This is a genomic window from Marivivens donghaensis (genome assembly GCF_030410045.1).
GTDB lineage: Bacteria > Pseudomonadota > Alphaproteobacteria > Rhodobacterales > Rhodobacteraceae > Marivivens > Marivivens donghaensis.
In genome coordinates this window covers 392819-434506 of sequence record NZ_JAUFRA010000006.1, presented here as the reverse complement: position 1 = coordinate 434506, position 41688 = coordinate 392819, and the positions used below count along the sequence as shown (strand labels likewise).

42 protein-coding genes and 1 tRNA gene (1 of these 43 running past the window's edge) are annotated in these 41688 nt (G+C 57.8%); 18 read left to right on the top strand and 25 right to left on the bottom strand.

The features are described 5' to 3' along the window. Positions 1-243: 243 nt before the first annotated feature. The 3 genes from QWY83_RS11705 to QWY83_RS11695 all read right to left on the bottom strand — a co-directional run bounded on the left by QWY83_RS11705 (position 244) and on the right by QWY83_RS11695 (position 3295). A complete protein-coding gene (locus QWY83_RS11705; protein WP_249945753.1) occupies positions 244-1419 on the bottom strand; it encodes a DUF6538 domain-containing protein in 1176 nt (391 codons plus the stop codon). A gap of 103 nt (positions 1420-1522) precedes the next feature. Then, a tRNA-Thr gene (locus QWY83_RS11700) sits at positions 1523-1598 on the bottom strand. Positions 1599-1639: 41 nt separating this feature from the next. After that, positions 1640-3295 (bottom strand): ABC transporter permease, encoded by a 1656-nt coding sequence (locus QWY83_RS11695; RefSeq protein ID WP_249945754.1) that lies wholly within the window; start codon positions 3293-3295, stop codon positions 1640-1642. A gap of 50 nt (positions 3296-3345) precedes the next feature. Between QWY83_RS11695 and QWY83_RS11690 the strand changes: the two genes are divergently transcribed. Next, positions 3346-4254, top strand: coding sequence for a hypothetical protein (locus QWY83_RS11690; RefSeq protein WP_249945755.1), 909 nt, complete (start codon positions 3346-3348; stop codon positions 4252-4254). A gap of 39 nt (positions 4255-4293) precedes the next feature. Here QWY83_RS11690 and QWY83_RS11685 read toward each other — a convergent pair whose 3' ends face one another. Beyond that, entirely contained in the window at positions 4294-4542 is a 249-nt protein-coding gene (locus tag QWY83_RS11685) for a DUF2312 domain-containing protein (RefSeq protein WP_067548171.1), read from the bottom strand. A 121-nt stretch (positions 4543-4663) separates the two neighbouring features. Between QWY83_RS11685 and QWY83_RS11680 the strand changes: the two genes are divergently transcribed. Continuing rightward, positions 4664-4879, top strand: a complete 216-nt coding sequence (locus QWY83_RS11680) for a hypothetical protein (RefSeq protein ID WP_105235596.1) — start codon at positions 4664-4666, stop codon at positions 4877-4879. Here QWY83_RS11680 and QWY83_RS11675 read toward each other — a convergent pair. The 3 genes from QWY83_RS11675 to QWY83_RS11665 form a co-directional block, all read right to left on the bottom strand. Beyond that, positions 4876-6213, bottom strand: a complete 1338-nt coding sequence (locus QWY83_RS11675) for an enoyl-CoA hydratase/isomerase family protein (RefSeq protein WP_249945756.1) — start codon at positions 6211-6213, stop codon at positions 4876-4878. The genes QWY83_RS11680 and QWY83_RS11675 overlap by 4 nt on opposite strands. 155 nt (positions 6214-6368) lie before the next feature. After that, positions 6369-6581: a hypothetical protein gene (locus QWY83_RS11670; RefSeq protein ID WP_249945757.1), complete on the bottom strand. Its 213-nt coding sequence runs from the start codon at positions 6579-6581 to the stop codon at positions 6369-6371. 86 nt (positions 6582-6667) lie between these two features. Beyond that, the gene (locus QWY83_RS11665; RefSeq protein WP_249945758.1) at positions 6668-6991 is read right to left on the bottom strand and encodes an ArsR/SmtB family transcription factor; all 324 of its coding nucleotides are present in this window, start codon (positions 6989-6991) and stop codon (positions 6668-6670) included. A 275-nt stretch (positions 6992-7266) separates the two neighbouring features. On the opposite strand from QWY83_RS11665, the gene QWY83_RS11660 reads away from it, so the two are divergent. From QWY83_RS11660 to QWY83_RS11650, 3 genes are read left to right on the top strand one after another with little or no spacing between them, the layout of a single operon-like run. Next, positions 7267-7710, top strand: a complete 444-nt coding sequence (locus QWY83_RS11660; RefSeq protein WP_249945759.1) for a YeeE/YedE family protein — start codon at positions 7267-7269, stop codon at positions 7708-7710. Next, the gene (locus tag QWY83_RS11655; RefSeq protein ID WP_249943536.1) at positions 7710-8141 is read left to right on the top strand and encodes a DUF6691 family protein; all 432 of its coding nucleotides are present in this window, start codon (positions 7710-7712) and stop codon (positions 8139-8141) included. The genes QWY83_RS11660 and QWY83_RS11655 overlap by 1 nt, the downstream gene beginning before the upstream one ends. 9 nt (positions 8142-8150) lie before the next feature. Continuing rightward, a complete protein-coding gene (locus QWY83_RS11650) occupies positions 8151-8576 on the top strand; it encodes a protein tyrosine phosphatase family protein (RefSeq protein ID WP_249945760.1) in 426 nt (141 codons plus the stop codon). On the opposite strand, the gene QWY83_RS11645 is transcribed toward QWY83_RS11650, so the two are convergent. The 5 genes from QWY83_RS11645 to QWY83_RS11625 all read right to left on the bottom strand — a co-directional run bounded on the left by QWY83_RS11645 (position 8535) and on the right by QWY83_RS11625 (position 14185). Continuing rightward, entirely contained in the window at positions 8535-9434 is a 900-nt protein-coding gene (locus QWY83_RS11645) for a FliM/FliN family flagellar motor switch protein (RefSeq protein ID WP_249945761.1), read from the bottom strand. The genes QWY83_RS11650 and QWY83_RS11645 overlap by 42 nt on opposite strands. A gap of 43 nt (positions 9435-9477) precedes the next feature. Then, on the bottom strand, positions 9478-12165 hold the full coding sequence (locus tag QWY83_RS11640) for a sensor histidine kinase (protein ID WP_249945762.1): 2688 nt from the start codon (positions 12163-12165) through the stop codon (positions 9478-9480). After that, entirely contained in the window at positions 12165-12413 is a 249-nt protein-coding gene (locus QWY83_RS11635) for a hypothetical protein (protein ID WP_249945763.1), read from the bottom strand. Before QWY83_RS11635 ends, QWY83_RS11640 begins: the two co-directional genes overlap by 1 nt. Positions 12414-12418: 5 nt before the next feature. Then, a complete protein-coding gene (locus QWY83_RS11630) occupies positions 12419-12787 on the bottom strand; it encodes a response regulator transcription factor (RefSeq protein WP_249945764.1) in 369 nt (122 codons plus the stop codon). A 75-nt stretch (positions 12788-12862) separates the two neighbouring features. Further along, complete coding sequence (locus QWY83_RS11625; protein WP_353958952.1) at positions 12863-14185, bottom strand: short-chain fatty acyl-CoA regulator family protein; 1323 nt, start codon at positions 14183-14185, stop codon at positions 12863-12865. Between the two features lie 186 nt (positions 14186-14371). Between QWY83_RS11625 and QWY83_RS11620 the strand changes: the two genes are divergently transcribed. From QWY83_RS11620 to aat, 8 genes are all read left to right on the top strand, one after another. Continuing rightward, positions 14372-15715, top strand: a complete 1344-nt coding sequence (locus QWY83_RS11620) for a substrate-binding protein (protein WP_249945765.1) — start codon at positions 14372-14374, stop codon at positions 15713-15715. Positions 15716-15810: 95 nt separating this feature from the next. After that, the gene (locus QWY83_RS11615) at positions 15811-16833 is read left to right on the top strand and encodes a branched-chain amino acid ABC transporter permease (RefSeq protein WP_249945766.1); all 1023 of its coding nucleotides are present in this window, start codon (positions 15811-15813) and stop codon (positions 16831-16833) included. A 3-nt stretch (positions 16834-16836) separates the two neighbouring features. Further along, complete coding sequence (locus QWY83_RS11610; protein ID WP_105235608.1) at positions 16837-18027, top strand: branched-chain amino acid ABC transporter permease; 1191 nt, start codon at positions 16837-16839, stop codon at positions 18025-18027. A gap of 12 nt (positions 18028-18039) precedes the next feature. Beyond that, a complete protein-coding gene (locus tag QWY83_RS11605) occupies positions 18040-18798 on the top strand; it encodes an ABC transporter ATP-binding protein (RefSeq protein ID WP_105235609.1) in 759 nt (252 codons plus the stop codon). Between the two features lie 11 nt (positions 18799-18809). Beyond that, positions 18810-19559 carry an ABC transporter ATP-binding protein gene (locus QWY83_RS11600; protein ID WP_067548220.1) on the top strand — a complete coding sequence of 250 codons (750 nt, stop codon included), beginning with the start codon at positions 18810-18812 and terminating at the stop codon, positions 19557-19559. A 193-nt stretch (positions 19560-19752) separates the two neighbouring features. Then, positions 19753-20247, top strand: coding sequence for an acetyl-CoA carboxylase biotin carboxyl carrier protein (gene accB, locus QWY83_RS11595; RefSeq protein ID WP_067548223.1), 495 nt, complete (start codon positions 19753-19755; stop codon positions 20245-20247). A gap of 11 nt (positions 20248-20258) precedes the next feature. After that, positions 20259-21602 carry an acetyl-CoA carboxylase biotin carboxylase subunit gene (gene accC, locus QWY83_RS11590; RefSeq protein ID WP_249945767.1) on the top strand — a complete coding sequence of 448 codons (1344 nt, stop codon included), beginning with the start codon at positions 20259-20261 and terminating at the stop codon, positions 21600-21602. Between the two features lie 66 nt (positions 21603-21668). Then, the gene (gene aat / locus QWY83_RS11585) at positions 21669-22319 is read left to right on the top strand and encodes a leucyl/phenylalanyl-tRNA--protein transferase (RefSeq protein WP_249945768.1); all 651 of its coding nucleotides are present in this window, start codon (positions 21669-21671) and stop codon (positions 22317-22319) included. On the opposite strand, the gene QWY83_RS11580 is transcribed toward aat, so the two are convergent. From QWY83_RS11580 to QWY83_RS11520, 13 genes are all read right to left on the bottom strand, one after another. Continuing rightward, the gene (locus tag QWY83_RS11580) at positions 22283-22636 is read right to left on the bottom strand and encodes a DUF2155 domain-containing protein (RefSeq protein WP_249945769.1); all 354 of its coding nucleotides are present in this window, start codon (positions 22634-22636) and stop codon (positions 22283-22285) included. The genes aat and QWY83_RS11580 overlap by 37 nt on opposite strands. After that, positions 22636-23097, bottom strand: coding sequence for an outer membrane lipid asymmetry maintenance protein MlaD (gene mlaD, locus QWY83_RS11575; protein ID WP_105235613.1), 462 nt, complete (start codon positions 23095-23097; stop codon positions 22636-22638). Before mlaD ends, QWY83_RS11580 begins: the two co-directional genes overlap by 1 nt. 12 nt (positions 23098-23109) lie before the next feature. Further along, a complete protein-coding gene (locus QWY83_RS11570) occupies positions 23110-23493 on the bottom strand; it encodes an NADH:ubiquinone oxidoreductase subunit NDUFA12 (protein WP_105235614.1) in 384 nt (127 codons plus the stop codon). An 82-nt stretch (positions 23494-23575) separates the two neighbouring features. Continuing rightward, complete coding sequence (locus tag QWY83_RS11565) at positions 23576-23935, bottom strand: RidA family protein (RefSeq protein ID WP_249945770.1); 360 nt, start codon at positions 23933-23935, stop codon at positions 23576-23578. 123 nt (positions 23936-24058) lie between these two features. Continuing rightward, positions 24059-25327, bottom strand: a complete 1269-nt coding sequence (gene clpX, locus QWY83_RS11560) for an ATP-dependent Clp protease ATP-binding subunit ClpX (RefSeq protein WP_249945771.1) — start codon at positions 25325-25327, stop codon at positions 24059-24061. 113 nt (positions 25328-25440) lie between these two features. After that, positions 25441-26061, bottom strand: a complete 621-nt coding sequence (locus QWY83_RS11555) for an ATP-dependent Clp protease proteolytic subunit (RefSeq protein ID WP_067548249.1) — start codon at positions 26059-26061, stop codon at positions 25441-25443. Positions 26062-26271: 210 nt separating this feature from the next. Beyond that, positions 26272-27441 carry a beta-barrel domain-containing protein gene (locus QWY83_RS11550; RefSeq protein WP_105235616.1) on the bottom strand — a complete coding sequence of 390 codons (1170 nt, stop codon included), beginning with the start codon at positions 27439-27441 and terminating at the stop codon, positions 26272-26274. Further along, positions 27441-29672 (bottom strand): ATP-binding cassette domain-containing protein, encoded by a 2232-nt coding sequence (locus QWY83_RS11545; RefSeq protein WP_249945772.1) that lies wholly within the window; start codon positions 29670-29672, stop codon positions 27441-27443. The genes QWY83_RS11550 and QWY83_RS11545 overlap by 1 nt, the downstream gene beginning before the upstream one ends. After that, the gene (locus tag QWY83_RS11540) at positions 29669-30994 is read right to left on the bottom strand and encodes a TolC family protein (RefSeq protein WP_249945773.1); all 1326 of its coding nucleotides are present in this window, start codon (positions 30992-30994) and stop codon (positions 29669-29671) included. Before QWY83_RS11540 ends, QWY83_RS11545 begins: the two co-directional genes overlap by 4 nt. 75 nt (positions 30995-31069) lie before the next feature. After that, positions 31070-34534 carry an Ig-like domain-containing protein gene (locus tag QWY83_RS11535; protein WP_249945774.1) on the bottom strand — a complete coding sequence of 1155 codons (3465 nt, stop codon included), beginning with the start codon at positions 34532-34534 and terminating at the stop codon, positions 31070-31072. Between the two features lie 141 nt (positions 34535-34675). Then, positions 34676-35506 carry a YihY/virulence factor BrkB family protein gene (locus tag QWY83_RS11530; RefSeq protein WP_249945775.1) on the bottom strand — a complete coding sequence of 277 codons (831 nt, stop codon included), beginning with the start codon at positions 35504-35506 and terminating at the stop codon, positions 34676-34678. Positions 35507-35545: 39 nt separating this feature from the next. Further along, positions 35546-36784 (bottom strand): ROK family transcriptional regulator, encoded by a 1239-nt coding sequence (locus tag QWY83_RS11525; RefSeq protein WP_249945776.1) that lies wholly within the window; start codon positions 36782-36784, stop codon positions 35546-35548. 18 nt (positions 36785-36802) lie between these two features. Beyond that, positions 36803-37231, bottom strand: a complete 429-nt coding sequence (locus QWY83_RS11520) for an RbsD/FucU family protein (RefSeq protein ID WP_249945777.1) — start codon at positions 37229-37231, stop codon at positions 36803-36805. Positions 37232-37428: 197 nt separating this feature from the next. Here QWY83_RS11520 and QWY83_RS11515 point away from each other — a divergent pair, with 197 nt between their 5' ends. The 5 genes from QWY83_RS11515 to QWY83_RS11495 form a co-directional block, all read left to right on the top strand. Further along, positions 37429-38448: a substrate-binding domain-containing protein gene (locus QWY83_RS11515; RefSeq protein ID WP_105235623.1), complete on the top strand. Its 1020-nt coding sequence runs from the start codon at positions 37429-37431 to the stop codon at positions 38446-38448. A 98-nt stretch (positions 38449-38546) separates the two neighbouring features. Further along, the gene (locus QWY83_RS11510) at positions 38547-39626 is read left to right on the top strand and encodes an ABC transporter permease (RefSeq protein ID WP_105235624.1); all 1080 of its coding nucleotides are present in this window, start codon (positions 38547-38549) and stop codon (positions 39624-39626) included. Then, entirely contained in the window at positions 39623-40408 is a 786-nt protein-coding gene (locus QWY83_RS11505) for an ATP-binding cassette domain-containing protein (protein ID WP_249945778.1), read from the top strand. Before QWY83_RS11510 ends, QWY83_RS11505 begins: the two co-directional genes overlap by 4 nt. Next, complete coding sequence (locus tag QWY83_RS11500; RefSeq protein ID WP_249945779.1) at positions 40409-41059, top strand: nucleoside/nucleotide kinase family protein; 651 nt, start codon at positions 40409-40411, stop codon at positions 41057-41059. 98 nt (positions 41060-41157) lie between these two features. Continuing rightward, on the top strand, positions 41158-41688 hold the 5' portion of the coding sequence (locus QWY83_RS11495; protein ID WP_249945780.1) for an alpha-D-glucose phosphate-specific phosphoglucomutase. The gene runs 1101 nt beyond the window's last position; the window shows 531 of its 1632 coding nt (coding positions 1-531); the start codon lies at positions 41158-41160; the stop codon falls past the right edge of the window.

Below are 41688 nucleotides of genomic sequence, written 5' to 3'. Positions count from 1 at the left end.
GACCAAGATGTGCCGTATTGTGATGAACTACGGATTAGCCTATGTAATGAAATCAGAGTGTTAGCAGATTTGTTGTGCCTGTAACGGGAATAGAACACAAAGTCTAACCGTGTGGGGGCACCACTTTAAGCAGAACATGCCCAGCGCATTTGATGCTTAACTATCTGGAAACACTCAAAGATTTAACTTCGCCTCACCATGGCGATTGCATTGAGTGATGACCTTTTGAAAGTCAGACACCGTTCAAGTCAAAACAACTGCCTGCATGTACTGCTGAAGCTGTTCGAGTTCATACCCACGACCATATCCCTGCCCTACGCTATCGTGCGACCATCCCCCTAGCTGATCCACCATCTCAGTCTGACAGCTAACTGCTCTCAGCCTGTCACGCATAGAGTGACGGAAGCTATGCATTGAGCATCCTTCACCGACATATGGCTTCAACCACTTATTCAGAGCGCTACTGGCGGAGTTCGCATTGGTTTGACCCTTCTTATTGTACCTCGGGAAAGCAGGTCCTTTTGCATCGCTACAAGTCTCCACAATGCGCTGGGCAGCCCAGAGTGATGCACCAACGAGAGGCACAATACGCTTACTGCCAGAGGTCTTCAGGCCACGGTAACTATTGGGTTCAATGACGACGTGCGGAACAGGCTGATCCAGCTTCAGATCAGACACCATTGCACCTGCTGCTTCAGCTAGTCGTAACCCTGTGTCACTGATTAAAGCCACCAGCCAACGAGCTTCATCATCAAGCTCTTTGCACTTTGCTTGCACAACACGAATGTCCTGCACCGCAACAGGCTGACGTTCTGACACCCCAGCAGACCTATCATGGTACACACGAGTGAAAGGGTTCTTCAGATCAAGTGCATGTTCAGAGTTCACAAAGTTGAACACAGCCACAACGCTATTGAAGATACGAGTGATACTGGACCCTGCTAAACCACGAGCAATCAGACTGTCACGGAAAGCCAGAGCATCACTACGAGTGTACTCATGCAGTTGCTTCAAGCCACAAGCATCAACAAGGTAGCCACAGGTTCGATGTGCAGCAGCATGGAAGGTCTTGGGCTTACCAGCACCCTTGAGCGACAGGTACGTCTCAACAGCTTCCGTTAAGCACATGCTCTGCATCACCTGAGGTGCAGCACTGCTCGGCGCAAAGGAAACGCTCTTCTGTTTCAGCAAATGCTTTCCAGGTAACTCTGCATGGGCCAGCCGCATGTGAGACCAGTGTTCATCCAGTTTAGCTGCCAACATCACAGCCCGTGTTCGAGCTATGGAGTACTGCTTTGTGTGCAGCGACTGAACGACTCGTGGATAGCTGTAATGTTCAACTAAGTCGTTAGGCACACGTCTCGAGAAGTAGTAATAACCTTCACGGTTAAACGTATATGGGACACTTTTGGTCTGCATTCTGGTCATCACTCAATGCAATCGCCATGGTGAGGCGAAGTTAAATCTTTGAGTGTTTCCAGATAGTTAAGCATCAAATGCGCTGGGCATGTTCTGCTTAAAGTGGTGCCCCCACACGGACTCGAACCGCGGACCTACTGATTACAAATCAGTTGCTCTACCAGCTGAGCTATAGGGGCACGGGGGGCCTGATAACGAGTCGTTGCGAGGTGCGCAAGACCTATCGGTTCGCTCGTGCAAGAAGAGCGACCGCGAAGAGGCCGACGAGTGTGATGACGAGGGCTGCGGGGGCGGCTTGGGTCAGGTTTTCGAGGCTGGCTTTTTCGTGCACACGTGTTGCTAAGGTATTGTAATTAAACGGCCTTAACAGAAGTGTGGCAGGCAGTTCTTTGACGCAATCCACAAAAACCAAGAGGAGCGTAGAGCCGATAGAGGCCCGCACGAGCGGCAAATAAATTTGTTTCAGCACGCCACCCGCAGTCTGGCCGAGCGATCGCGCCGCCATCGGAAGGCTGGGCGACACACGGCCCAATGCGGCGTCGGCAGCGCCTTGGGCGATTCCGAAGAAACGGACCACATAGGCAATGACCAGCGCTGCAGCTGTGCCCGTCAGCAAAAGGCCCGGATCCCAGCCCGTGAGGGCCAGCACGCCGTCGGCGAGTTTGTTATCAAAGACTGCTAATGGCACCAGAATACCGAGGCCCAGAACGGCCCCTGGTGCGGCATAGCCAATCGCAGTGACGGGCATTAGAAGGCGCGGCAGCGACTTGCCCGAGAGACGGACGCCATAAACCATCAAAACGCCGCCGATCACGGTGAGAACTGCCGCTATCCCTCCGACGACCAGCGTGTGGGTAAAGGCACGGATCAGCCCCGGATCAACCCATTGGCCCGCGTTAAAAGCGTGGCTCGACAGGACGACGACGGGCAGGATGAAGCCCAGCGTCAGCGGGATCATACAGGCCAAGGTCGCGATCCATTTGCCGAACCCCGTCAGGGCGACGGCCTCGACAGGGCGCTGACCACGGGCGGAGGTAAAGAAACGGCTCCGACGGCGCGAGATTTTTTCGAGCGTGACGAGGAGCACGATAAGCCCGAGCACGAGGATCGAGATTTGCGCAGCGCCGCCAAGGTTGCCTCCCTGTAGCCATGTGGTGAAAATCCCTGTGGTCAGGGTTTGGACGGCGAAATAATCCACCGTGCCGAAATCATTCACGGTCTCCATCATCGCGACCGCACAGCCCGCCGCGATAGCAGGGCGCGCGAGGGGCAAGCCCACCCGCCAGAACCGCCTCAAGGGGCCAACGCCCAACGCACGGGCGACCTCGTATCCAGCGCCCGATTGTTCGCGGAACGCAGCGCGGGCCAAAAGGTAGACGTAGGGGTAGAGCGAGGCAGAGAGCACCAGAACCGCCGCCCAGCGAGTGCGGATAGCGGGGAACCAGTAGTCCGTTGGACGGGTCCAGCCGAATAGCTCTCTCAATGTCGTTTGCACGGGGCCCGCGTATTCCAGAAGGTCCACAAGCGCATAGGCCCCCACGTAGGCAGGCACAGCCAAAGGCATCAAAAGCGCCCATTGCAGCCACTGACGACCGGGGAAACGATACATGACGACGAGCCACGCCGCCCCTGCCCCGACCGCTGCGGTGATCAACCCGACCGATCCCATCAGGATCAGCGTGTTGCTCAGGTAGCGGGGCAATGTGGTGCGCAAGAGATGCGGCCAGATGTTGTCTGTCGGTGTGACCGCAAACCAGACGACCGCGAGGATCGGCATCAGCACCAAAGCCGCGATGATCAACGCGCCAACAGACCACCTGTCGATCAGGTGACGGCGCTTTGCGGTTGCTGATATCTGACTAGTTTGCTCGGACATAAATGATCGCCTATCCGAAAGCGGTTTCCCTGTCCAGAAAAGCCCTTATATTGGGGCAACAAAAAGCAGAACAGAAAGACGACATGGAAATCGCGGTTCATATCGGCGCCAGCTGCACGGATGACGAGCGGCTTATCAAAAGCTTGCTCAAAAATGCGGACAGCTTTGCGCAACAGGGCGTGATCGTGTCGCAACCGAACCGCTATCGTCGTCTGCTGCGGGAAACCATGCACAACCTTCAAGGTCAGGTCCCCGCCGCAGAAACGCGCGACATTCTGATTGATGCGATCCTTGAGGACCAAGAGGGCCACCGCGTTGTCCTCAGCAATCCGGATTTCATCTGCGTGCCGAACCGTATCTTTGAAGGTGGGGAGTTCTATTCGCTCGCCTCTGCCAAGGCGCAGACGCTGCGCGACCTGTTCCCACGTGATCAGGTGTCGCTCTATATCGGCATCCGCAACCCAGCGACGTTCTTGCCCGAGGCGCTCAAGGCGTCCAAGGCAGAGACGCTGGATGATTTCATGCGAGGCGCGCGACTGGATCAGGTGCGCTGGTCCGATGTGATTGAACGGCTTCTCGATAATGCGCCCGGTATTCCTGTGACCGTTTGGTGCAACGAGGACATGCCGTTTATCTGGGCGCAGCTCATTCGCGAGGTGTCGGGCGTTGATCCGATGACTCGGATCACGGGGGGCTTTGACCTCTTGCAGACGATCATGAGCCGCGAAGGGATGCACCGCTTTCTGGCCTACATCAAATCGCATCCGCCCCAGACCGAGGCGAAAAAGCGCAAAGTGATCGCCACCTTCCTAGAACGGTTCGCCCTAGAGGATCAGATCGTCGAAGATATCGAGATTGAAGGCTGGACCGATGATATGGTCGAACATATCACCGCCGCCTACGAGGACGATCTGGAACTGATCGCCCAAATGCCAGGTGTGAAGTTTATTCAACCCTAGCGGCAAACGTCAGGGCGGCATGTGGCCGCCCCGCACGGATTACATGCCCAAAGCAGCCTTATACATGTCGAGGATCGCTTCCTCTTCGGCGATGTCGTTTGCATCGCGTTTGCGCAGCGAAATGACCTTGCGCATGACTTTGGTGTCGTAGCCACGACCCTTGGCTTCAGCCATCACTTCTTTGATGCTGTCAGCGATGTCTTTCTTTTCGGCTTCCAGACGTTCGACGCGTTCAATGAACTGGCGCAGCTCTTGGCTTGCAACGCTTTCGGTGACGGAATCGGACATAGGAGCTCCTTCATTTCGGGTTGGGCGCAATCCCTAACCCCTGCCCCGCCGCTTGCCAAGACCCTTGCCAAGCTCATATCCCCGCGTTAGGCGAAACCCCGCAACACAGAGGGAGACGACGATGGACCTGCTGATCTGGATCGGTGCCGCAATCACGGCAATTGGTGTCTGCGGCTTGCTGTGGACCGTGGTTCTGGTGCGCGCTGCGAAAAAAGCGGCGACCGATGACGACGACCTTCGCAAACGTCTGGGCAAGGTGATCCCGATCAACCTTGGTATGCTGCTGTTGTCTGTGATGGGCCTGATGGCTGTGATCCTCGGGATCAGCCTCGGTTAAGGGCGCTGGACGCTGATCGCGTCAAAGCCCATCAGATATTTCGCCGCTTCATCCATCATGCGCGGCACAGTCCACACAGGGCTTTCAACCTGCCAGTCGCGCATCTTTTCGCGCAGGTGAACGATCCCGATTTCACGAGCGGCATGCATAGGGCCGCTGTGCCAGCGCGGGAAACCCATCCCGATCACGGCCACCGCATCAATATCCGCCGCACGCCGTGCAAGGCCGTCTTGGAGGATGCGCCCACCCTCGCCTGCGATCGCACCGATCAGACGTTCGGTGATCTCTGTCCGATCCTGCGGCGACACTTGCTCTGGCTCGGCACCGAAGTGACCTTGGGCAAAACCGTAATCGATCATCACCGCGTCAATCGCCCCCTTTGATCGACCCATCGCGAACATCATTTCCGCCGCGATGACCTGCGACCGCCGCAGACGTTTCAAAATATCCTGCGCTTTTGGCCCGAGAACCCGCCGCCGCGTCTCTGCATCTCGAGTCACCATGTCGGCGGGCAATTGATGCTCTGCTGCAAACAAACGGCGCAGGGCAATGGATTGCGGATCGGCAAGGGATTGCTGCCAACGTTCCTCTTCGAACTCTAGCCCGATATCAAACGGCAACATCGCTGCCGCCTCAACCGCATCAATATAGAGCGCTTTCACACGCAACGGATCACGCTCGGTCGTTTTGCGGGCCTTGGCGATGGCGTCGAAATATTTCGGATCACGCAGCCCCTTGGTCATGTCACGCACGCGGCGCAGCGGGGATTTATGGGTGATCAGGTGTTCGGCAAATTGCAGCGTTGCCGCACGGATGCCACCCGTCACAATCCCGTCGATGAGGCCTGACAGTTTCGCCTGCTCTGCCGTAACGGGCCTGCCGCTGAGCAATATATCCAACGCACTCGCCGCCCCGACAAGGCGCGGCAAGCGCTGGGTCGCACCAGCAGGCGACAACAGTCCCAAAGACGCCTCCGGCAAGGCGAGCTTACAGGAAGCTTCAGCCAATCGGTAATGCGCGGCGAGCGCCAATTCGACGCCCCCAGACAGAACCATTCCGCGCAGACCAGCAATCACAGGCACGGGCAGGTTTTCGATCTTTTGGCAAATCGTCCGCAGCGACGGCGCATCGTCGAGCTTATCCATCTGCCGCACATCAACGCCCGCGCAGAAGGTATCGCCCTCGCCCGTGATGGAAACGGCCATCACATCGTCGCGCAGGGCCAACTGATCCAGCAGATGGTCAAGTTCAACGCGCAACGCATGGGTCAGCGCATTCACAGGCGGAGAGGCAAGCACAATGACCGCAACGCCATCGCGCACTCGGAATTTCACTAAATTCGACAAACTGCCCAAGTCCTACTCACCGACTGCTCTGCCAGACTTTGGGCCCGCGCAGAGGCAAAGAGCAAGCCTTTGCCGCCGTTTCAGGTGTAAAAACAGGCATTTCGCAGGAATTCACGCTTTTTTCGTCGCCTCAGCGCCACATCCTAGATCGGCATATTGTCGAATTGGGCTTCGACGGCTTCGTCGATCAGGCGCATATCCAGATCCTGTAGACGTGGCGGAACAGGGACGCCTTCGTTCGACATTTGTTTTAGGATCGCATGATATTCGGGCTGAAGCCGATGCCGATGCGCGGCATCGCGCTGCATGTCGTCAAGGATGGCGTAGAGTTTTGCTTCGAGTTCGTGCTGTGTCATGTCCGCTCCTCTTGGGTCGGTCAGCGGGACTGCCCCGCTGTATGACCCAAGGTAACGCCGCGCGGATTACCGCGCCATGACACACGTCAATGTGCGGCAGGAACCGGACAGAAGACTTCGTACAGACGTTCCAGGATCGGACCAACGCGCGGGTCCGCCAAACGGTAACGAATGGTGCGGCCTTCACGATCGCAAGAGACCAAGCCCTCGGACCGCATACGTGCCAACTGACCCGACACATAGGACTGCGACGCACCGAGCATCTCTTCGAGCTCGCCAACACACCGCTCTCCGGGAAGAAGAGCGCAAAGAATACGCAAGCGAGCGGGGTTCGAAAGAACCTTCATCACTTCTGCTGCTTCGTCTGCTGCCTTATCCATGGCCTCCGCCGTGATTGCCAGATCGTCCATTACGTCCTCATAAATTTAATAACCCACATATTAAACTATTGCAATACGTGACCAGTGCTCTATTTTCAGTGCCAGACGAGCTAGCAAAGAATCTGGTCAGGACCGCTGCAATGTCCAATACGCCAAAGGTTCGGCTTCGTCCGCGATTGTAACGCAGATAACGCGAAACACATTGTATTTCAAATATAACGACGCTGAAAGGTGTCGTTCCTTATGTGTAAATGGGTCGTTTGCCCACTCTCGCCAACTCTTGGGAACTAAACAGGACAAAAAATATGCAGATTGAATGGATCTTCGGCCTTGCCGGAGGTGTGCTCATTGGATTGGGCGGTGCCGTATACCTTTTGGTGAACGGGCGCATCATGGGGGCATCGGGCATCATCGGTGGAATCGTTGACGGCAGCGCAGGCAGCCAAAAGGCCGAACGCGCGTGGTTCCTTGCTGGCCTTTTCGGTGTCCCGACCGTGCTCGCCCTCCTCTTTGGCAACCTACAAGGTGACGGCCCTGCACAAACCTATGCCACCGAAAACCTCTGGGCGGTCGTCGTGGCTGGCCTCTTGGTCGGCGTCGGCACTCGGATCGCGAATGGATGCACCTCGGGCCATGGCGTCTGCGGTATCTCCCGCCTGTCGCTGCGTGGCATCGTTGCCACCGTCTTTTACATCGTCGCAGGCGGCTTTGGCGTGATCCTGTTCAAACATTTGCTGGGGTGGGTGTAATGCGCAATCTCTTTTCCGCGATTTCTGGCGGCCTCTTTGGTGCTGGCCTTTTCGTTTCTGGCATGACCGACACCCGTAAGGTCCAAGGCTGGCTCGACGTGTTCGGCGAATGGGACCCGACGCTTGCCTTTGTGATGGGTGGCGCGATCATTCCGATGTTCTTTGCGTGGCGTTGGACCGAAGGGCGTATGCCCGCCTTGGGGGGTATGTTCCCGCCGAAACCGAATCCGGTGATCGGTCGCAACCTCGTCCTCGGGTCCACTCTGTTCGGATTCGGCTGGGGTCTGGTCGGCCTTTGCCCCGGTCCGTCGATTGCTTCGCTCTATTATGGTGGCATTCAGGGTACAGTTTTCGTCCTCGCGATGGGCGCAGGCATGTGGTTCGCACCTTCGATCAAAGCACGTCTGGACGGAGCCGCTCCGGCGGTTTAATCCTGCGCTATGGATATACGCACGATCACTGACAGCTATGCTGTGACCCCGCAAATCACCCCCGAAGACCTCGACGCGATCAAAGCGGCAGGGTTCGTGGCGGTTATCAATAACCGCCCCGATTCGGAGATCCCGCCGGAGTGGCAGTCTGACGCGATGAAGATCGCCGTTGAGGGCGCAGGATTGACCTATTTGGTCAACCCCGTCACCCACGCAGGGCTGAACATGGACATGGTCGCGTTGCAGATGGCGACCATCGACTCCGCTGGTGGGCCTGTGCTGGCCTATTGCGCATCGGGCACACGGTCGTCGATCGTTTGGTCCTTGGGTATGGCAGGCAAAATGCCGACCGAAGCGATCATCAACGCGACTGCACGTGCGGGCTATGACCTCTCAGGTCTCGCCGCCCGTATCGATGGCCTTGCTGAGGGGTAAGGGCGCGGCCTGACGGGGCGGTTCTGCCACCGTCACCTCTGACAATTGCGCGGGCTGCGCGGGTTCAATCCGCACGGCCCGTTGCCCCGCCATCTGGCCCAAACGGCCCATGGCGACACAGGTTCCATCTGGCCCTTCCAGACGCACAGAACCGACCGTCGCCCCGTAAAGCGGCACAACATCCCCCACAGACAAACCTTCGACCTGCGCTAGCGGCAGCGAAATCCGTGCGAGAATGCCGTTCAGTTGCGCGTGAGTATCTAGAACCGACTGACGCAAGTTATTGGACCATTGGGTCGACGGTTCTTTGGCCTGCGGTTTCGGCGCTGGAGGCAGCGCAACCACCAACTCAGCCGCGCGGGAAGTGTCGCCAAATCTAACCGCGAACCGCACCACCCTATAGGTCGTCGCGGCCAATATCATAGGCACCTGACGCGGTGTGGGGATCGATGCGCCGATCGTCACCGCCGTGAGCCAGTCGACCAGATCGGTGTCCGCCAAGCCTCCCATAAGGTGATCAAAACAGGTGGCCAAGAACGGCAAACACAACGCGCGATCTGTGGCGGTCATTGGACGCGCTGCCGTCTCACGATCCACCACACGACCAATGGTCTGTATCTGCGTCAGCGCCGCGACGAGCGTTGGATCACAGGCCAACAGCCCCACAGCGATCCCACGGTCGAGCCCGATGATTACCCCGTTGGAGAGTGACGCCGCGAGGTCGTCCACATCAACCTCGGACAACGCAACATCGACGGACACAGGAACACCAAACACCCGATCATAGGCCCGCACGACCGCCAACCGCAAGGCGCGGTCGGGCGTCCCAACTGGTGCATCGGGGGGCTTGCGTAACATGCGGTGTAAGACGGGCGTATCCATGGCCCGCCGACATTATCCCTCAACGTGTTAGCGCGGGGTTAACGGCGGCTGGCAAAACGACACGAAACGCAGCACCACCCTGCCCCGGAAGGTAAGTGATTGTACCACCCAAGCGGGTCATAATCTCGCGACAAATGGCGAGGCCGAGGCCCGCACCGCCTGCTTTGCGATGATCGGAGAGCCGCGAGAACTTCTCAAAGATTACCTGTTGGTTCTCTTTGGTGATCCCCGCGCCGTTGTCGATGAAATCAACGACCCATTCGCCCGCGACCTTGCGCGGTTCAATTCGCAGAACAGGACGCTTTGCATCGCAGTATTTCCCAGCGTTTGCGATGAGATTGATGAACACCTGCGTCAGACGATCCAGATCGGTGTAGAGCGGAATGGTCTCTTCGCCATCGCGCCGTTTCACCGTGATCGCCGTGGGGCTATGCGCCGTCGCCGAAACCGCGCGATCAATGACTGTCTTAAGGTTGCCTTGCGCCATGTTCAGCGTCACCTGACCGTTTTCCAACACGCTGAGGTCCAGAAGGTCATCGAGCAAGCGGGTCAACCGCATCGCCTCATCATGGATGATGCCCGAATATTTCGACAGTTCATCGTCTGACATTCCGCCTTCGCGCAGGATTTCAGAGAAGGATCGGATCGAGGTCATCGGCGTCCGCAGTTCGTGGCTGATCTGGGATAGGAAGGCGTCCTTCTGGATCGACAATTGGGTGAGCTTTTCATTGGCATCGCGCAGCTGGCGGGCGGTGCGCTCTTGCTCTGCCGACTTTTGCTCCAGTCGGTTGGAATATTCCATGATCTGCGCAGCCTCGTCCGCCACGGCGATCAGGTCCTCAACGGACACGGACGCACCTTGGATGAATTGACCAACCATCGCGTGGGCTGTTGCGGCCCCCACCGACCCTGCCAATTCCCGCTCTAGGTTTTGGACGAACTCTGGCGTCACCTCGGGCAGATAGCCCGCCTTACCCTGCCGCTGCGCCTCTTGCTGGAACAGAACCTGCGCCTCGTTCGAACCAAGGATACGCTGCGCCATAATCAACAAATCTTCGGCCTCAGCCGTTGAGGTCGTCCACGCCCGCGCCCCTTCGGAGTGCTCAAAGATGTTGACGAATTGCGCGCCCTGCAACCGCTCCAACGGCTGCGGGAAGGTCAAGACAGAGCCAAAGAAGAACGCGACAGAATTGAGCAGCATCGACCACATCAGCGCATGGATCAACGGGTCGATTTCCGTGATCCCAAAGAGCGCCTGCGGACGGAGCGCCGCAATCCCGAACGGCCCATGATCAATGACAGTTTGTGGCAGGATGCCATCAGGCCCAAAGGAGGGCAGGAACAGTGACCATGCCCAGATGACAAAGCCAACGGTGATGCCTGCCACTGCGCCCCAACGGGTCGCACCACGCCAGAAAATCCCGCCGATCATCGCGGGGAGCACCTGCACGACGCCTGCGAATGAGATCAGACCGATGGCGGCGAGTGCTTCACCGCCACCCGAAAGACGGAAGTAAATGTAACCGAGCAGCAGAACACCCGCGATGGACAGGCGGCGCGCGCCGATCACCAACTGACGGATATCGCCAGAGACCACCGCCCCCGGCCCTTTGGACGAAAGCCAGAGCGGCGTCACGATGTGGTTCGAAATCATCGTCGCCAGCGCGATCGTTGCCACAATCACCATTGAGGTCGCGGACGAGAACCCGCCAAGGAACGAGAAGATCGCCAAGCCGTCGAGCCCTTGGCTCAGCGGGATGGTCAGAACGAACAAGTCGGGGTTGGACCCCTCAGGCAGGATTTTCAGACCCACCACCGCAATCGGCACGACGAAAAGGCTCATCGTCAGGAGGTAGAGAGGAAAGGCCCAACTGGCGGTGATCAGGTTCTTTTCATCGGCGTTTTCGACGACCAGAACCTGAAACATACGCGGCAGGGTCAGAAATGCAGCGCCTGAGAGGAACGTCAGGCCCACCCAGCGGCCGCTGGATTGCTGCCATTGCGCGATGTCAGATGTGTCGATCAGGTCGATCATCGGGCCAAAGCCGCCCGCAACGCCCCAGACCACAAAGACCCCAACCGCGACCAAGGCGCAGAGTTTCACCACCGCTTCGACCGCGATCGCCATCACGATCCCGTGGTGACGTTCGTTCGCATCAAGGTTCCGCGTACCAAAGATAATCGTAAACACGGCAAGGCCCAAGGCGACCCATAGGGCGGAGCGGGTGAGGTCTTCGCTCAACCAACTGTCGCCCGCCGCATCGGCGAAGACTGCGAACGACAGTGTGACAGACTGGAGCTGCAGCGCGAGGTAGGGCGTGGCGGCCACCACCATCAACAGCGTCACCATCACGCCCAGCGCGGTCGATTTCCCGAACCGCGATGACACGAGGTCTGCAATTGATGTGATCCGCTGGCTGCGTCCGATCCGCACCAATTTGCGAAGAACCCACCACCAGCCGATCATCACAACCGTCGGGCCGAGGTAGATCGTCAGATACTCTAGCCCCGACCGCGCCGCATAGCCCACCGCGCCGTAAAACGTCCAAGCCGTGCAATAGATCGACAGGGAGAGCGTATAGATCCACGGTGACCGCAGCCACGCGCCCGACCCCTTTTCCGCGCTTCGTTCGGCGGCAAAGGCGATGACGAAAAGGAACGCGACATAGGCGAGCGCCACAGCCAGCAGGAGGTTAAACGACACCATCAGCGATCATCGCTCCGATCAGTGGCCAGAAATCGGGCGATCCCCGCCGAAACGCCCAGAGCGCAGAACCAGACCGTAAAGAGATAGATCAGCGCATCCGCTGTGCCTAGTTCGCCATTTCGGTCCCACAATAGCGGAATACAGAAAAGAATCCCGATTAGAACCGGCAGCACACGCGCCACGTCACGCATACGGCGGCGGCGATATCCTGCGCGTTCGAGAAAGGTATTTTTGGTAGGCCGCGCCATCGCGCTTAGTCACGCACCAAGGCGCGCACGCTTTCCAGAACTTCAGCGTTCGAAAACGGTTTGGTCATGAATTGCGTCACTCCGAGCCGTTCAGCCATTTCGCGGTCGCGGGTTTGGCCCCGCGCGGTCAGCATCAGAACGGGCAAGTCTGTGGTTTGGGGGGACTCGCGCAGGTCGCGCAGAATGTCAAAGCCGCTTTTGCCAGGCAGCATCACATCCAGAATGATCAAGTCGGGCGGTGTCGCGGTGATCCGTTCGTTGGCGGTTTCACCATCGGAATGGGTATGCACGGTCCACCCGTCTCGCGACAGGATAAAGCTGATCGCTTCAATGATGTTCGGTTCATCTTCGATGACCAAAACCCGTTTTGCCATTCCTCAGCCCCTCCCAAGACGTCGGTTTCCGCCTGACTATCACCGTAATAGGCGCCACTGTCAAAGCTGTGATTGTTAAACCGCATCCTCGTTCAAGATCGACGGTTCGCGGCGGGCGCGGCAACCACTGCGGGGACAAATTCGGCAGGATGTGCCGACAGGATCTGCAGGACCGCCCGAGGGTGTCACCGACCGCACCAGCATGACGGCCTCCATCGTTGCGGGCGCGTCAAAGCTCGCGGCACCTGCGGGGGACGCAATCGCATAGCAACGGAACCGCCCGCCACTCTCTACCGGCAACTGCACGTCGCGTCGAATGGGCTGCATCGGTTGGCTAAAAGCGCGGAACAGTGGCCAGAGCGGACAGGCTGCCGCCGCACGGGGCAAGCCGAAACCAGAAACCTGACGCTGCAATGTAATCGCCCCCGCCGCATCGCAGATCACGAGGCCAAAGGCGGGATGGCCGCTTTCGGACGGCAAAGTCGCGAGCCGTCGCATCGCCGCCGCCAAAGGCACGCCAAAACGACCCGCCAACAGCGCGGGATCATGACCCACCTCAATCGCTGCCGCCGAGAACTCCTTCAGCGGCATTGTTTCAGCATCGGCGAGGTAGCGCGTCCGATAATCTGACAAGAGGGCCGAAGCCGCCTTGGACCGTAGCATCGGCGCACGTTGGGGCGCCCCATCGCCCTCAAGATACGGCAAGTGGAACCCCTGCGCATCGAGGTAGGTTTCTAATTCTTCTTGAGGGGACAGGGACGCGGTGCCCTCTTCGCTCGGCGCATCGAGGTAGGACACAAGCGCCCGCGAGGCTTCGGCCAAACGTTGACTGTCCTCATATATATTACGGTGGAACCGACGTTCCCAATCGCGGTCAATGTCGTCATCACTGACAAGGATCGACGCCGCAGATCGGATCGAGGTCACTGACGAAATCACCTCGTGCAAGGATGTCGCCAGCTGAGGATCGTGGGCCAGTCGGTCGGTCAACACTTTGACCCGCGCCTCTAGTTCATCGATCCGCTTATCCTGACGCACAACGAGCGAAGCCCAACCGATGAAACGGCCCGCGAAGTCTTCTGTCCGCGACACCTCTGCCCCAGCGGCCCGATCCCGCGCAGCAGAAGCGCGCAACTGATCCAAGAGCGCCGTTTCCGCCCCTTCGGTCAGCGCAGATGGGTCTACTTGCATCGCCCGCGCGAGGTCGTTGAGCAGTTTTCCCGCGATTCTGCGACGGTTGTGTTCGATCAAATTCAGGTAGGAGGCCGATATTCCGACCGCATTTGCCAGATCTGTTTGTCGTATACCAAGGTCGACACGCCGTTCGCGAATTCGGGACCCTGTTAACTGGCGCTGCACCATCGTGATTCCTTCAACGTTTTCAGTCTGTTTCCGCACCTGCGAGAAAACGATTTTACAACGTATACCACAGCATTGTGATTTTCTTTACAAAAAAATCATTATATCCAAGTGACTTGTTGCCCGATTTTCGAAACTCCCTTGATAATGACCTTGCATGTAAAAATGCTTTTCGCATCGGGAAGGAGGAGCCCGGCGCGGATTTTCACAATAGGGAGGATAATAATGTCCAATAAATTCTCGCGTCGTGGCGTGCTGAAGTCTGGCGCTATCGCCGGCTCTGGCCTGCTTCTGCCGACTTACCTACGCGCTGAAAGCCACAGCGGCTTTACTAATGCCCCAACAGGCAGCGAAGTCGTGTTTGGTTTCAACGTTCCGCAAACTGGCCCCTACTCTGAGGAAGGTCTCGACGAACTGCGCGCATTCCAGCTCGCTGTTGAGCACCTGAACGGCGAAGGCGACGGCGGTATGCTGAACACCTTCTCGTCCAAAGCACTCGATGGCGCTGGTATCCTGGGCAAGAAAGTGACCTTCGTCACTGGTGACACCCAGACCAAATCTGACGTTGCACGTGCATCCGCACAGTCGATGATCCAGAAAGACGGCGCTGTGATGATCACTGGCGGTTCGTCCTCGGGCGTGGCTGTTGCTGTTCAGGGTCTGTGTCAAGAAGCTGGCGTGATCTTCATGGCCGCTCTGACCCACTCGAACGACACAACCGGTAAAGACCGCAAGGCAAACGGTTTCCGTCACTTCTTTAACGCCTACATGTCGGGTGCTGCTCTGGCTCCGGTTCTGGGCAGCGCCTATGGCACCGAGCGTCGCGCGTATCACCTCACCGCTGACTACACTTGGGGCTGGACACAGGAAGAGTCGATCGCGGCATCCACCGAAGCTCTCGGCTGGCAGACCGTTGAGAAGGTTCGCACGCCAGTTGGCGCAGGCGACTTCTCGTCCTACATCGCGCCAGTTCTGAACTCGGGCGCAGATGTTCTGATCCTGAACCACTACGGCGGGGACATGGTGAACTCGCTGTCGCAAGCAGTTCAGTTCGGTCTTCGTGACAAGATGGTGAACGGCAAGCAGTTCGAAATCGTTGTTCCGCTCTACTCGGAACTGATGGCGGCTGGTGCTGGCTCTAACATCCAAGGCGTATACGGTTCGATGAACTGGAACTGGCAGCTGCAAGACGCTGGCACCCAGGCCTTCGTAAAATCGTTCGGCGAAAAATATGGCCGTCCGCCGTCAAACGCTGCACACACCTCGTATGTTCAGACCCTGCTCTATGCAGATGCTGTAACCCGCGCAGGTACCTTCAACCCATGTGGCGTTGTCGAAGCTCTCGAAGATTTCGAATTCGACGGCATGGGCAACGGTCCGGTTCTGTACCGCGGTGCGGACCACCAGTGCTTCAAAGACGTTCTGGTTATGAAGGGCGCAGAGAACCCGACCAACGAATACGACACGCTGGAAATCGTTGAAACGACCCCGCGTGCTCAGGTCGAATACGAACCGGATCACCCGATGTTCGCCGGTGGCGACCTCGGTCAGTGTAACCCGGGCGCTTAATCACCACTCACATAGGCCGGTCGCGCACAATGCGCGGCCGGTTCGCCCCCGTCAACGCACGGGGGTTTAGCCACTCCCAAGACAGGGCGGGGACAATGGACGCTATTATCCTGCAGTTTTTCAATGGCCTTGAAAAAGGCTCGGCCTACGCGCTGATCGCGTTGGGCCTTACTCTCATCTTCGGCACATTGGGTGTTGTGAACTTTGCGCACGGTGCGCTGTTCATGATCGGCGCCTTCTGCGCTGTGACCTTGCGAAAGGTTTTCGAAATTTCGAAAGTCTCGCTCGATCCGACCAAGACCGACTTCTTGGGCAAACCTCTCGAGGTTAAGACACCCTATGTCGAGGCATGGTTCGGCGAGACCGTCGGGTCTGCGATGATCAACTATTCCGTGCCGCTGGCCATCCTACTGACCATCCCCGTGATGCTCTTTGTCGGTTGGGCGATGGAGCGCGGACTGATCAAACACTTCTACAAACGCCCCCACGCGGACCAGATCCTTGTGACCTTTGGTCTGGCGATCGTGCTGCAAGAGATCGTGAAGTATTTCTTTGGCGCGAACCCAATCCAGATGATGGCACCGTCCGACTATTCGGGCACCGTGAACATTGGTGCGATGTTGGGCATGGATATCTTCTATCCTGTGTGGCGTTTGGTTTACTTCTTCTTCTCGGCTGTGATCATCGGCGGCGTCTTTGCCTTCCTTCAGTTCACCACCTTCGGGATGGTTGTTCGCGCAGGTATGGCTGACCGTGAAACGGTGGGCCTTCTAGGGATCGACATCGACAAACGCTTTACCCTGATGTTCGGCCTCGCTGCTGGCGTCGCGGGTCTGGCGGGTGTGATGTATACGCCAATCCTGTCGCCCAACTACCACATGGGTATGGACTTCCTCGTGCTGTCCTTTGTTGTGGTGGTTGTGGGTGGCATGGGTTCGCTTCCGGGCGCTGTGGCTGCGGGCTTCCTCTTGGGCATTCTGCAGTCCTTTGCATCGCTCAACGAAGTCAAAGCGATCATCCCCGGCATCGACCAGATCATCATCTACCTCGTCGCCATCGTCATTCTACTTACCCGTCCACGTGGCCTCATGGGTCGCAAGGGCGTGATGGAGGACTAATCCATGTTCGGCTTGAACCAAAAAGACACCAAATTCCTGCTGATCGTGGTCGCGCTGACCTTGCTGACGCCGTTCCTTTTGAACCCTTTCCCGACGGATAGCGCGATGGCGCAGTTCAACGCAGGCTATCCTGCGCTGATGCAGCGATTTGCGATCTACGGCCTGATGGCGATCGGATTTAACATCCTGTTCGGTCTGACGGGCTACCTGTCGTTCGGTCACGCAGCCTTTCTGGGTGTGGGGTCCTACTCTGCCGTCTGGATGTTCAAACTCCTGTCGATGAACATCCTGCCTGCTATCATCCTCGCGATGATCGTATCGGGCCTCTTCGCTTTAGCTATCGGTTACATCAGCTTGCGCCGTTCGGGCATCTACTTCTCGATCCTGACGCTTGCGTTTGCAGAGATGAGCTACCGACTGGCCTACTCGGTTCTGACACCGATCACCAACGGCGAAACGGGCCTTCAGCTAAACCTGAACGACCCGCGTATCCTCGACGGTGCGGCGGATACCAGCTCTTTGCCTGTGCCGGGTCTGTTCGGCATGAAGATGAACAGCACCTACACGCTGGACATCGGCGCATGGAGCTTTGACTTCAACGTGGGCTTCTACGTCTGCGCGGTCATCGCGATCCTTGGCTTCTACATGTCGCTGCGGATTTTCCGTTCGCCGTTCGGCATGATGCTGCGCGCGGTAAAATCGAACCAGCAGCGTATGAACTACACGGGTCTGAACTCGCGTCCCTACACGCTGGCAGCTTTCGTGATCTCTGGCATCTATGCTGGTCTGGCTGGCGCGTTGCTGGCTGCGATGGACCCGCTGGCTGGTGCAGAGCGTATGCAGTGGACTGCGTCGGGCGAGGTTGTTCTGATGACCATCCTCGGTGGTGCGGGCACCCTTATGGGTCCTGTGCTGGGCGCTGGCTTCATCAAATACTGCGAAAACATCTTCTCAAAGATCAACGAAACCATCCTGCACAGCTGGTTCAGCTTCTTGCCGGATAGCCTCGAGTCGGTCGTCGTTTGGTTCTTTGCCCGCTTTGTGGGTGAAGGCTGGCACCTGACCTTGGGCGTGCTGTTCATGCTGATCGTTATCTTCTTGCCGGGCGGCCTCGTTGAGGGTGGCCAGCGGATTGCCTCTTGGTGGAAAAACCGTGGCAAAGACGAAGATTCCTCTAACCAGCCTGCCGAATAAGGAGAGAAACCAATGGGTATTCTTGAAGTCAAAGGCGTCAACAAACGCTTCGGCGGGTTGCAGGCACTGGGTGATGTGAACCTGTCCGTTAAGGAAAACACGGTTCACGCCATCATCGGTCCGAACGGCGCCGGTAAATCGACCCTGCTCAACTGTCTGGTTGGCAAATTGATCCCCGACTCTGGTTCGGTCATGTTTGACGGTCAGTCGGTGCTGGGCCGCAAACCGCACGAGATCAACCAGATGGGCATTTCCCGCGTGTTCCAAACACCGGAAATCTTTAGCGACCTGTCGGTGATCGAGAACGTGATGATCCCCTGCTTTGCAAAGCGTGATGGGGCGTTCCGTATGCATGCTATCGAAACCGTCGAGTCTGAAAAGGACATCGTCGAGATGGCAGAGCAGATGCTCTTGGATGTGAACATGCAAGACAAACGCAACATGCATGCAGGTAGCCTATCGCGCGGTGACAAACGTCGTTTGGAAATGGCGATGTGTCTGGTGCAGAACCCGAAACTCTTGCTGCTCGACGAACCGACCGCAGGGATGGCGCGTGCTGATACCAACAACACCATCGATCTTCTGAAAGAGATCAAGGCGAAGCGCGACATCACCATGGCGATCATCGAACATGACATGCACGTTGTGTTCTCGCTTGCGGAACGGATCACGGTTCTCGCTCAGGGCACGCCCTTGATCGAAGAAACGCCAGAAAACATCAAAGGCCACCCCAAAGTGCGTGAAGCGTACTTGGGCGAAGCACAGGTCTAAGGGGGCTGATCATGAACAAACCGTTCGACAAAAACGTCAACAACGCCGCCACCCATGCCAAATACCTCAGCGTATGGGACATTCAGGCCTACTACGGCGAAAGCTATATCGTGCAAGGCGTCAGCTTTGACATCCACGAGGGCGAAATCCTCGCGCTCTTGGGCCGTAACGGTGCGGGCAAAACATCGACCTTGCGGGCCATTGCACGCATGGACGATCCTGCGCTGAAACACGGTGAGATCTGGCTCGACCACCAGCCGCTGCACCTGATGAAATCGCATCAGGCTGCTGCTGCGGGTATCGGCCTCGTGCCCGAAGATCGTTGCATCATCCCCGGTCTGACGGTCGAAGAGAACCTGAAGCTCGCACAGATCGCACCGCCAATCGGCTGGTCGCTGGAACGCATCTACGAACTGTTCCCGCGCCTCAAAGAGCGCCGCACCCAAGAGGGCATCACCCTTTCGGGCGGCGAACAGCAGATGCTCGCGATTGCGCGCGCCTTGGCCCGTGACATCAAAGTTCTGCTTCTTGATGAACCCTATGAGGGCCTCGCCCCTGTGATCGTCCAAGAGATCGCAAAGACGCTCAAAATCATCCGTGACCAAGGCATCACAACGATCATCGTGGAACAGAACGCCGTCGCTGCGCTTAAATTGGCGGACCGCGCGGTGATCCTCGACACGGGCACGGTGGTGTTTGATGGCTCGGCCCAAGAGGTCCTCGAAGACGAGGCCTTGCGGTCCAAGTATCTGGCGATCTGATACGTTATTGCGCAAACATCAAAGGTTGCGACATTTTCTTGCAGGCCCGACCCGACGGTTGGGCCTGTTTGCCGTTTATTACCCCCGAAAGGCTACGCCTAACGCTTTCCAGCCTCTATTCATTGGCGTATAAGCCAGAACCAACCGCACTTTTTCAGGGCGGACGCAACGTAATGGCAAGGGCCGAGAAAAGATGAGCAAAGAACGCAGCCACGACGGCGATGTGGATTTTATCCGCGCATTGGCAGAACTCCTCCGCGAAAATGACCTCACCGAATTGGAAGTCGTCCGCGAATATGGCGACAACGACAGCCTGAACGTTCGGGTAAGCCGTCAGCAGCAAATCGTTCAGACGATGGCAATGCCTGCTGCGCCTGCTGCTGCCGCTGCACCTGCTGCTGCACCCGCCGCTGCTGCGCCTGTTGCTGCTGCCAATGACGATCCTGCATCGCACCCGGGCACTGTGACTTCGCCGATGGTTGGTACCGCTTACCTCGCTGCTGAACCCGGTGCTGCACCCTTCGTCACCGTCGGTCAGACCGTGAACGAAGGCGACACGCTTCTGATCATCGAAGCGATGAAAACAATGAACCAGATCCCGTCGCCAAAATCCGGCAAGATCAAGACGATCATTGTTGCTGACGGTTCGCCGGTCGATTTCGGTGCTCCGCTCGTTATCATCGAATAAGGCTGCGCCCCATGTTCGATAAAATCCTCATTGCGAACCGTGGCGAGATTGCCCTTCGGGTCGTGCGCGCCTGCCGCGAGATGGGTATCAAATCGGTTGCGGTCCACTCGACCGCTGACGCTGATGCGATGCACGTCCGTATGGCAGACGAAGCGATCTGTATTGGACCGCCCTCTTCCACCGCATCCTACCTGAACTTCCCCGCGATCATCTCCGCTTGTGAAATCTCGGGCGCTCAGGCGATCCACCCAGGCTATGGCTTCCTCTCGGAAAACGCGGCCTTTGTTCAGATCGTCGAAGATCACGACCTGACCTTTATCGGTCCCTCGGCGGAACACATCCGCATGATGGGCGATAAGATCACCGCAAAAGAAACCGCTGAAAAGCTGGGCATCCCAGTTGTTCCGGGCTCTGCGGGTGGCGTGCCTGACATTGCTTCCGCGAAAAAAGCGGCCGCTGACATGGGCTACCCTGTCATCATCAAAGCGACCGCTGGTGGCGGTGGCCGCGGGATGAAAGTGGCAAAGGACGAGAAAGAGCTGGAAACCGCCTTCTCGACCGCACGTTCTGAAGCGAAAGCCGCATTTGGCAACGCCGAAGTCTACATGGAGAAATACCTCCAAAAGCCGCGCCACATTGAGGTGCAGGTCTTTGGCGACGGTATGGGCGGCGGCGTTCACCTTGGTGAGCGTGATTGTTCGCTCCAGCGTCGTCACCAAAAGGTCTTTGAAGAGGCCCCTGGCCCTTGCATCACTGCAGAAGAGCGCGCCCGTATCGGTGGCATCTGTGCTGAGGCAATCGGCAAAATGGGCTATTCGGGCGCTGGCACGATTGAGTTCCTCTATGAGGACGGAGAGTTCTATTTCATCGAAATGAACACCCGCCTTCAGGTGGAACACCCCGTGACCGAAGGCATCTTTGGCGTCGACCTCGTGCGTGAACAGATCCGCGTTGCTGCAAAGCAGGGCCTGTCGTTCACCCAAGACGACCTCAAGATCAACGGCCACGCGATTGAGGTTCGGATCAACGCTGAAAAGCTCCCGAACTTTAGCCCCTGCCCCGGTAAGATCACGCAGTATCACGCGCCGGGTGGTCTGGGCGTTCGGATGGATTCCGCGCTCTATGACGGCTATTCGATCCCGCCCTATTACGACAGCTTGATCGGGAAACTGATCGTGCATGGCCGCGACCGTCCCGAAGCCTTGGCCCGTCTTAACCGTGCCTTGGGCGAACTGATCGTTGATGGCGTCGATACCACCATCCCGCTGTTCCACGCACTCCTTGCGGAACCGGATGTGCAGTCAGGGAATTACAACATCCACTGGCTGGAAAAATGGCTCGAAGCCAACACCTGATTTAAAAGGGCGCGCTACCACAGCGCGCCCTTTTTCTATGCCGCAACTGTGCCTATGGTGCGCATTATGCGTGACGAAGCCCCTGCCCTGACACCTGAACTCTTGCTCAACGCCTATGCGTCGGGCGTGTTCCCCATGTCAGAGTCCCGCGATGATCCAGAGGTGTTCTGGGTCGATCCACGGTTTCGCGGCATCATCCCTATCGGCGGGTTCCACATCTCGCGCAGCCTCGCCAAACGGATGCGGCGGGGCGGGTTCAGGGTCAGCTTTGACACAGCGTTCGAGCAGGTCGTAGAGGGCTGCGCTGACCGTGATGAGACATGGATCAGCGATACCATCTTTGCGCTCTACAGCGCGCTCTATAAGGCTGGCTTTGCCCATTCGGTCGAGGTCTGGGAGGGCGATACCCTGATCGGTGGCAGCTACGGCGTGGCCTTAGGTGGGGCCTATTTCGGGGAGAGCATGTTTTCGCGCCACACCGATGCGTCCAAAATCGCGCTGGCATGGCTGATCGACCGACTACGGCTCGACGGGTTCACCCTGTTCGACACGCAATTCCTGACGCCGCATTTGGCATCCTTGGGCGGGATCGAAATCCCACGTGGTGAATATCGGAAACGGTTGAAAGCGGCTCTGGCAGAGCCCGCACGGTTTAATGCTGAAGCCCCGATAGAGCGTGCTTATTCAGTGATACAGCGCAGCACCCAAACGTCGTAGCGCGGGTGGTCCATCGCATTGAGCGCGGGGGCCGAGGCAATCATCCAGCCCGAAAACGCGGGCGTCGCGTTGTCGCGATACATCACGGTCACTTCGGCATAGGCATCGCCCGATGGGTTGTCGGTGGGATAGCGACATTCGCCCAATGTTACCGTGAGGTGGCCCAAGGTTGTCGCCTCGCCAGAGGCCAGAACCAGATCGCTCACCACGCCTGTGATTTTGTCCAAGACGCGCAATTCGCCTTTCGGCGCAACGCTCACCTCTTGGGCCGCAACGGGCGCTGCACAGAGCGCGAGGGCAAAGGCCAGCGCGCGCATCAGTTCGTGCTTCCGCTATCGCCAGAGCCAGAAACGAACTTCAGCAAGAGGTTCATCAGGCTGACTGAGCCTTGGGTGTCGAGGATTTCTTCACCCGGCTGGTAGTTGTCGAATGACGCACCCGGCAGAATCTCAACAAAGTTGCCGCCAAGCAGACCCTCGGACGCGATCACAGCCGTGCTGTCATTCGGAACAGGCACGCCGTCACGCATCGACAGAACGGTCGTGGCGCGGAATAATTCGGTATCGAGCTTGATATCGCTGACGGTGCCGACCTTCACGCCGACCATGCGCACGTCTGTGCCGACGCTGACGCCTTCAATCGAACGGAAGCTGGCGTTCAGCGCGTAATCCGATCCACCCGACGCGAAATCGGTGAACTTGGACGCATAGCCCAAAAAGCCGACCGCCACGGCAAGAACCGCGGCGCCGACAAGTGTCTCTGTGGTGTGATTAGCCATGGGGCGAGCTCCTTATTCGGGCTGCCATGCCTCGTAATCGGCACGCTCTGCCGGCTGTGCGCGGCGGATCGAACCAGCCGGAGCATAGGCCATCGCGGTGCCTGTCAGGTTTTCCTGATGCGGCTTTTCCCACGGCTTGTGGTTCAACGGAACCTCGCTCGGCGGGGTGTCGAATGTGCGGTGCAGCCAGCCGTGCCAGTCAGGATCGATGCGCGAGGCTTCGATCTCTCCATTGAAGATCACCCAACGGCGGGAATCATCACGGGTCTTGTAGAAAATGTTGCCCTGCGAATCTTCGCCAACTTTGACGCCTTTGCGCCAAGTAAACAGTTGGGTGCCAATGGTTTGTCCGTCCCACCAAGTCAGCAGGCGTTTGATGATGTTCAGAAGGCCCATGGACCGCTCCCTTAAATCGACACTTGGGTTATGTCGCAACGGGCACCAAAGGTCCAGTGCCCGCCGCGCCGCAAAGGGGATTTTAGCCTGCGAGTGCAGTCACTTCGATCTCGATCCGGTATTTCGGGTCGATCAGATTGCATTCGACCATGGTCGCTGCGGGTGGGTTTGCGCCGAATACCTCGCGCAGGGTCGGCCAGCAGGGTTCGAACTCTGCCGCGTCAGGGAGGTAGTAGGTCACACGAACGGTCTTGGTCAGGTCGCTGCCAGCTTCTTTGAGTGCGTTCGAAATGGTGGTCAGCGCGGCCTTGCACTGTTCAACCACATCGTCGCCCTGCCCAACGGTGCCAGCAACGTGGACAAACCCACCAGCCACAACAGCGCGGCAGTAGCCGATTTTTTCTTCAAACGGGCTGCCCGTGAAAATGCGTTTCATCGTCATTTGGATGATCCTTTATTGGCGTTGCCGTTGCGTTAGAACCAAACGCAGGGCGTTTCAATATGGATTGTGAGCAACGAAAAAGGCCGCCCAATTTGGACGGCCTTATTTCAGAATATCGTTGCCTTAGCTAGCGCTGGCTTTTTCGCTCTTTGCGTCATCTTCAAAGATCATCAGCGGTTTGGCATCAGGGCCAACTGCCTCTTCGTTGACGACGACTTCGGTGACGTTTTCCATGCCCGGCAGGTCAAACATCGTATCGAGCAGGATGTCTTCCATGATGGAGCGAAGACCACGTGCGCCTGTCTTGCGCTCGATGGCCTTTTTCGCGATGGCGCGCAGGGCATCATCGGTAAAGGTCAGGTCAACGCCCTCAATCTCGAACAGTTTCTGGTATTGTTTGACCAGAGCGTTCTTTGGTTGAGTCAGGATGATGATCAGCGCGTCCTCGTCTAGATCGGTGAGGGTTGCGATCACAGGCAGACGGCCCACGAATTCAGGGATCAGACCGAATTTGAGCAGATCTTCGGGTTCGAGTTCTTTAAAAATCTCGCCCACGCCACGGTCGTCGTTCTCTTTGACGGCAGCACCAAAGCCGATCCCAGAGCCCTTACCACGCTGCGCGATGATCTTATCAAGGCCCGCGAACGCACCACCACAGATGAACAGAATGTTCGTGGTGTCGACCTGCAGGAATTCCTGTTGCGGATGTTTACGGCCACCCTGCGGCGGAACCGATGCAACGGTGCCTTCCATGATCTTAAGCAGAGCCTGCTGCACGCCCTCGCCTGATACGTCACGGGTGATGGACGGATTGTCAGACTTGCGGGTGATCTTATCGACCTCGTCGATGTAAACGATGCCGCGCTGTGCGCGCTCAACGTTGTATTCCGACGCCTGAAGCAGTTTCAGGATGATGTTCTCAACGTCCTCACCCACGTAACCCGCTTCGGTCAGGGTGGTGGCGTCGGCCATGGTGAACGGCACATCAAGGATACGCGCCAGCGTCTGGGCAAGCAGCGTTTTACCGCAACCCGTCGGGCCGATCAGCATGATGTTCGATTTCGCCAGTTCGATCTCACCAGCTTTGCCAGAGTGATGCAGGCGTTTGTAGTGGTTATGCACCGCAACAGAGAGCACGCGCTTTGCGTGTTCCTGACCGATCACATAGTCGTCCAGAACCTTGCAGATATCGCGCGGTGTGGGCACGCCTTCGGTGGTTTTGAGGCCCGACGACTTTGTCTCTTCGCGGATGATATCCATGCAGAGTTCGACGCATTCATCACAAATGAACACGGTCGGTCCTGCGATCAGCTTGCGCACCTCATGCTGACTCTTACCGCAGAAGCTGCAGTAGAGGGTGTTTTTGCTGTCGCTGCCTGTCGTATTCGCCATACTGGTTCCCCTGGGCGTCTGTCGTCGTTGTAAACGGTCCGGTGCCTTTGAAGTCCGAGACTATGGCAGGCCGGACCGGTCCACAACGCCAAAAAGTAATAACAAAGGGCGGATTATTCCGCCGCTTCGCCGCGGTTCTGCAGGATCTCGTCGATGTGACCCCAATCTTTTGCTTCTTGCGGCGACATAAAGTTGTCGCGCTCCAGCGCCTTCTCAACTACCTCAAGCGGCTGTCCAGTGTGGTGGACATAGAGTTGATACAGCTGGTTGCGGATTTTCTGGGTTTCTTGGGCGTGGATCATAATGTCCGTCGCCTGCCCCTGATAACCGCCAGAAGGCTGGTGCACCATGATACGTGCGTTTGGCAGGGCAAAGCGCATACCTTTTTCGCCCGCCATCGACAGGACCGACCCCATCGACGCAGCCTGACCCACAACGAGGGTCGAAACCTTGGGACGGATGTACTGCATGGTGTCGTAGATCGACAGACCAGCGGTCACAACGCCACCGGGGCTGTTGATATACATGCTGATTTCTTTTTTCGGGTTTTCCGATTCAAGGAACAGAAGCTGCGCAACGATCAGCTGCGCCATGCCGTCATGCACCGGACCGTTCACGAAAATGATGCGTTCCTTCAGGAGGCGCGAGAAAATATCGTAAGCACGTTCGCCACGCGCGGTTTGTTCGACAACCATGGGCACAAGGTTGGCATAGGTCTCGATCGGGTCTCTCATCATCACTGCCTCGAATTGGGGACGCGCACGTCGATAACACGGGTTTTCCAAACAGAGTCTTAGTGGTCAGTTAGGGGGGCTTCAAGCCCAGCTGCCCGCTTTGCTCACTTTGGTCCTGCTTCCTATGGTGGGAAAAGGTCAATGAAACACAAATACAGGGGCCAAAGGGCCCCTGCTGTTGTCAAAAAATGTCGTGATGGATTTGCGGACTTAACGTTCGCGCAGCGCCTCTGACCCGCGATAAAGCGGTTTCGTGAGATATTGCAGCACGGTTTTCCCACCAGTGTGCAATTCGACCGTCGCCTGCATGCCCGGACGAATCTCAATCTCGCGCTGGCGATCGGTCAGATTAGAGAGATCGACACGCAACGTCACCTTATAGTGCGGCGGAATATCGGGACGACGGTCGTCCTTGAACGTGTCCGCCGAAATAAAATCTACCGTCGCGTTCAGGGTGCCGTAGATCGTGTAATCATAGGCCGAGAGTTTGATATTCGCATCTTGCCCTGTGCGGACGTTCGCAATGTCCTCGGGTTTGACATGGGCCTCAACGAACAACTCGTCGTCCAATGGAATGATCTGGAAAATCTCTTCCCCCGGACGGACAACGCCGCCAATGGTCGTGACGGCAAGGTTATTCACCACCCCCCGCATCGGCGCGACGATGACCGTGCGGTTCAGTTGGTCCTGAGCCATGCGCAACTCTTGGGTCAGGGTGCCGATGATTTGCAGCACCTCTGAGTATTCATTCGCCCGCTCCAACTCGGCTCCTGTCACGATGTCGTTGTAGCGGTTTTGCGCGTCCGAATGTGCCTTACGCGCGTTCGTCACCTCGAACAGCGCGACGATCTCGCGGCGATACATATCCTCCATCGAGGCCAATTCGCGCTCTGTCTCACGCAGGACCGCCTGCGCCCCGCTGATACGGCTCTGATAGTCCGCCTGACGCGCCTGAAGAAGCGCGCGCTCAGACGCGACAGTCGTCGGGCTGTGCTGTGCGAAAATCGGTGCCACCTCGAAATCGGTCTGCCCCGCCATCTCTGCCTCTAAGCGGGTACGGCGGATACTTGCGGCCACGAGTTGATCGGCAAGGTCATCCACAGCCGCCTGAAACTGCGTCCCACGCAGCCGTGCGAGCACCTGACCCGGTTCAACAACGGAGCCTTCGCTGACTAAAAGCTCAGCGAGGATACCGCCTTCGAGGTTCTGAACGATCTGCGGGCGGGCAGCGGAAATGATCTGACCATCGGCACGGACGATTTCATCAACCCACGCAAACTTTGCCCAGATCAGGAACACCAGAACGGTCGCCACAACAAGCCAGATGATACGGCTAGAGGAACCGAGACCTTTTTCGAATTCTGCGTCTACCGTTGCCATTAGCCTGCTACCTTTTTGTTGCGCAGATGGGCCACGACTTCGTCACGAGGGCCATCGACGGCCAAACGGCCATTTTGCAGAATAACGGTGCGCCCCGTCAGTTGCAGGATCGGCACGCGGTGCGTCGCGATGATCGCAGTGCGCTGACCGAGCCAATGGTCGAGACGAGACACCAGTGTCGCCTCCAGCGTCTGGTCGAGCGCTGCAGTCGGTTCGTCCAGCAAACAGACCTTGGGATCCTGAAGCCACAACCGTGCCCAGCCAATCGACTGACGTTGACCGACGGACAGGCCCTGCCCCGCGTCCGAAATCGGCATATCGAGGCCTTTGGGATGCGAACGCACAAACGGACCAAGCCCCGCAAAATCGAGCGATTTCAGCAAACGTTCGTCATCGCGTTCGAGCATCGTCATATTGAGGTTATCGCGTAGGGTGCCTGCAAACAGACGCACCTCTTGCCCGAGGTAGCCAACATTTCGACGCAGGTCGCGCGGCATGATCTGGCCCATATCAACCCCGTCGAGCATCACGCGACCACCCGTTGGCGGATAGAGACCCGACAGGATTTTGAGCAGCGTGGATTTCCCCGACCCGTTCGCACCGAGGATCGCAACCCGTTGTCCTGCTTCGATTTTGAGCGACGAGATATCGACCACGCGGTCGCTGTCTTCGTCGTATTTGAACATCAGATCGCGTAGCTCGAACGCACCATCGACGGTGTCGCGGCGCAGGTAGCTGCGGGTCTCATCCATGTCTTGCGGTGCATCTGCAACCTTATCCAAGGCATCCAGTGCGGCCTTCACATTCGACCAGCGTGCCATCGTCGCCGCCAATTGCGTCAAGGGGCCGAGCGTGCGGGAGGTCAGGATACCCACGGCGATAATCGTGCCGACGGTATATTCGCCCGAGAACACCATGAACGTGCCCGTCACAACTGCCGCAACATAGGTCGCTTGCTGGACGCCTTGGCTCCAGAACGTAAGGGTCGAGGCCAGTTTGCGCTGTTCTGATGTGGCCAGAGAGTTCAGCGCCGACAGTTCGGTCCACTGACGGCGAAACCGATCCTCGCCGCGGGTGGCTTTGATCGTGTCGGATTCATAGACGATTTCGTGCAAAAGGCGGTTTGCCTTTGTGCTCGCACCTTGGGTCTGGCGGGTCAGCGCGATCATCTTGCGCTGCAAGACAAAGCTCGGCGCGACCATGAGGACACCACCCGCAAAGAGCACCCAAACCACGTTGCCACCAATCGACGCCACAAGCGCAAGGAACAGCACGATAAACGGCAGATCGGTCAGCGTGCCGATGGTCGAGGCGGTAAAAAATTCGCGGATCGACCCAAATTCACGCACAGCGGAAAACGTCTGCGACGGGGAGTTCGCGGCACCCGCTTTCATGCCCAGCACTTTATCAACGAGGAGCTGTTGCACTTTCATTTCAATCTGACGCCCTGCCCCGTCCATCAGACGGGCGCGTGCAATGCGTAGGAAGGCTTCCAAGATCATCGCGAGGCCAGCGCCAATGGCCAGAACCCAAAGGGTGGCGGTGGATTGGTGCGGGATCACGCGGTCATAGACCTGCAAGGAAAAGAGCGCGATCGCCACAGCCAAAAGGTTCGCAACGAATGACCCAACAGCCACTTCGGCCACGTGACGGCGGAAGCGTTTCAATTCGCCCCAGAACCAGTGGGCCTTTTTGTCCTTTTCCGCATGGCGACGGGTCAGTTCACTCACCGCAACATCGGCACGCACAATCGTGCCCGTGAACACAGGCATGAATTCAGACAGCGGCACCTCTGCACGGTTCCCGTCGCAAGTGGTGTCATAGATAAAGAACGTATTGCCCTGCTGTTCGAGCACCAGAACCATCTGGCCCGAGGTCATCTCGGCCAGCGCGGGCCAGAGCGTGTTCACGGGCGTTGCGATCTTTTTGACCTTCGCCACCAGACCAGAATCCGACAGCGCACCTGCGATCCCAGCTGATGTGATAGCATCACCATCAGCTGAGACGATTTTTTCCAACAAATCAGCGCGGATCACATCGACGCCCAAAAGCCCCGCATAAGTCGCGGCCAGATCGGCGCGAGCGCGAGCTTTGGGGGTAAAGCGATCCTCGTAATGGGGTTCAGGCGCGGCAGCGGTTTGCTCTGCCTGCGTTTTGTCAGCCGTGGTCAGGCGGGTCACCTTACCGCCACGGGTGGCATTGATATCAAAGGCCAATACTGGGCCGGTCATATCCGTTCTCCGTCAACAAGAGTGCCGTGGATCGCTGCAATTCGAAGTTCCACTTTGGCAATGTCATATTGAATGACCACGGCCGCACGTTCTGTGCGCACCTTGGTCTCGAAGACGCCCACCACGTCATTCACGGTTCGCTGCCCTTCGCGAAGTTGGGCGGCGAAAATGTCATAGTTCGCAGCCGCTTGGGCCGCGAGAGTTTGTGCCTGCGCCATTTGACGTTGCAGGCTACCCAGCTCGGCTTCCAATGCGCGCAAGTCGCGGTTGGTATCCTCGCGGGTTTGACCGACACGCGCACGCGCGGCGGCTTCTTGGGCTTCGACGGCACGCATCGCTGCGCCATTGCCGAAACCAAGGCCATTGGGAATGCCCACCCCAATGCCAAAATCTGATCCGTTGTTATTCACGGTGCCCGTTGCCGTCACACCCGGCAGGAACCCAGCCCGTTCGGCACGTGCGGCCGCGATGCCGCGCTGCGCCTCTGCCTCTGCCTTGAGCACGCTCAAGGGCAACGCATTCGCTGCTGAGGCCTGGATCGCGGTCAGGCCGTGCACGGTATCCAGCGGACGGGCCGCCATCGCGTTCAACTCTGCCATCGCGGCCAAGGATGCCTCTTGGTCAGACAGGAGGTCCGACCGCATCTGAGCGAGCTTTTGTTCCACGATCTGCAGGTCTGCGCGGTTCGACACGCCACCCCGCACTCGTTCGCTCATCACATAGGCGAAATGGTTCATCCGCTCCAAAGCGGCAGCGTTAACGCCTGCACGGGCCTGCATCGCCTCTGCGGTGATGTAGAGTTCGAGCGCATCCAGAACGCGACGATTGGTATCTTGGGCCAAGGCAACGGCAGCCACCTCAACATCGGCGGCAGCGTAGTCGCGTTCCGCCTTACGGCGCCCGTTGTCAAAAAGGGTCTGTTCCACGACGAGGCTCGCCACCACAGACCCCAGCGAGGTCAGGCTGACATTCGGGCCAAGCGACGGGAGCCAATTCGACGATGCGGCCTCTGCCCGCAGACGTGCGGCCCGCAGATCGGCCTCAGCCGCGCGGGAGTTCGCGTCGAGGACAGCACTTGCCACTTCGGCGTAAGGACCATCTGGCAAAATGGAACGACGATTGAGGAGGCCCGCAATAATCTCGGATTCCGTGCCGTTTTCCATTTGTGGGCTCAGCACGGATTGCGGTTGGGTATCTTCGGCGGGAGAGAGGAAATTAAACGCATTGCGTGTAACGCCAATGCCGCCCTCACCCGACCCCATGCATCCCGACAGGGCAGAGCCGAGCGCGAGCGCACCCAAAGCTTTGCCTATCGACCGCATGTTACCCACAACTACCTCAATTCTTCTGTCTTAACCTCATGGATCGGGCCACCCGTAGGGCAGCCCGTATCGGGATTAGATGATGACGTTGACGCCATCCTCGATGTAGAGCGTGTGGTTGCCGCCCAGCGTGTAGACGTGGAAGTCCGTGCCATCGACCGTCTCAACACCGCCTGCAACTGCGCCATTGATCGTGACCGTGTCGTCGGAACCGCCATGAATGGTCAGCTCGTTCGAGCCTTTGGTCAGGTCTTCAATGTCGGATGCGGTCAGGGTCAGATCGCCATCCTCTGCAAAGCTGAGGTCAATCGCGCCAAAGTCGAAGTTATCGAGCAGCGGGTTCGCGATATCGACAACACCGCTGGATGCCTCATCGAGAACAACCAAGGTCGATGTTTCGTTACCAGCGTCATCCGTTGCAGACACAACGAGGTTCGTTTCATCCGCAATCGGCGTATCGAAATCGAGCCAGCCCGACATCGTCTGCGACGGCGTGAAGGTCAGCGGAGCCGCATGTTGACCGTCGGTCACATCGTAAAGTTCGATGTTCGCCGCATCGTCCGACACGATGATCGCCTCGATGCCTTGGCCGCTGACGATCTTGTGGTCAACGGTAGCGGCATCTGGACCGATGGTGTCGATTTCAACCACTTGAGTGGTTTCGCGGACGTTGCCAACCGCGTCGGTCGCCTTGATCGTGACATCGGCCGAATAGTCGCCCGAGCGGATTTCGTCTGCGTCAAAGGTCACTTCCCACGAACCGTCACGGCCTACGTTGGCCACACGGGTCATGCCGTCAAAGGTGACAAGAACCGTCGAACCCACCTCAACCGTGCCCGTCAGGGTGATCCCATCCTGAAGCTCGTAAGCGTTTGCGACGTTGTCGGTTTCGGTCGCATCGGCGGTCAGCGTATTCACAATGGTATCAACGCGTACGGTGTCCGAGATGGTGCTGACGTTGCCCGCAGGGTCGGTCGCGCGGGCCACGATGGGCGCGGTGTATTCGCCGCTCGGAATTTCGCCAGCGGTGAACTCAACGTTCCACTGACCGTCAGACCCCGCATAAACGGTTTTCGTCACAGCGCTGCTGCCCGATCCAAAGGTCACGACGACCTTGGATAGAGGCTCTACCGTGCCGTTGACGTTGAACCCGTCAGAGGCTTCGTCGCCGCTGATCATGTCGTCGCCTTCGAACTGGATCGCAGCGAAGGCGTGGTTCACGACCTGAGTGTCGATGTGGACAGAGTCCGATACGGTTTTGGAGTTGCCCGCCGCATCGGTGATCGACGCAGTAATATCAGCGTCATAGGTCCCTGTCGGGATTTCCGAGGCGAGGAACTTGGACGACCATGTGCCTGCCGAATTGGCAACAACAGTGTGTGTTGCGCTGCCAAAGGTGACAGTGACCGGCAGTCCAGGTGTCGCGGTACCTGTGATGACAACGCCGTCAGCCACTTCGACCGCATTCACAACGTCGTCAATTTCAATCGGCGCAGAGGACAGCGTCAGATCGCCAGCCACGGTATCAACACGAACGCTTTCCGAGATTTTGCTGGTGTTGCCCGCCGCGTCGGTCGCAGTGATCACCAGTGCGGTGTTGTATTCACCTACAGCCAGCGTTCCCGCAGGATAAGTGACGGTCCAGCTGCCGTTTGCCGCAACGGTCGCAGGCAGCGTCACACCACCGAGGCTCACCGAAACGGTAGAGCCCGCTTCGACCATGCCGCTCGCGGTGATCTCTTGGCCTTGTTCAGAGAGGTTGACCACACCGTCGCCGCCCACTTGACCGTTCGTATGGGTCAATGTGTTGACGAAGGGGTCGAACGTCACGGAACCCGTCGTGGTTTCCACGTTGCCCGACCCATCCGTTGCAACGGCTTTCACCGTGAGGGTCGTCTCGATAGTCGGAAGCTCGCTGGCGATCCACGATGCGGACCATGATCCGTCGTTGCCCGCAGTCACGGTGCGGGTAAAGCCATTGAGCGTTACGGCGACAGAGGAGCCAGCCTCTGCCGTACCAGTGAGCGTGATGCCGTCTGAGGCTTCTGCTCCGTTTACAATCCCGTCGCCCTCAACTGCGCCAGAATTGATCCCAAGCCCCATCTCTGTATCGACATGGAACGAACCTGTGGTGGTTGCGGTGTTGCCCGCAAGATCAGTCGCAACTGCTGTAACCGTTGCGTCATAGGTGCCCTCGGGCAGATCGGTCGAGGTGAAAGTCGCCGACCACGAACCATCTTCGCCAGCCACGACCGTGTGGGTGACAGTGCCGATGGTAACAGCCACGCTTGCATTGGCTTGCGCCATGCCAGTGACGGTCACACCCGCCGCATGTTCGGATGCGTTCACCGTTCCATCGCCGCCGATGAGCGAGGTCGACATAGAGACTGACGTCTCGGTGTCGATCGCGACAGAACCGCTGATGTCAGAGGTGTTGCCATAGGCGTCGGTCACCGAAACGGTCACACCGAGGTTATATTCGCCCGTCTCAACCGCACCATCAGGCAATGTCAGGGACCATGTGCCGCCCGTGACAGTCGCCTCGTAGGCCATACCGCCCACGGTCACCATGACGGTCGAACCCGTTTCAACAGTGCCCGAAAGCGTCACGCCGCCTGCGAGTTCTTGTGCGTTGATCAAGAGATCGCCGCCGTTAGCACCCTCGTTCAAGGTCACAGTCGCGACGGTATCAACAACGATTTCAGCTGTGGTGGTCGATGTTTCGCCGCCGCTGGTGATCGTGACGGTCGCAGTTTCGGTATATTCGCCGCCTGGCAGGTCACCAGGTTGGAACACAACTTCCCAAGTGCCGTCTTCGCCAACGGTGGTGGTTTCGGTCACGCCACCTACGGTCACGGTCACTTCGCCACCTGGGGTGCCTGTGCCGCCCAGTTCGATGCCGTTGTCATAATCGTTGCTGTTCACGACGGTATCTTCGGCTGCAGCGCCCGTTTGCGCAGTCACATAAACACCCGAGCCACCGCCCGAACCGCCGCCCGTCAGACCCGTGACAATCGCCGCGCCACCAATAGCCGCAGCACCAACGCCCGCGCCTGCACCAATACCGCCGATCCCAGCCAACAGCGGGGCAGCAAGCATGCCGACCTGATCGTCCTCAACAGGATAGACTTCGTTATATCCAGCGAGCTGAACCTCGGAGCCACGGAGGAAATAGAGATCGTCGTCAGGGCTCCATTTTCCAAAGGCTTCCGCCTCGGAGTAATTCGCGTAGTAGAAACCATCGCTCACTTCGGCCAGTTCGACCTGTGCCAGAACACCGCCAGATGACAGGTAGAGGTTGTTTTCGGGGATACCTTCGGGGGTAAAGAACCCTTCGATCATGATCACGCGACCATCGATCAAAACAACCTGAAGCGCCTGCCCCTGCCGAGAATACGACTGAACCTGCGCCCTCGAAAGGTTAAGGGAAATATCTTCATCTACGGAAACGATGATCGAAGCGGCTGCGCCATCACCTGCAACATTTCCGTGCTCTATTTGGCCCGCGGAATCGCGGACTACGAACTCAATCGCCGACATAAAATACTACTCCGCCTCGGATTTCCGGCTCACGTTAGATGGAGTCCGGTTATTCTTTTGATATGAAACTATCCGAATGGATCATCAATTACTAGTGAAAAAATTTCACTATTCCCCAATTTCTACCATACGCCCCTAGTCTTAGGGGTAGGTTCGGGCGATGGCGACGTTCAACGCGCCGCCCAGCAGGACCAAATAGGCCGATAAATAAAACCACATCAGGAGCGCTACGACCGCACCGAGCGACCCATAGACCTGATTATAATTCCCGAAATTTGCGATGTAGGCCGAAAAGGCTATCGACACCAAATACCACAGGCAAACCGCGACAAAGGCTCCAACGGTGACCCAGCGGGATCGCGAAGAGGCATGAGGTCCGTAGCGATACAAAATCCCCAAAGCAGCTAAGAGGACAAAGAGTGCCACAGCCCAGCGGATCAATTCGATCAATCCGCTCCATTCATTGGCGAGCGGGACAAAGGCAATCGCGATGGGGGCCGCGACCACGACGATCAGCGCGATCAGCGCCACACCAATCATCGCCACCGTCATCACAAATGCGGTCACAGCGTGCCGAACCCCTGACCGCGTTTGCCCAGAATAGATCGCGTTCAATCCCCGCAGCATCGCGCCAACACCCGCCCGCGCGGACCAGAGCGCGATGGCAAGTGACACAAACGACGCCCACCCCAGCGTCGTAGCTCCTGCCCCAAGCAACCGATCAATCTGTGCCTCAAACAAGGTGAACACATCCGCAGGGATCACGTCCCGCAACAGGTCGAGCTGTTCGGCAATCACGACAGGGTCTGCCACGATGCCAAACATCGCGATAGACGCCGCAAAGGCAGGAAAGATCGAAAACATCCCATAAAACGCCACACCCGCAGAAATCAGGTCGAGGTCGTTTTTCCCCAGCACATCGCGGAAGGATCGCCAGATCAGAACAATGCGCGAGAGGGACAGGTCAGCCATAGGGCTAAAATGGGCCGCGGGTTGGGGCTTTGCAACCGATTAGCTGCTCTGCGACAACCCGCCCAAGGTGTTCAGCAGAAACTGGTTGAAGACAGGCGAACAGGCCGCCCCCATAGCGCGTGCGTTGCGGCCCACGGTGCCTTCGGCAATTACAGGCGGGAAAAGACCGCGCTGGTCGAGGTCTACGATATTTTCGCGCACGCGGTTGATCAGCCGTGTCCGCACTTCGGCGGGGAACGCCCCGTCGATCACCACGGCCTCAAAGTCGATCACTGCGCAAACGGTCAGTGCCGCCCGCGCAAGGTGCCGCGCTGTGTAGTCGATCCAGTTCTCGAGAACTTCGGGGAAATCGTGCCAGTCCTGAGGCGAGGCCCAGATCCGTGCGGGTTCAATCCCCTTCCGCGCCAAATCCGCCTCTAGACGATAGAGCGAGGCCACATCGATCAACTGCTTACCTTCGCCCGTGGACAGACGGATCGGCAGCGACCCGAAGGCCCCCGCATTGCCGCGTGCGCCCTCAAACACCGCATGGTTCAGAACCACACCGCCACCGATAAACGACCCAACAAAGAAGTAAGCAAAGTCACGATAAGTCCGACCGAGGCCATAAACATGCTCGGCCCGACAGGCTGCAGTCGCGTCGTTTTCGATGAACACAGGCAGATTGGTGAACTGAGCGATCTCAGACGAGAAATCCAGATCACGCCACGCCGCAATGTCGTTTGGCGGCGCACCGATGGTTTCGGACCAATTCCAAATCTCGAATGGCATCGCGATGCCGATACCCGAAATGCGATCTGCCGCTTTATCGCCCAGCGCCTCGCGGAAAGAGGCCAGCCCTGATTTCAGGAAACCAACAATCGCGTCGGGCATCGGGTAGCGATACGTCGTCTGAAGCAACTGCCGTGTCTTGCCGAGAAAGTCGGTCAAAACGAGGTCCGCACTACGGCGGCCAATCTTCATACCGATCGAATAGAGACCGTCGGGGTTCAGCCCCATCGGAATGGACGGCTTACCCACGCGGCCACGCTGCGGCGCACCCCGTTCAAGGAGGCCGTCAGATTCGAGGCTGCGCAGGATAACCGACACCGTTTGCGGCGACAGCCCTGCGCGGCGGGCAATCTCTACCCCCGGCATGGCGCCGCTGCGCTGGATCATAGAAAGAACGAGACGCTCGTTATAGTCGCGCAGCCCAGACTGATTGGACCCGCGGAACACCTGCGGATCACCAGTGGATTGGTCCTGACTTTCGTCTTGGCTACGGTCGTCGAGTTTCATGTGCTCTTTCAAAGTGGATCAGGGTTCGATGACCCCTTTTCGTAGGATCACATTCGCATAAAGCGCGGGCTCGCTCGTGGCAACAATTGTATGTGCCTGACGAATGCGCGGATACAGATCGTCGCCAGACATCGCACGTACGGCTACATCGGGGACCACAGAGGCAACCACGGCGTCAATCTCATGGTGGATCGGCGCGAATTGGGCGGGATCATTGAACTGAGCCGAACGGAAAATCGCGTCAGGCACAAAGCGATCAATCGGCATCACTGCCAGAATCGCCTTGAGCACGGGGACCAATTCCAGCCCATCCGCTCGCACGACACGGCGACCATGTTCCAGCGCAGGATAGTTTCCATCCACAATCGCGATTTCGTCACCATGACCCATGGATCGCAACGTATAAAGCAAGTCCGGCCCTAATAGCGCAGGGATACCGATAAGCATTTTAATGTCCTCTTAGACCTCTTCCCGACTTCTGAAAGTGCCGATCACATTTGGAACTGTCAATAAGTAAATAAGATTGATTTATTTATTGACGAACGCCGACGAATCGAGTTGTCTATGGGCAATCCCAGAGCGGAGGTGCGATGGGATAGAGCGGATCAACCACGGTCCGTATCTGGAATTCTTGGGAGGAAACCATGAAAAAACTTCTCGCCGGTTCGGCACTTGCTCTTGTTGCTATGTCTGGTGCGGCTATGGCCGAAAGCCATTCCGCAGGCACCCTGTGCCTCATCACCAAAAACAACACCAACCCGTTCTTCGTGAAAATGCGCGAAGGCGCAGAAGCACGCGCTAACGAGCTGGGCATGAACCTGATGGCGTTCGCTGGTGTAACCGATGGCGACGCTGCTCCGCAGATCTCCGCGATCGAAAACTGCGTTGCTGCTGGCGCAAAAGGCATCCTGATCACTGCATCGAACGACTCGGTTACTCCGGCTCTGATCGACGCACGCGCTGCTGGCGTTCTGGTTATCGCACTCGACACCCCGCTCGCTGATCCGGAAGCACAGGACATGACCTTTGCGACCGACAACTTCGAAGCTGGCCTCTTGATCGGTAAATGGGCTGCTGCAACCCTCGGTGACGACGCTGCGAACGCAAAAATCGCAATGCTCGACATCAACAAAGACAACATCTCTGTTGACGTTGCACGTGACACCGGCTTCCTCGTTGGCTTCGGCATCGAAGTTCCTGACCTGACTGTCATGGGTTCGGAAACCGACCCGCGCGTTATCGGTCACGAAACTTCGAACGCTTCGGTTGAAGGCGGCGTAACCGCGATGGAAAACCTCCTCGCTCGTGACCCCGACATCAACGTTGTTTACACCATCAACGAACCAGCTGCTGAAGGCGCATACCAGGCACTGGTTAACGCTGGCAAAGAAGAAGGCGTTCTGGTCGTTTCCGTTGACGGCGGCTGCCCAGGCGTTGAAAGCGTGAAATCTGGCGTCATCGGCGCAACCTCGCAGCAGTACCCGCTGCTGATGGCATCCAAAGGCGTTGAAGCTGTTGCAGCATTCATCGCTGACGGTTCGAAGCCGTCCGCGTCCGAAGGTCTGACCTTCTTCAACACAGGCGTAAACCTGATCACCGACAAGCCGGCAGAGGGCGTACCGTCCCTGACCAGCGCTGAAGGCCTTGAAATCTGCTGGGGCTAAGTTCCACAGTATGACTACACTGGTAAAGGGCGGCAGCGCGCCGCCCTTTATCTATCCACCGTCACGCGTTTCGTACGCAAGGGAGGGCACCGGACGAAATGAGCACCCAAACAGAACCCAAAAAACCACTTAACGAATTCGAAGCAGGTCTAGACAAAGCCGATAAGGCCGTCGCCTCCTTCGCGCAGGACGATAAGACACTTACGCACGTCCTCCGCAAATTCCTGCGGGATTACCCCACCACTATTCCGGCACTTGTCCTGATCGTCAGCATTTTGTTCTTTGGCGCATTCGCCAATAACTTCATGACGCCGGGCACGCTGTCGTTGGTTCTCAAGCAGGTGACTGTGACGGGTATCGTTGCCGTTGCTCAAACGCTGATCATTCTGACTGCAGGTATCGACCTCTCGGTTGGTGCGATCCTCGTGCTCTCGTCTATCATCATGGGCAAACTGTCCGTTGACTTCGGCCTGCCGCCATTCCTCGCCATTTCGATCGGCCTGTTCTTTGGCGGTCTGATGGGGTGGTTCAACGGTATCCTCGTGACCGTGATCAAACTGCCGCCGTTCATCGTGACGCTCGGCACGCTGTCGATCTTTACCGCGCTCAAGCTCTGGTATTCGGCATCGCAGTCGATCCGCGGCTCTGACATCCGCGAAACTGCGCCGTCACTCCTATTCTTTGGCGAACGGATATCCTTTGGCGGGTTCCAGATCACCTACGGCGTTGTCGCGCTTTTGGTTCTGGCTGGCCTCGTTTATTACATGCTCAACCACACCGCTTGGGGCCGTCACGTGATGGCAATCGGCGATGATCCAGATGCTGCGATGCTCTCTGGTATCCGCATCAACCGCACCTTGGTTTCGGTCTACGCCTTTGCTGGCCTGATCTGCGCCTTTGGTGGCTGGGCTGCTGCGGGCCGCGTTGGGTCGATCTCTCCCATCGGCTTTGACGACGTTAACCTGCAATCCATCACCGCGGTTGTGATCGGCGGCACCTCTCTGTTCGGTGGTCGCGGTTCGGTTATCGGCTCGGTTCTGGGTGCAATTATCGTGGGCGTCTTTACCACTGGCCTTTCGCTGGGTGGCGTGGACGACTACTGGCAACAATTTGCAGCGGGCTGCCTTGTTCTTGTGGCGGTCGCTCTTGACCAATGGCTGCGGAGGGCCACGAAATGACGAACGTGCAACCTATCCTATCCGCACGCGGGCTGATGAAACGCTATGGTCAGGTTGTGGCCATGAACGGCGCAGACTTCGACCTGTATCCCGGCGAAATCACCGCAGTGATCGGCGACAACGGCGCGGGCAAATCCACCTTGATCAAAGCTTTGTCGGGGGCAGTTGTTCCCGACCACGGCCAGATCTTCTTGGAAGGCAAAGAGGTCCACTTCAAACGGCCAGACGATGCGCGCAATGCGGGGATCGAAACCGTTTACCAGAACCTCGCGCTGTCGCCCGCACTGTCGATCGCTGACAACATGTTCTTGGGCCGTGAGTGGCGCAAACCGGGCGTGATGGGCAAAGTGTTCCGCAAAATGGACCACGCTCGTATGCAGGACTTCGCGCGCGATAAGCTGAACGATCTGGGCCTGATGACCATCCAGAACATCAACCAAGCGGTTGAGACCCTCTCGGGTGGTCAGCGTCAGGGTGTTGCTGTAGCACGCGCTGCGGCCTTCGGATCCAAAGTGATCATCCTCGACGAACCGACAGCGGCGCTTGGCGTTAAAGAGAGCCGTCGCGTTCTGGAACTGATCCAAGACGTGCGCTCGCGTGGCATTCCGATCATCCTGATCAGCCACAACATGCCTCACGTGTTCGAGCTTGCTGATCGCATCCACGTTCACCGCCTTGGTCAACGTTTGTGCGTGATCGACCCGAAAAAACACACCATGTCGGACGCCGTTGCCTATATGACTGGCGCAAAAGAACCGGATACGGAATTGGAACTGGCGTAAATGGCCAACTTCACCGACCTGACGAACAAAGTAAATGTGGTCCTCGATGCTATCGAGGGCCATATTGCCTCAAAGCCCCGCCTGATCGTCGCCATCACAGGCGCCCCTGCCAGCGGGAAATCCACCCTTTCCGAAGAACTCCTGCGTCGTCTGAAGATCAAAAAGATCGATGCACAGATCGTTCCGATGGACGGGTTCCACCTCGACAACCGCATCTTGGACGAGATGAACATGCGGCCCCGCAAGGGCGCGCCTGAAACGTTTGATGCTCACGGGTTTATCCAACTCATCCGCACCATCCGCGAGGGTCGCCCCGCCTATTACCCTGTCTTCGACCGTCCTCGCGACATCGCTATCGCTGGCGCGGGTCTGGTCAGCCCAGAGTGTCAAGTCGTCATCGTCGAAGGCAACTACCTGATGTTTGATGAGGACCCGTGGCGCGAACTTGCCCCGATGTGGGACCTCACCATCCGTTGGGATGTGCCTCTGCCTGAACTGCGGGGGCGTTTGATCCAGCGCTGGCTGTCGCTCAACCATTCGCGCACCAACGCCGTGCGCCGCGCCGAAGGGAACGACATCCCGAACGCCGAACGCGTGCTCGCCCATGCGTTACCCTGCGACATCACCCTGCCTGCAATAGGCGCGCTGTAGCGTTTCGGGTTGCTCCTGCCTACCAGCAGAATATTCTGTGTCCCATAGTCGCCCCCCTACGCGGGGGGCCACATTTGTTTCCAAAGGACACTGTTATAATGACCAAGATCACCGTCCCGACCCAGCCAATTGAGGGCCAAAAACCGGGGACGAGCGGGCTTCGCAAGAAAACGCGCACCTTTATGGAGCCGCATTTTCTTGAAAACTACGTGCAGGCGATTTTTGATGGGATCGGCGGCGTTGCGGGGAAAACCCTGCTCGCTGGTGGGGACGGTCGCTATTTCAATGACCGCGCGATCCAAGTCATCCTGCGTATGGCCGCGGCCAATGGCGCTGCGAAATGCGTTGTGGGGCAAGGTGGGATTTGTTCGACCCCTGCCGCGTCGAACCTCATTCGCAAATACCAGATGGACGGCGGGTTGATCCTCTCGGCCTCGCACAACCCTGGTGGCGTGGATTATGACTTCGGGCTGAAGTTCAACGGCGCAAACGGTGGCCCTGCATCAGAGGCCGTCACCGACCGCATCTATGCCATTACGCAAACCATCCGCGAATACCACATCCTAGAGGCCCAAGACGTGGACCTCAGCCGTATCGGCACCTCCACCCTCGGCGATATGCAGGTCGAG

Bases quoted from the DNA above. Each gene is read 5' to 3' on its own strand.
- accB (WP_067548223.1), top strand. From the start codon at position 19,753: ATGAGCAAAGAACGCAGCCACGACGGCGATGTGGATTTTATCCGCGCA.
- QWY83_RS11680 (WP_105235596.1), top strand. From the start codon at position 4,664: ATGGACCTGCTGATCTGGATCGGTGCCGCAATCACGGCAATTGGTGTC.
- QWY83_RS11635 (WP_249945763.1), bottom strand. From the start codon at position 12,413: ATGGCGCGGCCTACCAAAAATACCTTTCTCGAACGCGCAGGATATCGC.
- QWY83_RS11705 (WP_249945753.1), bottom strand. From the start codon at position 1,419: ATGCAGACCAAAAGTGTCCCATATACGTTTAACCGTGAAGGTTATTAC.
- QWY83_RS11615 (WP_249945766.1), top strand. From the start codon at position 15,811: ATGGACGCTATTATCCTGCAGTTTTTCAATGGCCTTGAAAAAGGCTCG.
- QWY83_RS11550 (WP_105235616.1), bottom strand. From the start codon at position 27,441: ATGGCAACGGTAGACGCAGAATTCGAAAAAGGTCTCGGTTCCTCTAGC.
- QWY83_RS11580 (WP_249945769.1), bottom strand. From the start codon at position 22,636: ATGCGCGCGCTGGCCTTTGCCCTCGCGCTCTGTGCAGCGCCCGTTGCG.
- QWY83_RS11545 (WP_249945772.1), bottom strand. From the start codon at position 29,672: ATGACCGGCCCAGTATTGGCCTTTGATATCAATGCCACCCGTGGCGGT.
- QWY83_RS11505 (WP_249945778.1), top strand. From the start codon at position 39,623: ATGACGAACGTGCAACCTATCCTATCCGCACGCGGGCTGATGAAACGC.
- QWY83_RS11655 (WP_249943536.1), top strand. From the start codon at position 7,710: ATGCGCAATCTCTTTTCCGCGATTTCTGGCGGCCTCTTTGGTGCTGGC.
- QWY83_RS11630 (WP_249945764.1), bottom strand. From the start codon at position 12,787: ATGGCAAAACGGGTTTTGGTCATCGAAGATGAACCGAACATCATTGAA.
- QWY83_RS11640 (WP_249945762.1), bottom strand. From the start codon at position 12,165: ATGGTGTCGTTTAACCTCCTGCTGGCTGTGGCGCTCGCCTATGTCGCG.
- QWY83_RS11510 (WP_105235624.1), top strand. From the start codon at position 38,547: ATGAGCACCCAAACAGAACCCAAAAAACCACTTAACGAATTCGAAGCA.
- QWY83_RS11610 (WP_105235608.1), top strand. From the start codon at position 16,837: ATGTTCGGCTTGAACCAAAAAGACACCAAATTCCTGCTGATCGTGGTC.
- QWY83_RS11525 (WP_249945776.1), bottom strand. From the start codon at position 36,784: ATGAAACTCGACGACCGTAGCCAAGACGAAAGTCAGGACCAATCCACT.
- QWY83_RS11500 (WP_249945779.1), top strand. From the start codon at position 40,409: ATGGCCAACTTCACCGACCTGACGAACAAAGTAAATGTGGTCCTCGAT.
- clpX (WP_249945771.1), bottom strand. From the start codon at position 25,327: ATGGCGAATACGACAGGCAGCGACAGCAAAAACACCCTCTACTGCAGC.
- aat (WP_249945768.1), top strand. From the start codon at position 21,669: ATGCGTGACGAAGCCCCTGCCCTGACACCTGAACTCTTGCTCAACGCC.
- QWY83_RS11695 (WP_249945754.1), bottom strand. From the start codon at position 3,295: ATGTCCGAGCAAACTAGTCAGATATCAGCAACCGCAAAGCGCCGTCAC.
- QWY83_RS11570 (WP_105235614.1), bottom strand. From the start codon at position 23,493: ATGGGCCTTCTGAACATCATCAAACGCCTGCTGACTTGGTGGGACGGA.
- QWY83_RS11660 (WP_249945759.1), top strand. From the start codon at position 7,267: ATGCAGATTGAATGGATCTTCGGCCTTGCCGGAGGTGTGCTCATTGGA.
- QWY83_RS11605 (WP_105235609.1), top strand. From the start codon at position 18,040: ATGGGTATTCTTGAAGTCAAAGGCGTCAACAAACGCTTCGGCGGGTTG.
- QWY83_RS11535 (WP_249945774.1), bottom strand. From the start codon at position 34,534: ATGTCGGCGATTGAGTTCGTAGTCCGCGATTCCGCGGGCCAAATAGAG.
- QWY83_RS11650 (WP_249945760.1), top strand. From the start codon at position 8,151: ATGGATATACGCACGATCACTGACAGCTATGCTGTGACCCCGCAAATC.
- QWY83_RS11540 (WP_249945773.1), bottom strand. From the start codon at position 30,994: ATGCGGTCGATAGGCAAAGCTTTGGGTGCGCTCGCGCTCGGCTCTGCC.
- QWY83_RS11600 (WP_067548220.1), top strand. From the start codon at position 18,810: ATGAACAAACCGTTCGACAAAAACGTCAACAACGCCGCCACCCATGCC.
- QWY83_RS11620 (WP_249945765.1), top strand. From the start codon at position 14,372: ATGTCCAATAAATTCTCGCGTCGTGGCGTGCTGAAGTCTGGCGCTATC.
- QWY83_RS11665 (WP_249945758.1), bottom strand. From the start codon at position 6,991: ATGGACGATCTGGCAATCACGGCGGAGGCCATGGATAAGGCAGCAGAC.
- QWY83_RS11555 (WP_067548249.1), bottom strand. From the start codon at position 26,061: ATGAGAGACCCGATCGAGACCTATGCCAACCTTGTGCCCATGGTTGTC.
- QWY83_RS11565 (WP_249945770.1), bottom strand. From the start codon at position 23,935: ATGACGATGAAACGCATTTTCACGGGCAGCCCGTTTGAAGAAAAAATC.
- QWY83_RS11670 (WP_249945757.1), bottom strand. From the start codon at position 6,581: ATGACACAGCACGAACTCGAAGCAAAACTCTACGCCATCCTTGACGAC.
- QWY83_RS11685 (WP_067548171.1), bottom strand. From the start codon at position 4,542: ATGTCCGATTCCGTCACCGAAAGCGTTGCAAGCCAAGAGCTGCGCCAG.
- QWY83_RS11530 (WP_249945775.1), bottom strand. From the start codon at position 35,506: ATGGCTGACCTGTCCCTCTCGCGCATTGTTCTGATCTGGCGATCCTTC.
- QWY83_RS11645 (WP_249945761.1), bottom strand. From the start codon at position 9,434: ATGTTACGCAAGCCCCCCGATGCACCAGTTGGGACGCCCGACCGCGCC.
- accC (WP_249945767.1), top strand. From the start codon at position 20,259: ATGTTCGATAAAATCCTCATTGCGAACCGTGGCGAGATTGCCCTTCGG.
- QWY83_RS11520 (WP_249945777.1), bottom strand. From the start codon at position 37,231: ATGCTTATCGGTATCCCTGCGCTATTAGGGCCGGACTTGCTTTATACG.
- QWY83_RS11515 (WP_105235623.1), top strand. From the start codon at position 37,429: ATGAAAAAACTTCTCGCCGGTTCGGCACTTGCTCTTGTTGCTATGTCT.
- mlaD (WP_105235613.1), bottom strand. From the start codon at position 23,097: ATGGCTAATCACACCACAGAGACACTTGTCGGCGCCGCGGTTCTTGCC.